The organism is Viscerimonas tarda (assembly GCF_054601255.1).
In genome coordinates this window covers 1-57,671 of sequence record NZ_BAAHWV010000016.1, presented here as the reverse complement: position 1 = coordinate 57,671, position 57,671 = coordinate 1, and the positions used below count along the sequence as shown (strand labels likewise).

Below are 57,671 nucleotides of genomic sequence, written 5' to 3'. Positions count from 1 at the left end.
TAATACCTTTCGGGATGAAGTTGTGCATCGGTTATTCCACCGTCGAGTGTGCCGAAAGAGCCGAAAGCATCGCCCGAAAAGATGATCTTTTGGGTGGTTTCGTAGGTCATCATGGTTTCGGGCCAATGCACCATGGGCGTCAGGTAAAAAACCAGCTGGTGTTTTCCCAAACTCAATTGGTCGCCATCGCCGATAAGGTTTACACCCTCCGAAATGCCATAAAACCCGTTCACCATATCAATCGTTCTTTTGTTTCCAATTATCTGTATATCAGGATATTTCGATTTCAGTAAACCGAGCGAGCCCGAATGGTCGGGTTCCATGTGGTTAATGATTACATAGTTGAGCGGTTTGCCGTTGAGCGCCGTCTCTAATTTTTGCAGAAAAGTATCCGAATAGCAAATATCAACCGTGTCGAACAAGGCTGTTTTCTCGTCATTTATGAGGTACGAGTTGTAAGACACGCCTTTGGGTAAGGGCCAGAGGTTTTCAAACAAAGCTTTTGTGCGGTCGTTTACTCCCACATAATACAGGTCGTCTATTATTTTGATTGGTTTAAGCATGTTATTTAATTATTTAATTGGTAAGTTGCCAAGAGATTGCGGGTCGGATCTTAAACCACTAACAAGCGAGTCATTCCTACCAAAGGGAGGAATCTCATCCGTAACAGTAGTACTAAATTTTTTCATGCGTTTGCCCTGAAACAAGCCACTTATATTTTCTTATCTAATTGAATTTCAACAATAAATAAATTGCGATAATTCGCGTAATCTGCGTAATTCGCGTTCAAAAATACTTATAAAACAGCCTTCTACTTTGAACCTTGAACCCTGAAACTATTAAAAATAAGCCACACACCCCAAATAACAAACGGAACGCTAAGCAGCTGTCCCATGTCGATGCCGTATGAGGCGCGCATTTGCAACTCGAACGGTTCCTGCACGTTCTTGAGTATTTCTATCAGGAAGCGCGACAGGAAAATGCCGGTTATACATATTCCCAGTATAAGTCCTTGTTTTTCTTTGGCTTTGGTCTTCCAGAACAACCACAAGGCAACACCAAACAAGACGAAATAAACCAGGGCTTCGTATAGTTGGGTAGGGTGGCATCCCATATCCAGATTCGGAACCAATTCGTGGTATTCCCTGCTTCTTAAAAAACGCATGGCCCAGGGTAAACCGGTGGGACGGCCAAATATTTCGGAATTAAGCAAATTCCCGATTCGGATAAATGTGGCGGTAATACATGCTCCTACAATCAGCCGGTCGAATGTCCACAACATGCTCTTCTTGGTTATCTTTCGCGAATACAACCAAACGGCAACAATGATGCCGATAACGCCGCCATGACTTGACAGGCCGCCTTCCCATACTTTTAAAATTTCGACTGGGTGAGACAGGTAGCTGATGGGATCGTAAAACAGGCAATGCCCCAGACGTGCGCCGATGATTACCCCGATTACAACATAGTAAAACAGGCTCTCGAACCATTTTTCGGGTAACTTTTCCGATTTGTATATTTTTTGTACTATCAGAAAGGCGCAGTATATGCCTATACCCCAGCACAATCCGTACCAACGGACTTCCCTCGCTCCGAATAAATTAAACAGTTCGGGATCAAAATCCCAGGTGATATACGAAAGCATCTGTAATTTTTTTTTTATGTGATAATTGTTGTTTTGGAGGACAAACTTACACATAATTCAGGAAATATGTGTAAGTTTGAATGGATAAAATTAAAATAGGATGAATTGGGAAAAACTTCTTTCGTCAAAACGCTTGGGTATGGAGGAATTTCATGATGCCCGAAAGCATGACAGAACAGAATATCAACGTGATTATGACCGGCTTATATTTTCGTCGCCATTCAGGCGCTTGCAGAATAAGACACAGGTATTTCCGCTGCCGGGCAGTGTTTTTGTTCACAACCGCTTGACACACAGCTTGGAAGTGTCGTGTGTGGGACGCTCGCTGGGGACGCTTGCCGCAAAAGAACTACGAAAAAAATACCCCGGCTCGGAGGCCGATTTTGAGGAGATAGGCGATATTGTAGCCGCTGCCTGTTTAGCGCACGATTTGGGAAATCCCCCTTTCGGGCATTCGGGCGAAAAAGCTATTTCGACTTATTTTTCGCAGGGGAATGGAGCTGTGTTGCAGAAAAAAGTAGAGAAGGAGGGAGGCCGCTGGTCGGATTTCACTAATTTTGAGGGCAATGCCAACTCTATCCGTTTGTTGATGCATCAATTTGCGGGCAGACGGAAAGGCGGATTTGTATTGACCTATTCTACCTTGGCGTCCATTGCCAAGTACCCGTTTTCCTCCCAGTCTTCAGGCGCTAAGGGTAAATTCGGTTTTTTCAAGGCGGAAGAACGCGATTTTGCCAAGATTGCCGACGAATTGGGCATGATCAGGATTCAGGAAGAACCGCTCCGGTATGCCCGCCACCCGCTGGTTTATCTGGTTGAAGCGGCGGACGACATCTGTTACCAAATCATGGACTTGGAGGATGCCCATAAATTGAGGCTCGTCTCAACGGAAAAGCTAAAGGCCTTTTTTCTCGGCTTTTTCCCCGAAGAGCGGCGCGAAAGGCTGCTGAACACCATGATGATTGTGGAAGATGTGAACGAACAGATTGCCTACCTCCGTTCGGGTATAATAGGCTTGTTGGTGAACGAATGTGTACAATTATTTCTGGAAAAAGAAGCCGGAATTCTTTTGGGAGAATTCAATAAGTCCTTGATTGACCATATCTCCGACCGGCAAAGAATGGCTTATAAAGCCTGTAAGGACTTCTCCTTTGTGAACATATACCGCTCGCACGATGTGCTGGATATTGAACTTGCCGGACACCGGATTATCACTTTTCTGCTGGATATTCTTATCAAGGCCATTTTGGAACCCGATAAAGAGTACTCCAAACTGATATTGAGACGCATTCCCGACCAGTACGAAGTATCCGGCGGCTCCTTATACACACGCATTCTGGCCGTATTGGATTTCATTTCGGGAATGACAGACGTCTATGCATTGGATTTATACCGCAAAATTACGGGAATGAGTTTACCGGCGGTTTAAAAGCCCCCCCGCCCCCCGTAGGGGGGGATCCAAAAGTCCCCCTACGGGGGATTTAGGGGGCTGTTTTCATCGACAACGCCACCCGTTTCCTGACAGCATCCACCGAAATCACTTTTACCTGCACATGCTGATGAAGCGATACCACTTCGGTAGGGTCGGATACAAAGCGGTCGGCCAGTTCCGAGATGTGCACCAGGCCGTTTTCTTTAATGCCCACATCCACAAAGCAACCGAAGTTGGTGATGTTGGTAACAATACCCGGCAAGGTCATTCCTTCGCGCAGGTCGGCGATGGTTCTGATGTTTTGGTCAAATTCAAATACTTCGATGTTTTTGCGTGGATCGCGCCCCGGCTTGTCCAGTTCCTGTATAATATCGGTCAGGGTAGGCAATCCGGTGGTGGCGGTGATGTATTTTTTCAGGTCGAGCGACTTTTTCAGCTCTTTGTTTTCAATCAGGTCTTTCACCGTTGTTTTCAGGTCTTTGGCCATTGTTTCCACAATGTGGTAGCTTTCGGGATGCACGGCCGAATTGTCCAGCGGATTCCCGGCATTGGCAATCCGCAGAAAACCGGCGCACTGTTCAAAGGCCTTTTCGCCCATACGCGGCACTTTCAGCAGCTCCTTACGGGATTTGAACGCCCCGTGTTCGCTTCGGTAATCGACAATATTTTGCGCCAGGGTAGGGCCGAGACCCGATATGTAGGTCAGCAAATGCTTGCTGGCGGTGTTAACATTCACGCCCACCAAATTCACACAACTTTCGACCGTTAAATCGAGCGATTTCTTGAGTTTGTTTTGGTCAACATCGTGCTGGTATTGCCCAACGCCAATAGATTTAGGGTCTATCTTCACCAATTCGGCCAAAGGGTCCATCAGTCTGCGCCCGATGGAAATGGCTCCACGAACGGTAACGTCATACTCGGGAAATTCTTCCCGCGCCGTTTTTGAGGCCGAATAAATGGAAGCTCCGTTTTCGCTGACCACAAACACCTGAACCTGCTTTTCGTAGCGCAAATTGGTAATGAAGCGTTCGGTTTCGCGGCTGGCAGTTCCGTTACCGATGGCAATGGCGTCTATATTGTAGGTGGAGACCAGTTTCACCACCTTGTTTCCTGCTTTTACAAACTCATTTTGAGGGGGATGCGGATAAATTGTTTCGTTGTGCAGCAAGTTTCCCTGTGCATCGAGGCAGACCAGTTTGCAGCCTGTGCGGTAGCCCGGATCGAGCCCCAGTACACGTTTTTGCCCCAATGGAGGAGCCAAAAGCAACTGCCTCAGATTCTCGATGAAGACACGGATAGCTTCTTCGTCCGCCAGCTCTTTGGATATGGAGGCAAATTCGGTTTCGATAGAGGGTTTCAGCAGGCGTTTGTAGGCATCCTTTACCGATGCTTCCACGTAATCGGCCGCTTCGTTGTTCCCCTTTATAAACCGCTTGTTCAAACGCTCGATGGCATTTTCGTCTTCGGGCGAAATGCTGACTTTGAGAAAACCTTCGGCCTCGCCACGCCTCATGGCCAGCAAGCGATGCGAACTGCACCTGCTCAATTTTTCCGAAAAATCGAAATAATCGCGGAACTTGTCGCCTTCTTCCTCTTTCCCCTTCACCAGCTTGGAAGTAATAACCGCCTCCCGTTGAAAAATCGTGCGGATGGAGTTACGGGCATATTCATCTTCGTTTATCCATTCGGCAATAATATCGCAGGCTCCGGCTATGGCCTCTTTGGTGTCCTGTACCTCGCCTTTCACAAAAGCAAAGGCTTTTTCGTCCACATCCATGTTGTTCTGAGACATGATTAGCTTGGCCAGCCCTTCCAAGCCTTTTTTGCGGGCTATTTCGGCGCGTGTCTGGCGTTTGGGTTTGTAGGGCAGGTAAATATCCTCCAGTTCGGTGATGTTCCAGCAGTTTTCGATTCGGGTTTTCAGTTCGGGAGTTAGTTTCTCCTGTTCTTCAATGGATTTCAAAATAGTCTCTTTCCGCTTCTTGAGTTCCACTATTTTATCGTACTGCTCTTTGATTGAGGCTATTTGCACTTCATCAAGCCCTCCCGTTACTTCCTTGCGGTAACGGCTGATAAACGGGATGGTGGCTCCGTCATTCAGCAAATTCACCGTTTTTTCTATTTGCGACTCCTTTATATTCAGCGCACCGGAAATTAAATTATATATCGACATTCTTTTTTAATTAGGTGTTACAAGTGGCTGGCAAATTTAGAAAATAAAATGCAAAATAATTAGAATAATTAGAATAATGTGCTGATGTGAATATAATGAGAATAATGTGCTGATGTGCTGATGAGAATAATAATGTATGGTCGTGGCGTGCCGCGACCATTTTTATTTCTGTCATTGCGGGCTCCGACCCGCAAATGACAGTCAGTTTATAGTCGCTTCGCGCCCATTATTCACATTGGCACATTATTCTAATTAGCATATTGGCACATTATTCTAATTAGCATATTGGCACATCAGCACATTAATTGCATTTTTTTCGTATCTTTGCGCTCCGTAAACAAGTTTACAAGCATGAATAAGATACGAAATTTTTGCATCATAGCGCATATCGACCATGGGAAAAGCACCTTGGCCGACCGTTTGTTGGAATACACCAAAACGGTTGAGGGCAAAGACTTGCAGGCGCAGGTTCTCGACGATATGGATTTGGAAAGAGAACGAGGCATAACAATCAAGAGCCACGCCATTCAGATGAAATACGTTTACAATGGCGAGGATTACATACTCAATTTGATTGACACTCCGGGGCACGTCGATTTTTCGTACGAGGTTTCCCGTTCCATTGCTGCCTGCGAGGGCGCTTTGCTTATTGTGGATGCGGCACAGGGCATTCAGGCGCAAACCATTTCCAACCTCTACATGGCCCTCGAAAACGACTTGGAAATAATTCCCGTCCTCAATAAAATAGATTTGCCGAGCGCCATGCCCGACGAGGTAGAAGACCAAATCATAGAACTACTCGGCTGCAAGCGCGAAGAGATAATTCGCGCCAGTGGAAAAACCGGCGAGGGCGTTTACGATATACTGGCGGCCATTGTAGAAAAGGTTCCGGCCCCTAAAGGCGACCCGGACGGCTCCCTGCAAGCGCTTATTTTCGATTCGGTGTTCAATTCGTTCCGTGGAATTATCGCTTACTTTAAAATACTGAACGGCTCCATCAGCAAAGGCGACCTGGTGAAATTTTACGCCACCGGTAAGGAATACAACGCCGATGAAGTGGGGATATTGAAGCTAACCATGTCGCCCCGCGAAACAATCGGTTGCGGCGATGTGGGTTACATTATTTCGGGGATTAAAACCTCGAAAGAAGTGAAGGTTGGCGATACCATTACACACGTGAAGAACCCCTGCAAGAGCGCTATATCAGGGTTTGAGGAAGTAAAACCGATGGTCTTTGCCGGCGTATATCCAATTGAAAGCGAGGAGTTTGAAGATTTACGCGCTTCGCTCGAAAAACTCCAGTTGAACGATGCCTCGCTGACTTTTCAGCCTGAATCGTCTGTGGCCCTCGGCTTTGGCTTCCGTTGCGGATTCTTAGGCCTCCTGCACATGGAAATTATACAGGAACGGCTCGACCGAGAATTTAACATGGATGTGATAACCACCGTTCCAAACGTATCGTATTTGGTTCACGACAAAAAGGGAGGCGTGAAAGAGGTGCACAATCCCTCCGGCTTACCCGACCCAACCCTGATTGATTACATCGAAGAACCCTATATCCGCTCTTCCATCATTACCAACATGGCCTACATTGGGCCGATAATGACCTTGTGTCTGGGGAAAAGAGGGGTGTTAATCAAGCAGGATTATATTTCGGGCGACCGTGTCGAAATTATCTACGATTTGCCCCTGGGCGAAATTGTGATTGATTTTTACGACAAGCTGAAAAGCATTTCCAAGGGCTATGCTTCTTTCGACTACCACATGCACGATTACCGCGAGGCAAGGCTTGTGAAACTCGATATTCTCCTTAACGGCGAGCCGGTGGACGCCCTTTCGACCTTGACCCATACCGATAATGCCGTAACATTCGGACGGCGGATGTGCGAAAAGTTGCGGGAACTGATTCCCCGCCAGCAATTCGATATTGCCATTCAAGCGGCTATCGGCGCCAAAATAATTGCCCGCGAAACGGTAAAGGCTGTACGCAAGGACGTTACGGCCAAATGTTATGGCGGCGATATTTCGCGTAAACGGAAATTGCTGGAAAAACAAAAAGAAGGCAAAAAACGAATGAAACAAGTAGGCAATGTAGAAGTGCCCCAAAAGGCATTCCTGGCCGTATTAAAACTGGATTAATAATGGAACACAAAAAAATAAAAGCAGCTGAACTACCTTTCACTCCTTTCGATATAAAGGACAAGGAGTGGATGCTTATCACTGCCGAAAAAAACGGCAAAGTGAATACAATGACTGCCAGTTGGGGAGGTTTCGGCATTCTGTGGAACAAAGAAGTAGCTTTTGTAGTCATCCGTCCGCAACGCTACACAAAGGAATTTGTTGACGGAAGCGCATCTTTTTCGCTCAGCTTTTTGGGCGAAGCGCATAAAAAAACGCTCTCGTACCTGGGAAAAGCCTCGGGAAGAAACGAAGATAAAATAAGCAAATCGGGGCTGACTGTAGCCTACGATAAAAACATACCTTATTTTAAAGAGGCCAAAACAGTCCTGTTCCTGAACAAATTATACGTCCAACCCATGGGCGAAGAATTTTTCAGCGACAAAAGCCTCGCCGATAAATGGTATCCCGAAAAAGATTTTCATTTTTTGTATGTGGGAGAGATTGCGAAGATAATGGTTAATGGTTAATGTAGGAGGGGCTGCCTCATAAGTATTTTTGAACGCAAATTACGCAGATTACGCGAATTATCGCAATTTATTTATTGTTGAATTTCAATTAAATAAGAAAAAGATATAGTGGTTTATTTGTGTAAATTTGCGTAATCTGCGTTCTTTCGACATTAGGTGAAAATGAGGTATTCGCAACCCCTTGAGCCAAGGATGAAGTTCTCTGCAAAGCATAGGAGATTGCGGGTCGGAGTCCGCAATGATAATACCTGCATACCAAAAAAAATAAGGGCAACGCACGCGTTGCCCTCATATTTTTCACTTTTCACTTTTCGTTTTTCACTCAACAATAGCTTTGCTTGCTGCTACGCTGCCATCGGTATAGGTAGTCTTCACAATTACGAAGCCTTTGGGGGTTTTCAGCTCTTTGCCTGTCAAATCGTAGTATTGGGTCGAAAGAACTTCTTTGGTTGCCGGTTGAAGTGTTTCGCTGTCCACACCCACAGTTGTATAATCGAGTTCTACGGCTCCAACGGCACATTTTCCGCCAACAAAATTACGGGTGAAACCCAACTGGTCGGTAGAGATACTTTCGGCTATCAAATATTGGGCATCGCCTGCTGTTAAGCCTGCTGCATCTTTTACCAACGGAATGGCGCCGTATGTGGCAAAAGCTGCTGCTATATCGGTTGGCAAACCTACGGACGGATTTATACTGGCGCCATTACTGTAAAATGCAACGTTGGTGGCAGGAAGAGTTATTTTTGGTACATCAGGTGAGCCTCCACTACTACCTGTACCGGCTGCGGTAATCAGATCGCAAGAAAATTTACCGATATACGAATTTTGTACATCTATGTTGTAATACCTGTAAACAAGCGGATCAGCAGTTAATATTCCTCTATCCGGTCCCTGTATGCTAATATCATTGAGCTCATTGTTGCCTTGTAGATTACCTTCGAAAATACAGTTATATATCTCTTTTCTCAAAGGATACGAAGGATCGCGGAACCGCAGACCTCCAACCAAAGTGCTGCCGGTGTGTTTATTGCCTGTAACCGTACAGTTAATCATTTTGAATGTAGAGTTGGAATTAAGGCAACTTCCAAAGGTAGCTACGCCACCGCCGTTTCCGCCGTTTCCTACATTGTTGTAGAAGGTGGTATTGATAAACGTAAGATTGGCTGTGTAAGTAGCGTAATTATTTGTGTAGTCCAACACGCCACCGGAGTCTCCTGCTGAATTATTTGTAAACAAACTGCTTTCAATTCTTACGTCAATTTGTTTTGTTGCGCTTGCATTGGCATCAAGAGCAATAGCTCCTCCTGCACTACCACCACCGCTTACCGAATTTCCGTCAAAAGTAGCGCCTGTAATCTTGATAAGCCCGTTCGAGTTATTAATCAACAAAGCTCCACCTTTTTTAGTACTTCCCGATTCGTTTCCCGAGAAAATAGAGTTTTGGATGGTAATTGCTCCGGGTCCATATACTCTGCTTGCTGCGCCATCAATTCTTGCTGCATCTATTGCCATACCGCCGCCATGCTCTTGCGTTATATTATCCAATAGTTCTACATTGTCCAGCAGCACATTGTGTATTCTGTTTCGGATAAAGATACCGGCTCCTTTTCTACCATCGGTATTAGTAGTATTCGTTTTATTGCTTTCGATAGTTGTGTTCCGTATGATTGTATTGTAAACATTCTCAATTATAATAGCTCCACCGTTACCGTTTTTGGTGCTATTGTTATAAAAAGTACAACCATCTATCAATTGAGTTCGGGTTCTTTTCAGTAGCTCATCAGCCAATTGAGTGACCTCAACGTTGTCTTCGTAGTTTCCGTTTATACTGAGGGCGCCGGCTTCATTTGCCACATTGTTGGTGAAAGTACAATTTATCACCTCTGCACGGGGTTTGTTTCCAAAGTTAAGCGTACCCTTTCCGTTACCACATAAATTGTTCGAAAAAGTACAATCCTCAAATCTAACTGTTTTCTCATTACTAGTACCTCCGTTATCGACTGCGAAAACTGCGCTACCCTGATTTAGAGTGGCTTCTCCACAATTGTCGAATGTCAGATCTTTAAATGTAATCTGTCCATTTACTCCCCGAAGGTCAATTCCCCGTCCGGTGAGATTGGTAGTGAGTGTGGCATTGTTTACTCCCTGAAAGGTATAATCCCAATTGCCATTCATTGTACCGCCTTGCAGAAACAATCCACCATCGTTTATAGCTGCTTGACCGGTTTTTCCGGGAAAAACTGGTGAACCTTCTTTTCTGTAATCAGGGTCTAAGGTTAAATCGTAAGCTCCGTCTATAACGATAATATCTCCGTTTGCAAAAACAACACTCAATCCTTGTCCATACCAAGTAGTATTGGCTGCTGCAGCATCCGATTTAAGCAAGGCCCTGGATATGGATTTAAAAGGAGTAGTATCCGACAACCCATCGTTCGCAGTATCGTCTCCGGTAGTCTGATTGACATAAATAGACTTTGCCGAAATACCTGTTGCCAGCAAAGCCAGAAGAAGAACCGAAAGGGTTCTGAAAAAGTAATTTTTCTTCATAAGTTATGTAATTTTTGATTTAAAATATAAATTAATAGTATTCACAAAGAAAAGAGGAGCCGCTTAAATTCTGTCGTACATGTGTATTAATTTCCTGTTAAAATGGTATTAAATAATTAGAATAGTGAGATTAATGAGAATAATGTGCCAATGTGAATAATGTAGGGGCGCGATTAATCGCGCCCTCACGTGTGTCATTGCAGGCTCCGACCCGCAATTGGAGCGGAGCGTAAATCGGCCTTAGCCAATCTCCTGAGCATGGCGCAAATTATACCCGTTCGCGGCAGCGGGCGTATGCCATACGACCCTACGAACCCCACAAAAAATATGGTCGCGGCACGCCACGACCCTACATTATTCACATTATTCTTATCGGTTTCTTGCATAACCAAAACTTATGCTTATCTTTGCAGCCGCTAATGACTAATTATGCATTAATTGAAAATTAACAAGAAAAAAAATGGCTACAAAAATCCGTTTACAAAGAAGAGGGCATAAAGATTATGCTTTTTATCAAATTATTATTGCCGACAGCAGGGCTCCACGCGATGGAAAGTTTATTGAAAAGATTGGTTCGTATAACCCGAATACCAATCCTGCAACAGTAACATTAGACTTCGACAGGGCTTTGTATTGGCTGCAAGTTGGCGCTCAACCAACCGACACCACTCGCAACATCCTTTCGCACGAAGGCGTTCTTTTGAAGAAACACTTGTTGGGTGGGGTTACTAAAGGCGCATTCACAGCAGAAGAAGCCGAAACCAAATTCCAAGCATGGAAAGCGGATAAAGAAAAAGCAATAGATGCAGACAAAAACAAAAATGCATCGAAAGCTGTTATCGACGCCAAAACACGTCTCGAAGCCGAAAAAGCAGTAAACAAAGCGAAAGCCGAAGCTATTGCCAAAAAGAAATCCGAAGTGGCTGTTGTTGAAGCCGAAGCTGTTGCGGAAGAACCCGCCGCTGCCGAAGTGGCAACCGAAGAAGCTCCGAAAGAAGAAAGCGCTGAATAATTTGAAATTTTCACAGCATAAAAAGAGCGGTTTGGACATCCAAGCCGCTCTTTTTTAGCCCCCCCGCCCCCCGTAGGGGGGATTTAAGGAAGCTATCGGAAATGTGGGGGTAAATAGTAGAACGCAAATTACGCGGATTACGCGAATTATCGCAAATAATTTTATGAATTGACTGATTTTAAAGAATATATAAATTGCTAAAATTTGCGTAATCCGCGTAATTTGCGTTCCTATGGTTTGTGTATTCTGTGCTGAATAGTTGTCATCCCCCCTACGGGGGGTGGGGAGGCTTGGCACATTGGCATATTATTCTTTACTTTGCATTATTATTTCGAGATATGAAGATACTTGTAAAAAAAGAATTGACCTTGTTGCTATGCTCTCCGGTAGCTATTTCTTTTCTGCTGGCGTTTTTGCTTGCCGCCGGATTGATGAACTGGTACTTTGCGGGAAGTTTTAATATCCTTGATAACGGCTATGCCAATCTGGAGCCGTTTTTTCAGTTGGCCTCCATTTTGCTTTTGATAATTATTCCTTCGCTGACGATGCGTGCGTTTGCCGAAGAAAAGAAAGACAAAAACTGGGAGGCGTTCAAATCCCGTCCGGTGAGTATTATTTCGCTCTATTTCAGTAAATTAATTGCTTTGTGGGCGATTGTTCTTCTGGCTGCGATTGCTACGCTTGTTTACGTTTTTTCGGTTTATTCCCTGAGCCTTCCTGCCGGAAACATGGATATGCACGAAATTATAGCTTCCTACATCGCGTTATTGCTCCTCGGACTGGTATTTGTAAACATCGGTTTGTTTGCATCCTCATTGACTAATAATCAGGTAATTGCATTTCTGATAGCTATTGGCCTTAATTTTGTGGCTTTTTATGGCTTCGAGCTTTTTGCTTCGTTTTTCGCTTCGGGCAAAATGGAATTGCTGCTCTCTTCAATGGGACTTTCGAGTCATAACGAGCTGATGCATAAGGGTGTGATACGGTTTGGCGATTTGCTGGCCTTGTTTAATTACATAGTCGTTTTCGTCGCGCTTAGCCTGTTTGTTTTGAGCCATAAGAATAAACGAACAAAGAAGCACTTTGGCGCGACCCTGGCGTTTTTTGTAGTCCTCAATTTAATTTGCCTCTTTCTTCCCGATTTCCGTTTCGATTTCACTTCCGATAAACGCTATACGCTCAGCAACTATTCCAAGCAACTCTTGAGACAGGCAGCCCCCGAAAAAGCCCCTGTGCACTTTGACGTTTATTTGGATGGCGATATGAATTTAAGTTTCAGGCGGTTGCAGGATGCGATAAAAGATATGCTGACCGATTTCAACGGATACAGCGACAATCGCATCACTTTCGGGTTTGTTAATCCCTATTCTTTGGGGAACAGTCAGGAGGCGGTTTATTCTACGATGGCCCAACAAAACATGAAGGGAATCGTCCTGAACGAAACGGACAGGGAAGGAAAAACCAGCCGGAAAATAATTTATCCCTATGCTCAAGCGTATTGTGGCGAGGATACTTTGCAAATAAACTTGCTCAAGAATATTGGGGGCTATTCGGCGGAAGAGAACCTAAATGCCTCCATCGAAAACCTTGAATTTGAGTTTATTGACGCTATACGGCTGCTTCGGGAAAAGGAACCGGTTTCCGTTGCTTTTATCGAAGGACACGGCGAATGGCCCCGCCCCCATGTGTATGATGCGGAGGAACTGCTCTCGAAGTATTTTTTTGTTAACCGTGGACAAATAGGTCGTAATATTTCGATACTCGATGATTTTAAGGTGGTTATCATAGCGGGAGCGACCGATCAGTTCAACGAACAGGAAAAATTTATCTTGGACCAGTACCTGATGGCGGGCGGAAGAATCCTTTGGTTGATTGACGGCGTTTATCTTTCGTGGGACGAACTCCGGCAGAACTCCTCAACTCCCAGCATGAAAAACGAAGCAAATCTGGATGATTTACTGTTCAACTACGGCGTTCGTATCAATCCCGTGCTGCTTCAGGATATGCAATGTACATCGGTGGTACTTGCTTCGGGAGAGCCGGATGCCGGTCAATACACCGAAGTCCCTTGGTACTATTCTACATTATTGCTTCCTTCGATTAACAACCCGGTAACAAAAGATATATCTGTCGTAAAAGCCGTTTTTGCAAGCTCTATTGATTTGATAAATCGCTCTACACCGGTCGATGCAACTATCCTGTTGACCACCTCGCCCCGTACACATGTTGTAGATATACCCGAAAGTATAACGTTTGATGTTTCGGCTATTCATGCGGATGCTAGTTACTTTAACCAGTCATTCCTTCCGGTGGCTGTTTCTTTGCAAGGCCGGTTTAATTCGGCATTCACCAACCGCCTTATCCCCGATAGTGTGGTGATGGACGGAAGATTGCCTGCATCAAGCAGTCAGCCGACTAAAATGGTGGTGGCGTCCTCCTCCGATGTAATTAAGAATGAGCTTAGCGGTTCGCAGGTTTTGCCAATGGGCTACGACCGTGTTTCGGACAGGCAGTACGGCAACCGCGATTTTATTGTAAATGCCGTGAATTGGCTGGCACACGATGACGAATGGCTATCGCTGCGTACAAAGCAGCAACAGATAAGGCTGATAAACAAGCAGTTAATCTATTCGGAGCGTACTTTTTACAGCCTCCTGAATACTGGGCTTCCGCTTGTGTTTGTGTTGCTTGTTACCGGTGGATATAGCTTTTACAGGAAGCGTAAATATGAAAAATAATGTGTTATGAGGAAATATATAGTTATATCCCTTGCTGTAATTGTGCCGCTTGTGATAGCTTATTTCTATTATGCGCATTATACCGGAGACCGATCGTCATTCAGCATACAATGCGGGTTTCATGCCTTAACGGGCTTTCAATGTCCGGGTTGCGGCGGTCAACGGGCGGTGCATTATTTGCTGCATGGCCATTTGTTGAATGCTTTGAGGTATAATGCCCTGTTTGTGTTGGGTTTACCGGCGCTTTTGTATATGTACTACATACTGGTGGCGTATTACGGATTGAAGAAAGACACCCACCTGAATGGTTTCTTCTATTCATCGCTGTGCGCCAGATTGGCTTTGATCGCTATAATTTCATTCTTCATTCTCCGGAACATACCGCTTGAGCCGTTTATTTATCTTTCGCCGCCACGGTGATAATAAGACTAATGGGAATAATGAGAATAATGTGCCAATAAGACTAATGTGAATAATGTAGGGACAATGCGTGCGTTGTCCTTTTTTATTTCTGTCATTGCTGGCTCCGACCCGCAATCTCCAAACAATCAACGCAAATTATATATTCGTCGCAACCCATTCGTGGCAGCGGGCGTATGCCATACGCCCCTACGAACCCATGCAAAAAATAAGGTCGCGGCACGCCGCGACCCTACATTATTCTCATTGGCACATTATTCTCATTTTTCCCATTATTTCAACTTCCCCAACGCCTCTTTGATGCGCTTCATGGCTTCGACCAGATTTTCGTCTGATGTGGCGTACGAAAAGCGGATGCATTCGGGTGCGCCGAATGCAACTCCTCCTACGGATGCTACGTGCGCTACATCCAGCAAATACATGGCCAAATCGGCTGATGTGCTGATTTTGTTGTTTTCGTACGATTTTCCCAGATAGTAACTGCAATCGGGGAAGATATAAAATGCGCCTTGCGGTTCGCTTAGTTTAAATCCTGCTATTTCTTTGGCCAGCCCAACCACCAGGTTACGGCGGCGTTCAAAGGCTTTCCGCATCTCTTCCACACACGCCTGATCGCCTGAATAACCGGCTTCGGCCGCTTTTTGCGCAATAGAGGAAGGCCCCGAGCTGTATTGGCTTTGCAATTTGTTGCACGCTGCTGCTATCCACTTGGGAGCGGCAATCCAGCCCAAACGCCATCCTGTCATGGCATAGCCTTTCGATACGCCATTGATAATGACCACCCTGTCTCTGATATTTTCAAACTGGGCAATGCTTTCGTGTTGCCCCATATAGTTTATATGCTCGTAAATTTCATCGGCTATAACAATCACTTGCGGATGTTTCTCCAATACTTCAGCCAAAGCTTTCAATTCTTCTTTTGAATACACGCTTCCGGTGGGGTTGGAGGGCGAACACAGAATGATTGCTTTTGTTTTTGCCGTAATGGCTTTCTCCAACTGTGCCGGAGTTATTTTGAAGTTTTGATCGATTCCTGCCGAAACAATAACGCTTTTTCCTTCGGCCAGTTTAACCATTTCGACATAACTAACCCAATAGGGCGCCGGTATAATCACTTCGTCGCCTGGGTTAACAACTGCTAAAACGACATTACATACCGATTGCTTGGCGCCATTGGAGCAAACAATTTGATCGGGTTCGTAATTTAAGTTGTTTTCTTTCAGTAACTTATTGCAAATAGCTTTTCGTAAAGACAAATAACCGGGGACGGGTGTATAAAACGAAAAATTATCGTCAATGGCTTTTTTTGCCGCATCCTTGATGTGTTGTGGCGTGTTGAAGTCCGGTTCTCCAACGCTTAAATTGATTACATCAATACCTTGCGCCTTGAGTTCAGCGCTTTTCTGAGACATCGCCAGTGTTTCCGATGCCGAAAGATTTGCTATACGAGAAGAAGCTTGTAACATTTTATTTTAGATTTAATCTTGGTTTCGAGTTATTATTTTATTTGATATTGTGCAGGGTGTGCCCCATGCGTTCCTTTTTGGTCTTCATGTAAAAGAGGTTAAAGGGATTGGGTTCTATTTCGATAGGAACGTTTTCAACTACTTCCAGTCCAAACGATTCCAGCCCGATGCGTTTTACCGGATTGTTGGTCATCAGTCGCATCTGCGTTACGCCCAATTCGCGGAGGATGGCTGCTCCCACGCCATAATTGCGTTCGTCTGCGCCAAAACCGAGGTGTAAATTGGCATCCACTGTGTCAAGACCTTCTTCCTGCAATTTGTAGGCTTCCATTTTGGCCATCAGTCCTATGCCGCGTCCTTCCTGGTTTAGATAAACGATTACGCCTTTCCCCTCGTTCTGAACCATTTCCATTGATTTGTGCAGCTGATCGCCACATTCGCAGCGTTTCGACCCGAAAGTGTCTCCGGTGGCACACGACGAATGCACACGCACAAGAATTGGTTCGTCCTTTCCCCATTCGCCCTTGATTAAGGCAATATGCTCCAATCCGTTCGATTTTTGGCGAAACGGAATGAGTTTAAAATCACCATATTGTGTCGGCATATTTACTTTCACACCCTTTTCTATTAACGATTCTCTCTCGAGGCGGTATTTCACCAAACCGGCAACCGATATAAGTTTCAGATTGTGTGTATCGGCAAATTTCCTGAGTTCGGGAAGGCGCGCCATTTCGCCGTCTTCTTTCTTTATTTCAATCAAAACGCCTGCCGGATAAAATCCGGCTAATTTGGCCAAATCCACCGCAGCTTCGGTATGCCCGATGCGACTTAAAACGCCTTTGTTTTTCGCCCTTAACGGCGATATGTGCCCGGGTCGTCCAAGGTCTTCGGGTTTGGTATCGGGGCGGGTTAATGCCTGAATTGTTTTTGCTCTGTCGCTGGCCGATATGCCGGTGGTGCAGCCTCCGCCAAGCAAGTCAACGGATACCGTGAACGGCGTGGCATGAGTGGATGTATTGTTGCTAACCATCATGGGCAACTCCAGCTCGTCGCACCTTTCGGCAGTAAGCGGAACGCATATCAGCCCCCGTGCCTGTGTTTCCATGAAGTTTATTTTTTCGGCAGTAATTGCTTCCGCCGCAATAATCAGGTCTCCTTCATTTTCCCGGTCTTCGTCATCGACAACTACCACGAAGTTGCCTTTTTTTATTTCGTCTATCGCTTCGTCGATAGTATTTAGTGTTATTTTTTCCATATAATCTGCGAAAGATTAAGTAATTTCTTATATAAAATAATCAGGTTGTTCCGGTAGGCATCCATATTCAACAGCGCCGAGTCTTTCATGGCTTTGTAGGTCAGGAAAACCCCTAGCGGGAACAGGATAAAGGAACTCAACCAGATGCCTTCCCATGCGTCCCACACGCCATCCCGCGCCATTTTTCGTCCTACATTATCGAATATATAATAGATAATGAACAAGATGACCGATACAACCACCGGCACCCCCAATCCGCCTTTTCGGATGATAGCCCCCAATGGCGCCCCTATGAAAAAGAAGATCAGACAGGCAAACGAAAGGGTAAACTTTTTGTGCCATTCTACTTTATGATTCCGTATTTCGCTATTGATGTTCAACTTCGTCATCGAGCGGTACAACAGGTCGCTTCTATTCATCTCGGCTATGGCGGCGGCATTGGCATAAACATCCATCTTCGACTGAGTCGGTAATGTATTCAACAACGAATCCAGGTCTATTGTTCCTGTAAGGGGTTGTTGCCGGGTGGTGTCTCTACTCACTGCTGCCATCCTGTGTGTCTGATTCAAAGCTACATCTCTGTCCACTACATTTAAACTATCTACAATAATTGCCAACGAATCTATCGAGGTTTGCAATTCTTTTATGTTTTTGGCCAATTGCGTACCCTGCAAGGTCGATTCGTTCATCCGATTAAAATTGGCATCGAAAGGAATAATTATTTCCTTCTTCTGAAAATTCTCCCTGCTATACGGCACAAAACTATTCGACCCGGGACTACTGCTTACGGTAGTCATGCTATTTCCCTGTTTATCGAAGTTGGCAAATTGCTGTCCGTAAAGCAGGGTTAGCAGCAGATAGTCTTTATTGGCCGACATCTTCAGGTTGGCCGAATCGCAGAGGATAATCCGTGTTCTGTCAAATCCTTCGGATGTATCGTAAATAATTACGCCGTATAATGTTCCTGTTTCTTTATTTTTTTTCTTTACAAACAGGTTGAAATTCTCAATTTCGTTGTAAAATGTTCCCTCTGGAATATCCAACTCGGGCGATTTCATTTTTATCGACCGCATCAATGTTGTAATCTTAACATTGATTTTAGGCATGGCCTCATTCTGAAAAAAGAACGCGCCGATACACACAAATCCGATGACAACAATGAGTGGCCGCATGGTTCGGAGCAACGAAATTCCGGCGGCTTTTGTAGCGGTTAATTCAACCCGCTCGCCCAAATTACCGAATGTCATCAGCGATGCCAGCAGTATTGCCAAGGGTAAAGCCATGGGTATGAGGCTCAAAGTGGCATACATAAACAACTCGGCAAACACCAGCAAATCGAGGCCTTTCCCCACAAGGTCTTCTACATATTTCCACAAGAATTGCATCAATAATATGAACAAGCATATAGCAAATGTCATGAAAAACATTGGCATAAATTCTTGCAAAATATATAGATATAAACGCTTGATTCGTAGCATTAATTCCCTAAACTGTATTGTACGCCTGCAAAGGTAGCAAAAATAATTAGTCAATTAGCAAATTAGCAAATGAGAATAATGTGCTGATGTGCTGATATGCTAATGTGCTGATATGCTAATGTGCTGATATGCTAATGTGAATAATATTTGGAGATTGCGGGTCGGAGCCCGCAATGACACTCAGTTTATTATCGCTTCGCGCTAATTGGCACATTATTCACATCAGCACATTAGCACATCAGCATATTTTCCTAAACTTCTGCAAAAAAACATCGGCTTGCTCCAAGGTCAGGCAAAGCGGGGGCAGCAGCCTGAATACGTTTGTGCCGCTTGCTCCCGTAAACACTTTTTCTTCAAACAAGAGCTTGGTGCGCATTTCTTTTATGGGCGTCTCAAATTCCATTCCTATCATCAGGCCTCGTCCACGGACTTCTTTTATTTGGGGCAGTTTTTTTAGTTCCGTCATCAGGTAATTGCCTGCTTTTTGAGCATTCTCTACCAGCTTTTCGGCTTTCATAATGTCGAGTACGGCTATGGCAGCGGCGCAGGCCAGGTGATTGCCGCCAAAGGTAGTTCCCAATTGCCCGTAAATAGCTTTGAACAGGGGACTTATCAATACGCCCGACATGGGAAAACCATTGCCGATTCCTTTGGCCACAGTTACAATATCGGCCTGGATACCGGCATATTGGTGAGCAAAGAATTTACCGCTACGACCATAGCCCGACTGTATTTCGTCGAGGATGAGAACAGTACCGGTTTGGGTGCATATTTCGCGGAGTTGTTTCATAAACTCGTCGTCGGGTATCTGAATGCCGCCTACGCCCTGTATTCCTTCGATGATGACGGATGAAAAATCTTCTTTCTCCAGTTCCTGCTTAACGGTGTCAATGTCGTTGAAGGGGACAAAAACAACCTCCAATCCGTTATTCACCGGCGCTTGATAGGCGGGACTGTCGGTTACTTTCACCGCTGCCGATGTGCGTCCGTGAAACGATTTTTTGAATGACAGTACTTTCTTCCGCTGATTGTGGAAAGACGCCAGCTTCAAGGCATTCTCATTGGCTTCGGCCCCCGAGTTGACAAGGAATAGCGAATAATCGGCGTAACCGCATTGTTCACCCAGTTTTTCGGCTAACTCAACCTGCAATTTATTCACTACCGAGTTGGAGTAGAAAGCGATATTGTTCAGCTGTTCAGTTACTTTCGCCACATAATAAGGGTGGGCATGGCCAACCGATATAACGGCATGACCGCCATACAAATCGAGGTACTCATTGCCCTTGTCATCGTAAACATGGCAACCCTTTGCCTTTACGATATTTATATCGAATAATGGATATACGTTGAATGGTTTCATTTGGTTTATTGTTTATATAATTATTATTGTTTTCTACATTATGTACCTAACGGCACATTGGATTTAAAGGAACGTCTTTTTCTACCAACATTCTGTCCCTAACGGGACATTTATTCTATGAATCATTCAATGTCATTTATTTCTTTATCAAAACCCGCTCGCTTTCAGCCCCAATCCGGTGGTTTCGTCCAAGCCGAACATGAGGTTCATGTTTTGTACGGCTTGCCCCGATGCTCCTTTCAGGAGGTTGTCGATGCAGGAGAGGATAAGCAATTTATTGCCGTGCTTTTCGAGATGAAGTACACATTTATTGGTGTTTACCACCTGTTTCAGGTCAATATTCTTGGCCGACACATTTGTAAATGGGTCTTCGGCATAAAAATCTTCGTACAATTTGATGGCTTCTTCTGCCGTTTTTTCAAAATTGAGGTAAATGCTGGCAAATATCCCCCGGGTGAAATTACCGCGCACAGGTATAAAATTGATTTCTTCCTGAAACCAAGCCTGCAAGTTTGTCAGCGATTGCCGTATCTCGCTAAGATGCTGATGCTCAAAAGCTTTATATACGGATAGGTTGTTCTCGCGCCAACTGAAATGGGAGGTCGCCGAGGGTTTTACGCCTGCGCCTGTCGAGCCGGTGGTGGCATTTACATGTATCTCCGTGTTCAGCAACTGGGCATTTGCCAAAGGCAGCAAGGCCAATTGAATAGCCGTAGCAAAACAACCCGGATTGGCTATTCGCGAAGCCTTTTGTATCAGCTCTTTATTCAGTTCGGGCAGACCATAAACAAAGTTATGATAGGGCGATGCCTGCCTGTAATCGGTGGACAAATCAATGATTTTCAGGTTGACGGGAACGGTGTTCTCCTCCAAAAACTTCTTCGTATCGCCATGCGCCGTACAGAAAAACAAGACGTCGATTTTATCGTAGGGCAGTTGGTCGGTAAAGCTCATGTCGGTATCGCCAAACAAGCCCTCGTGCACGTCGTACAGTTTATTACCGGCATTGCTGCTGCTGTTCACAAATACCAATTCGGCCTGCGGATGATTGAGCAATATGCGTATCAATTCGCCGGCAGTATATCCGGCGCCTCCTATTATTCCTATTTTTATCATATTGTTTTCTTTTGTTTTTTTAAAAATTAACCACGGAGTTACAAAGTTGTCATTGCGGGCTTCGACCCGCAATCTCCTAACAAAGGCATAATATTTGAGCATCCGTTAGGAGATCCCGTGTCAAGCACGGGATGACAGGCTATTTACACAACCCCTCCGTGCAACTCCGTGGTTAAAAAATTATTTCCCGTTTTTTTTCTGCACACTATGGAATATCTTCGTTGGAATGGAGTATATTTTGGTGAAACCTTTGGCATCGTCCGATGTCCAGGCTTTGTTTACTTCGCCATATTCTCCAAAGTCGGCTTTCATCAGGTCGTAATCGCTTTCCACGCCGACCAGTACATAATGGTAGGGCAATAGCTTGACAATCACACGACCGGTTACGTTTTCCTGCGAATTTTGCAGAAACGCTTCGGTGTCGCGCATTACCGGGTCGAGGTACAAGGCTTCGTGCAGAAACATGCCGTACCAGTTGCCCAGTTGTTCTTTCCAATACTGTTGCCATTTGGTCAGGGTATGCTTTTCCAGCATTTTATGCGCGTTGATAATCACGAGAGGAGCGGCAGCCTCAAAACCCACGCGACCTTTTATACCGATAATTGTATCGCCGATGTGCATATCGCGACCGATGGCGTACGCAGAGGCAATTTCCTCTATTTTGTTGATTGCTTCCACTTTATTCGCATATTTTTTGCCATTGACGGCGGCAATTTCTCCTTTTTCAAAATCAATGCTCAGTTCTTCGGCGCCGTTTTTTGTCAGTTGCGAAGGATAAGCTTCTTCGGGCAAGGTTTGGTTCGATTTCAAGGTCTCTTTTCCCCCGATGCTTGTTCCCCACAGACCTTTATTGATGGAATAGGCCATTTTGGTGAAATCGGCAACATACCCGTGCTTTTTCAGGTAATCTATTTCATATTCGCGGGTAAGGAGCATATCGCGGGTAGGGGTGATGATTTCGATGCCGGGCGCCAATACATCAAAGGTGAGATCGAAGCGTACTTGGTCGTTTCCGGCTCCGGTACTGCCATGCGCAACGGCATCCGCTCCAATTTCTTTGGCATAGTTAATAATGGCGATGGCCTGAAAAATACGTTCGGAGCTGACGGAAACAGGATAGGTGCCATTGCGGAGAACATTGCCGAAAATCATGTATTTGATACTTTTTTCGTAATACTCCTGGGTGATGTCGAGTGTGGCATGTTTTACCGCTCCCAATTTGTAGGCTTTTTCTTCCACTATTTTCAGTTCTTCTTTCGAAAAACCACCTGTGTTGGCGATGGCTGTGTAAACATCGTATCCCTTTTCTTCGGATAAATATTTGGCGCAGAACGAGGTATCCAATCCTCCGCTGAATGCCAGAACTACTTTCTTTTTCATTGTATATCTTTTTTTAATTGTTTTATCAACTCTTTTATTTCCGGCTGGTCGTCGTGTGCTTGCGGGTCGAAAAGCATGGCCGTACAAATGCAGTGTTTGCGACTGGTACGGGTCAGTATGTCATAATTCACGCAACCCTGGCAGCCTCTCCAAAAAGCCTCATCATCGGTCAATTGGGCAAATGTTACAGGCACATATCCCAGTCCGGTATTGATTTTCATAACGGCAGCGCCCGATGTCAACCCGAAAACTTTTGCTTCGGGATACATGGTGCGGGCAAGGGCAAAAGCCATTTGCTTGATGCGTCTGGCCAAGCCGTGCGCCCTGAATTTTTCCACAACTATCAAGCCCGAATTGGCAACATATTGCTTGTTCCCCCACGATTCGATATAGCAAAATCCGGCAAACTCATCACCCGAGAGGGCGATGATGGATTTTCCTTCGCGCATTTTTTGTTCCACATATTCCGGCGTTCTTTTAGCAATTCCGGTTCCACGTACTTTTGCTGCGGCTTCAATTGTGTCTAAAATGGTTGGAACGTATTTTATGTGTTCCTCGCCGGCAGTCAAAACTTTGATGTTATCTTCCATTATTATATAGTGTTCTAATTATTCATTGATGTTTTATAAATTGAGCCAAAGCCCTCCTTACCTCTTCTTGTCCGACATTCTCCCGTATAATCAATAATATGGTGTCGTCTCCGGCCACAGTTCCTATAATTTCCCGCGATATTTTTTCGTCAATTTCGGCGGCAATGCCCATAGCATATCCGGGACGAGTTTTCACAACGGCCAAATTACCCGAAAATTCAATTCCCAAAAAACCGTGCGAAGATAGTTGCGAGGGTTCAGTTTGTTGATTTCCGGTCGATTGGTAAACATATTTTCCTAGTGCTGTCGGCATTTTCACTATCTTCAACTCTTTGACGTCCCTCGATAAGGTGGCCTGTGTCAGCTCAAAACCTCTATCAAGAAGCAAGTTCAAAAGCATTTCCTGACTTTCGACTTCCTGTGTCGAAACGATTTCTTCGATAGCAATATGCCTGTCTTTTTTACTCATATAATGTATAAATATACAAATCGGATGCAAAAATAATTATTTTTCTGTATATATATGCATTATTTGGTAGAAAATGCAGGGCAAACCATGAAAAATTTTACTGCTTATGCCTTTCGGTAAAGTTACTGATATGAGCAGGAGATTCCTCCCTTTGGTCGGAATGACAGTCTCCTTTTTGGGAGAGGGGATGAGGAAGTGGCGGCGAAGCCGCCACTTCCTCATCCCTTAAACCACCAATGGGCGATTCATTCCGACCAAAGGGAGGAATCTCATCCGTAACAGTAGTACTAAATTTTTTCATGCGTTTGCCATGTGCGGGGGGAAGGAAAAATGTAGGGGAAGTATCTTAAAAGTTTTCTAACAATTCTAACCAATTATTAAATCGAGGACATTTTTTTCTAAGGGTTTCAAGTCCTATTTCATCTACTAAATAAGCTCCATCAAGGCCTTTTTGGTATTGTGGTAAATATTTTTCTAATCTTTTTGAAGGAGCTGTTGCGCTACCACAATTAATATCTTCTAAATTAGACCGATATTTAGTTGTTATTTTTTCAATTTCGGTATAATTATTGTCGCCTCTTTTGAATGTTGCTTTTAGTATATCAAGTGATGCAAACATAAAACATTCAAACTCATGCCTTTGAATGTAGGGAATAAAACGAGAATTTAGTGCGCTGTTTATACCTTCTTTCATGCCTTTTTCCATATTATCAACGTTGCTTATATCGAAATTTGGATAATCGGAAGGCAGCGCATATAAATCGATGAATGTAGTTACACAGGCTTGCTTATCTTGTTTCAAATGGATTTCAATTTCTTTTTTCAATTTTTTCCATGACACAATTCCGCCATGTGATTTTTTTATCAAAGGACTCTGTATGAGTATATCTTTTTGAAAAAAGTAGTCTTTTAAAATAGCAGAGCAAAACTCCTGTTCTGTTTCTCCTTCACAAATAATTACAAGTCTTTTCATGTCTATCATAATTATCTGTTAGGAAATCCTTTACTCAATATATTTTGCCGCCACATATCGCCAATCATGTAATCATTTTGTAGCCATTCCGATAAATCAACTTCTTGTAAACGATTAAATACAGATTCTCCGGCGATGTTATCGACAGTAATGACCTCTTCGGCAGAGAAGTTGTTTACCAGTTCAACAGATTGGGTTGAAATTATGACTTGCTTATTCTCTTGACGTGCAAACGAACGTACCAAGCCTGCCAATTTGCTTATGGCAAAAGGATGTAATCCAAGTTCGGGTTCGTCTATAATAATAACAGCAGGCGGGTACGGTTGCAGGAATAATGTAGCAAGCGCTATAAAGCGAATGGCGCCATCGGAAAAATCAGAAGCGCCATACAGGTTTTCGCTAAACCTGTCCCGCCAAGCCAAAAATATTTTATCTCCATCCGGTTTTAAATCAAAATCCTTGAAATAAGGAGCAACGGACTGAATCACTTTTACTATTCGATTGTAAACAGCCTCATCCTCATTTTTGAGCTTGTATAAAAAAGCAGCTAAATTACCGCCTTTACTCTGCAAGGTTCTATTATCAATAACTTTAGAATCGCTATTAAAAGGCGAATTTACTCCCGTATCGTGAAAGTGATAAACTTTAAGATTAGATAAGTACGAATTGATATATTTAGTTCTGAAGGAATTATCTGTTCTTACTTTCAGTTCTGTAGCCGAGTCTGCTATTTGCCAATCATCGCCTCTGTATCCCAATTCTTCAGATTGTACAACAAATGTTCTATTTTCTACCTTCAAATTAAAAGTATAACTATTTATTCCTTCTCCGAATGATAATTTTGAAGATAAGTTTTGTGTGTTTTTACGACCGTTATGGAGAATACTGTCAATGCCTCGTCCTGTAACAAATGACTTTAATTCTCCTTCATAAGCCGTTTTGAGGAAATTGAAAAAGGAAATAAAATTACTTTTTCCTGCTCCATTGGCGCCAATCAATATATTGATCGGTTTCAGTTCTAAATGAAGTTCTTTTATTGATTTATATCCTTCTATTTCAATATAGTCCATAGTTCCTTTTCTATTAAAAAACGATTTGTACCTCGAAAAATTTCATAAAGATAATGTTTTTGTCATTTATATCAGTATTTCAAATATATTAAATTTTCCGGAACATTTAAGCATCATATAAATAGCGCTTCGGAAAGGAGATTGCGGATCAAGTCCGCAATGACAGGAAGAACACAAAAAAGGGGCAACGCACGCGTTGCCCCTGCAATATAACTTGTAACTTCTTACAGAATATAAGCCAATACCTGGTTTTTCTGTACTTTGTCTCCTTGTTTTGTTTCTATCTGGATAATTTTACCCGATTCCAAGGCCTGCACTTCTACCAGACCGTAGTATGCTTGGATGAAGCATACGAGATCGCCTTTTTTCACTTCTGTTCCTATTACGGGGGCAGTGGATGGGTCGGCTAAGTCTATTTGCCACAATACTTGTCCCGAAGCTACTGCTTGCAAGGGTTTTGCATCGGGGTATTTTTCCTGAATGGCTTTGGCATCGAATGCAGGCACTTCTATCACCGGACGGGTGATGATAATAGGCGCTCCGGCCTTTTCTTTCGCTTTTTCGAGGTCGGCATTGAAGCGTTCTTTTGCCACGCCCGATTTGTAATCGCGGTACTGGCGGTCGTGCATGGCCAATTCAAACAGTTCTTCGTCATCTTGTCCGTATTCCCAGCCGTTTTCGTCCATTTCTTTGCGGTATCCGTCCAGGGCATCGGGATATTCGTCTTGTGGATTGCCGGTGTAGAATTCCATGTTTTGTTTTTTGGCCAGTTCTATTATTTCATCGTCGAGTTTTCCGGGGAGCGTACCTGTTTTACCCAGAATCATGTTCCAGCTGTCTTTGTCAATTCTCGAGAATCGTGATTCGCCTTGAGCCAGCGAGAAGATATTCATCAGGGCAATATTCTTCACGTATTGGCTGAATGGTGTAACCAACGGAGGATAACCAAGTTTAGGCCATACATATTCTACTTCCTGAAATAGCTGAACTACCAGGTCGTTCAATGTTACCGTCGGTTTTCCGCTGTTGGTAAGCGCCATATTGATAGCCGAATGCATTCCCTTGAGGTCGGCCATCATCGAGCCCATCATACCTCCCGGAAGACCGCAGCCAACCAGCAGTGAGTTCATAATTTTGTTGGACGGGTCGATAAAATAACCAAGGAAATCGTCCATGAACGACTGAGTCAACGCCCGGGCTTCCATATAGGCTTTCATGTTGATGTCGGGAACCGAGAATCCGGCATCTTTCAGCATGGCTTGTATGGTAATAATATCGGGATGCACCATGCCCCAAGCCAATGGTTCGATTGCCGTATCAAGGTAATCGGCGCCTGCACGGGCTACTTCCAGCATAGAGGCTACCGAAAAACCGGGGCCTGTGTGTCCGTGGTATTCAATCGGAATATTGGGGTGCCTGTCTTTGAGGGCTTTTACCAGTTTTCCTAAAAATGCGGGACGACCTACACCGGCCATATCTTTCAAACATATTTCGTTTGCGCCAAAACCAACGAGTTTATCGGCATAATTCAGGTAGTAGTCAACGGTATGTATCGGCGAATGGGTGATACAAAGCGATGTTTGCGAAATCATGCCTGCTTCTTTGGCGTATTTCACCGAAAGTTCGAGGTTGCGGGCATCGTTCAGTCCGTCGAACGAGCGGGAGATATTGGTGCCTTGAGCCTTTTTTACTTTAAACATCAAACGTCTGACATCTTTCGGAACAGGGTACATGCGCAAGGCATTCAGACCGCGTTCCAACATGTGCGTTTGAATACCCGCTTTGTTGAATGGCGCTGTCCACTCGCGAACAGCCTTGTTGGGGTTTTCGCCGTAAAGGAGGTTGACTTGCTCAAATGCGCCGCCGTTTGTTTCTACACGGGCAAAACATCCCATGTCGATAATAACCGGCGCTATTTGGTTTAATTGGTCAACACGCGGCTGATATTTCCCCGAGGATTGCCACATGTCGCGATAAAGGAGACTGAATTTAATTTCTCTTCCCATAGTGTTTTTTATGTAGTTTACTTAATTGTCTCAATTTTAGCAAATAAGGCTCTTTGAAATAGAACAAAGAGCAAAATTTTCGAGTGAAAAAGTTATTTTTTCTTTTTCCCCTGCAAAATTAGAATAATGATTTCAGATAGAACGAATAAAAGAGGAAAATTGTTTCAAAAAGTTCAAAGTTTTCCAAGTTTAAAGTTCAAGGTTCAAGGTTTCAGGTTCAAAGTTGTAGAGACGTGGCGCGCCACGTCTCTACAACTTTGAACCTGAAACTTTATTCAACCAACATCTGCATCTTTTTGGGGATGGGCGACTTAAATTCCAGTATTTCGTTGGTTAGCGGATGCATAAAAGTTAGTTCCTGCGCATGAAGAGCAAGCCTTTTAATGGCGCTGATTTTTGAGCCGTATTTTTTATCGCCCACGATGGGATGCCCAACGTGCTGCAAATGTACGCGTATCTGATTCTTACGTCCGGTTTCGAGTTTCATGACCAGCATCGAGAATTTTCTGTTCGTCTTCAGGGTCTTGTAATGGGTGATGGATTTCTGCCCGCCATTGTCTCTCGGCGACGAATGCATCACATAATTCTTATCCTCTGTCAACCACGAAACAATGGTTCCTTCGGCAGGCGCTACTTCACCCTCCACAACGGCAATGTAGGAGCGCACTTTTATAAAATTATCCCAGTTTTTTTGCATTATTTCCTGCACATCGGTCTCCTTGGCATACATCATCAGTCCCGATGTTTCCCTGTCGAGGCGGTGAAGGACGAAAATGCGCGCCTCCTTATCTTTATGTTTCAAATATTCGCTGATGATGCTGTATGCCGTTTCCCGTTTTTCGCGGTCGGTGGCGATGGAAAGCAAGCCTGCTTCTTTATCAATAACGATCAGCGATTCATCCTCATAAATAATGCTGAGGCCTTTCAGCTTTTGGGCGTTGTGCGCCTGGTTTTTTTTGTGAATGCTTACCACATCCTCCGGCTTCAACTCGTAATTGTATTGAGACACAATTTTCTTGTTCACCTTCACCTGCTTATGCGCCAGCAACGATTTCACGGCATTGCGGCTTTTGCGTACCTGCTTGTCTTCGAGGAAAGTTAATAACTCGGCTTTCGCTGTTACTTTAAAGCTCTGTAATACCGTGTTTTCGGGTTTGTTATTCATTGGTTTGTATATTAATTAGCCCCCTAATCCCCCCATGGGGACTTTAGAGCCTCCTCTGCGGGGAGGTTGGATGGGCTGTTACTTAAAAAACTCAATTTTATCGGCATGAGTCATTCGTTTTTCTTTGGGCGGGATAGCCATATAGTCGCCATATTGCTTTTTCAGGTAGGTATCCGGCTCTTTGGGCGCAAAAAAATATTTCCCTTCAAACAATACGGGTGCAGGCGGAAACATATAGCTTGCCTGATGATTGGTTGAATTGGGAATGCCATAGCTGTGTAAAATGTTATCCGGTTTTAATACCCTGCAAATCAAACGTGCCAGCCATTTGAACAACAGGCCTGAAGGATAGAATAACACCAACGAAACAGTGTATTCGTAGAAATACCGGAACGAATGAAACGGGCGACCTCTCTTCAGTCTTCGGAAAGCCCTCCCGTAGAAGAAATCGACAAAATCTTTCAAGGGTTTGAACGACCTTTCTTCCGAAAAAATGTCGATATATACGCCCTTTTCCTTATACGGAGAATCGTCTTCCTCTTCCGAATGGATAATGGAATACCTGTCGCGTACTTTAGCTATTAATAAACGGTATCCTTTTTCTTTCGGCGTTTGCAAATAAAGGCTCGAAGGCAATTCCTTTTCAAGTATTCTGAGCAGTTTTTTGTAATCGGGACGAAGCAACTCGATGTCAATATCGTCGTCCCAGGGAATAAATTCGCCGCTCCTTATGGCGCCCAAAAGCGTACCGCCGCTAATCCAGTAAGTAAGTTCGTGTTTACGACAAATTTCATCTACCGTTTCCAATATTTCCAATATTCTTAGTTGTGCCCGGCGAAGAACGCTCCTTTCGGCATTGTATATTGATAAGTCTTCTTTCATATTCCCGTCATTTTAATTTTCGTAAATCCACCACATTTCCGTGTTACGCAGAAAATGCAAAGGTAGTTCTTTAACTGAAGAATACCAATGAGAATAATGAGAATAATGTGCTGATGTGAATGATGTGCTGATGTGTTGATGTGCTAATATGCTGATGTGCTAATATGCTGATGTGAATAATTGGCGCGAAGCGATGATAAACTGACTGTCATTGCGGGTCGTAGCCCGCAATGACAGGAATAATAAAAATGGTCGCGGCACGCCACGACCCTACATTATTCACATCAGCAAATTAGCACATCAGCACATTATTCACATTGGCATATTAATTTAATCCCTATCTTTGCACAACATATAACACCCTAACAGTTTCTGATGAAAATAGACGTTTGTTTTTCGCCGCTTCTTTATCCTCATTATGCCGGTAGCAACAACCTGATTGTGATCGTTACGGATATATTCAGGGCGACAACTACCATTTGTGCCGCTTTTGGCAACGGGGCGAGCAGTATTATTCCAGTCCGGTCGATGGAGGAAGCCAAAGCATACAAGGAAAAAGGCTATTTGGTGGGCGGCGAGCGAAACGTGAAAAGGTTTGAGTTCGGCGACTTCGGCAACTCGCCATCCGAATACACCGAAGAAAGGGTGGGGGGACAGGAAATTGTTTTTTCCACCACTAACGGCACCCGCGCTATTGACGAAGCCGCCGATTGCAATTGCCTGATTATCGGTTCGTTTTCCAATCTGTCGGCCATTGCCGGTTATTGTGCTTCGCAGAAAAAGGACGTATTGGTTTTGTGTGCCGGATGGAAAGAAAAGTTCAACATCGAAGACAGTTTGTTTGGTGGGGCCTTGGTCGAAAAACTGTCCGCCACAGGCTACAATGCGAATTTTGATGCCGCACAGGTTGCCCTATCCATGTGGCAGGAGGCCAAACCCGACAGCCTGAAATACATTCAACGCAGCGAACACATCAAACGGCTTGAGGCGCACGGCTTAACGGCTGTGGTGGAATACTGCCTTGCGGTGGATACGGCAAACGTATTGCCCGTATATAACAAGACAACAAAAAAAATAACAGATATACTTAAATGACAGTTCTTTACGAAGACAACCACCTGATTATCGTGAACAAGACCTGTTCGGAAATTGTGCAGGGCGATAAAACAGGCGATAAACCCCTCTCCGAAGTGGTAAAGGAATGGCTGAAAGAGAAATACAACAAGCCGGGGAATGTTTTTTGTGGGGTTACTCACCGACTGGACAGGCCTGTGAGCGGGATTGTTATTTTTGCCAAAACCAGCAAGGCGCTTAGTCGCCTGAACGAAATGTTCAAGACCAAGGAAATAAAAAAAACATACTGGGCGCTGGTGAAAAATACGCCCGAAAAAGAGGAAGCGACACTAACGCATTTTCTTGTCCGAAACGAAAAGCAGAACAAGTCGTATGCCTGCGAAGTGGAGAAAGCCAACTCTAAAAAGGCCATTCTGTCGTATAAACTGATTGCCCGACTGGACAAATACAGTTTACTGGAGATTGACTTGCAAACAGGGCGGCATCATCAAATACGTTGCCAGCTGGCCAAAATTGGTTCGCCCATCAAAGGCGATTTGAAGTACGGCGCCGAGCGTTCCAACCCCGATGGCGGAATCAGTTTGCATGCCTGCAAAGTCAGCTTTATTCACCCTGTATCGAAGGAGCTGATTGAAGTAACCGCCCCCGTTCCCGACGATAAACTGTGGCAAATGGTCGAAAAAAGCGTAATGAATGATTGATTTTTCTTACTTTTGTTTCCCGTAACTGAATAGAATACTTATGAGATATTATTGTATATTGCTTTTTTTGCTGGTTTATACGTGCTGCGTGGCGCAGGATACGATGAAAATGCATGATTTGGAGATAGATAAATCCCTATTGACTACGCAAGATGGAGAACTGGATTATATGAGTATCTTTTCTTACAAAGGACATTCTACTTGGGTAGAAAGTGCCGGAGAACATCTCTTTCTTCGGGTCGAAGGCGCCGGAACCCTCACCGATGGCGATAATGCCCCTTTTTGGCTGAGCAACAATAATTATGGCATCGGTTCCGAAACCCGCAACAAAGCCTACACAAGAGCGGAGTTACTCGGGCGCAAGGAATTTTTCAACAATAGCCTGAAAGTACATGCCGGTGCGGATATTCTGGCAACGAACAACATTCAGTCCGATTTTTATTTTCATCAATTTTATGCCAATCTACGGTATAAAGCGCTGGGCTTGTTAATCGGCGCGCAAGAAAGAAGCAATCCGTTTAAGAATGCCGATTTGAGTACAGGCGGGCTAACCCTCTCGAACAATGCCCGTCCTATTCCGCAGGTTGAAGCCGGTTTTCCCGAATTTGTAGAAGCGCCGCACCTCAACGGCTATCTTCAAATACAGGGCGGTGTTTCCTATGGTTGGTTTAACGACGACAACTACAAAAAACGCTATGCCGGCGATGGCAAATATGCCGAAAACCTGCTGTATCACCGCAAATATGCCTACTTTAAAATAGGGAAAAGGGGGTCTCCTACCTGTTTTGTTTTTGGCGTAGAAATGGATACACAATGGGGTGGGAGGTTCTACGACAGTAATGGATATAAATTCAGCAGTCCGACTGGCCTGAAAGACTATTTCAAGGTGTTTATTCCCATGGCGGGCGGAGGTGATGCCAACAGCACCGATCAGGTAAATATTTTGGGGAATTTATATGGTAGCTGGCATTTTATTTTCAACTATGAAGCAGATAGCTATTCTATTAAACCCTATTACGAGCATTTTTATGAGGATCATTCGGGTATGTGGTTCAAAAATATGCCGGATGGTATTTATGGTTTGGAATTTAATTTAACCAACAGGCGGCAACTTGTATCTACGGTTTTGCTGGAATACATTCACACCAAAAACCAGTCGGGGCCATTCCTGTTCGACAAAACTGCGAATATACCCATACAGGTGAGCGCGGGGGATAACTACTACAACCATGTTGATTATGTGTCGCTTACGAATTATGGCTTTGTGCTGGGCAATCCGCTTCTTACTTCTCCTGTCTATAATGATAAACGGACGCTTTTTTCGTTAAATACGCGCATATCGGCCTTTCACGGAGGATTTGGCGGCTATTTGACCAATGATTTAAAATACCGTGCCCTGCTTACTTATTCCCGAAGTTGGGGAACCCCGTTTATTCCATCGAGGCATATCAGGAATCAGTTTTCCGGCTTGCTGGAATTGGATTATACCGCACCTTTAGGAAAGTTTTACGGATGGGTATTCTCAGGGGCATTGGCATACGATGATTCTTCGACCATAGTGGGAGACAATTCAGGCTTCCGGTTAAAAATATCGAAGTTGTTCCTGATCAAGTAATTATTACCGGAGGTGGAGGATACTTTTAAAACCATAAAACAAGCGGCAGAAGGAACGCTTACCGAGAAAAAAAGTAAGTTTATAGCTTATGCTATTCCGGTACGCAGCGCTGACGAAGTGAAGCTGGAGGTGGAGAAATACCGCAAAAAATATTACGATGCCCGCCACGTGTGCTGGGCCTACATGCTGGGATTTGAGCGGAAAGAGTTCAGGGCAAACGACGATGGCGAACCTTCGGGCACAGCCGGGAAACCCATATTGGGACAAATCAATTCAAACGAATTGACGGATATTCTGGTGCTGGTTGTTCGTTATTTTGGCGGTATAAAGCTAGGCACAAGCGGCCTTATTTCGGCTTACAAAGGCGCGGCGGCAGAAGCAATCGCCCATTCGGAAATCATCGAAAAAACAGTCGATTTGGAGATAAGCTTCAGCTTCGGGTATCCGCTTATGAACGATGTGATGAAGATTATAAAGGACATGGAGCCGGAAATACTTCATCAGCAATTCGATATGGATTGCCAAATGACTTTGCGCATACGCAAAAAGTTGTACGGGCAATTGACCGAAAGATTAGAGAAAATAATAGCCCCCTAAATCCCCCGTAGGGGGACTTCAAACGCCTCCCCTACGGGGAGGTTGGGAGGGGCTTGGGACTGTTTTAACTTATAGTATAGTGATTTCAATTGATGGATTAACAGTAGAGTTTGGAGGCTTTACACTTTTTGAGGATATTTCGTTTGTCGTAAACAAAAAAGACCGGATTGCTTTGGTCGGGAAAAACGGCGCCGGAAAGTCAACCATGCTAAAAATATTCGCCGGTTTGCAACAACCCACGCGGGGCAGGCTGGTGGTTCCCAAAGATGTAACAATTGGGTATCTGCCGCAGCAAATGCTGTTGAACGACGGCAACACGGTTTTTGAAGAAGCATCCCTGGCATTCAGCCACATACAACAGTTGGAGGCAGAGCTTGACTATGTGAACCAGCAATTGGCCGAAAGAACCGATTACGAATCGGAGGAATACCACAAGCTGATTGAAAAATCGAGTTCCCTGAATGAGGAATACCTGATGTCGGGCGGAGGTAATTTTCAGGCGGAAGTGGAGAAAACATTGGCTGGACTTGGGTTCAAACGCTCCGATTTCGGCAGACCAACCAGCGAATTTAGCGGCGGCTGGCGAATGCGCATCGAACTGGCGAAACTGTTGTTGAGACGCCCCGATGTCCTTTTACTGGACGAACCTACCAATCACCTCGACATAGAATCCATCCAATGGCTCGAAAACTTTTTATCTACCCGCGCCAACGCGGTGGCGCTGGTGTCGCACGACAGGGCTTTCCTCGATGCCGTAACGCAGCGTACCATAGAAATAACCTTGGGGCAGATTCACGACTATAAGGTCAATTACTCGAAGTATGTGGTCCTGAGGAAAGAACGGCGCGAACAGCAGCAACGGGCTTTTGAGAATCAGCAAAAACAGATTCAGGAGACGGAGGATTTTATTGAGCGTTTCCGCTACAAGGCCTCCAAAGCGGTGCAAGTGCAATCGCGCATCAAGCAATTGGATAAGCTGGAACGCCTGGAGGTGGACGATGAAGACAATTCGGCCTTGCATCTCCGCTTTCCACCGGCTCCACGCTCCGGCTCGTATCCGGTTATAGCCGAGGATTTATCGAAGAGCTACGGCGATCAGCTTATCTTTTCCCATGTCAATTTCACCATTAACAGGGGCGATAAAGTGGCTTTTGTGGGGAAGAACGGCGAAGGGAAATCGACTCTGGTGAAGTGCATCATGGGTGAAACCGGTTTTGAGGGGAAACTTGAATTGGGGCACAACGTCAAGATAGGTTATTTTGCGCAAAATCAGGCCCAATTGCTGGATGAAAGCAAAACTGTATTTGAAACCATTGATTATGTGGCTGTTGGCGATATTCGCACAAAGATTCGGGATATACTCGGCGCGTTTATGTTTGGCGGAGAAGCTTCCGATAAAAAAGTGAAAGTGCTTTCGGGAGGGGAGCGAAGTCGTTTGGCCATGATTCGCCTGCTGCTCGAACCGGTGAACCTCCTTATCCTGGACGAACCCACCAACCACCTCGATATGAAGTCGAAAGACGTATTGAAGGAGGCCATCAAAGATTTTGACGGTACGGTAATCGTTGTGTCGCACGACCGTGAATTTTTGGATGGACTGGTAGATAAGGTGTATGAATTTGGAAATCAGCGAGTAAGGGAACACCTCTACGGCATTTACGAATTTTTGGGAAAGAAGAAAATGGAAAGTTTGCAAGAACTTGAACTTCAATCGCCAACGAACAAGGAAACAGCAGGGAAAGAAAATCCGGTTATAGCGCCGGAACCCAATTTTTCGTACGAGGAACGGAAAGAAATAGCCCGGGTAGTTAAGCGAATGGAAAAGCAAGTTGCCGAAGCCGAAAAAGCCATCGAAGACAAAGAAAAGGAAATCGCCCGGATAGAAGCTCTACTGGCAGAACCGGAAAATGCATCCAACCCCTCGCTCTACGAAAAGCACGGCATACTGAAAAAAGAATTGGAACAGGAAATGACCCGCTGGGAAGAATTATCAACCGAATTGGAAAAACGAAAATAACAGCCCCCCCGCCCCCCGTAGGGGGGATCAAAAAGTTCCCTATGGGGGATTTAGGGGCTGGCTTCAAATCCCCCTACGGGGGGCAGGGGGGCTAAATTTTAAATTATGATACAAATAGACGATACAATAATAGCGCTTGATGTAATTGAGGAGAACTTTTTGTGCGACCTCAGCGCCTGTAAAGGCGAATGCTGTGTGGAAGGGGATTCCGGCGCTCCCTTGGAAGCGGACGAAGTAAAAATACTGGAAGAAATTCTGCCGGTTATTTGGGATGACTTGTCTCCGGCGGCGCAAAAAATCATCAAGCAGCAGGGCGTTGCCTACAAAGATACAGATGGTGAAATGGTAACGTCCATCGTCAACAAAAAGGATTGCGTGTTCACTTATTACGATGAAAACGGCATTTGTAAGTGCGCCATCGAAAAAGCCTGCAAGGAGAAGCGGATAGATTTCTATAAACCCGTTTCCTGCCACCTCTACCCAATCAGAATACAACGTTACCGCGATTTCACCGCCGTTAATTACCATCGTTGGCGGGTGTGCAAAGCAGCAGTTGCCCTGGGCAATAAAAACGGACTGAAAGTGTATCAGTTTCTGAAAGAACCCCTCATTCGCCGGTTTGGACAAATCTGGTACGACGAGCTGTGTTTGGCCGTGGAGGAATACAATAAGATGAAAGGGGATGATTGAAGGTTAAGGCTGAAAGCCTTTAATACCCCAGCCCAACGCAGCGCGTTGGGAAAGAGAGCCAATGTGTTGATGTGCTGATATGCTAATGTGTTGATGGCGCAAAGCGACAACAATTTCATTATTCACATCAGCATATCAGCGCCACATTTGCTAATTAATTTACTGAATAAATAGCGCCTTGTAATTAAAACGAAAGCTTCGGTCATCAAAAACGACTGAGCCTTTTTTTATGAATGGTAATTATAGCAAAAGAATTTAATTACCTTTGTTTCCAGTTTCTCATTTAATAGTTCGCCGGTATGAAAAAAATACTTTTATTTTTCCTGTTTCTGTCCAGTTGTTATCTGCTTGGTGCAGAAAATGCCAAGCCATTGATATATAAAATAAATATCAAGCAGGACATAGACAACAATGCGTTGATACATCTGCAAAACGGGCTACATCATGCCACGAATAAAAACGCCGATTACGTCCTGATAGACATGAATACCTATGGCGGTGGCGTTTTGGAAGCCGATTCGATGCGGACAGCCATTCTCAACTGCCGGATTCCGGTGTATGTGTTTATCAATAACAATGCGGCATCGGCAGGCGCCTTGATTTCCGTAGCCTGCGATAAAATATTCATGCGGAAAAGCGCCAATATTGGAGCGGCAACAGTAGTAGAAATGACCGGAGAAAAGGCGCCGGACAAATACCAGTCGTATATGCGTTCGCTGATTCGTTCTACTGCCGAAAGTCATGGTAAAGACACCATTGTACAAAACGGCGACACTATAATCAAATGGAAACGCGACCCCAAAATAGCCGAAGCCATGGTGGACGAACGCGTTGTGATACCCGGCCTGATAGATTCGGCGAAAGTGTTGACTATGACGGCCAATGAAGCCTTGCAATGGGGCTACTGCGATGGAATAGTGGAGAACATCGACGAGCTGGTTACGAAGTATATAGGCACAAATCAGTACGAAATTGAGAGCTATAACCCCACCATGTTCGACCACATCAAAGGCTTTTTGATGAATGGAGCGGTGCAGGCTATCCTCATTATGTTTATTGTAGGGGGAATCTATTTCGAGATGAAAACACCCGGACTTGGCTTGCCGTCGGCTATTGCGATGACCGCCGCCGTTCTTTACTTCACCCCGCTCTATATGGATGGCTATGCACAGAATTGGGAAATACTTGTCTTTGTTGCAGGTCTCATCCTCATTGCCTTCGAGATATTTGTGATTCCCGGATTCGGTGTTGCCGGAATAAGCGGGATAGCGCTTTCGGCGACAGGTCTTTTCCTCAGTTTAGTGGATAATATTAACTTCGATTTTTCGGGCATTCCGGTGGCTGTGTTATTGAGCTCTTTGTTAACGGTAATCGGAGGGATGACCTTGTCGGTTGTGCTAATCATTTATTTTGCCAGCAGGATAGGCAAAAGCGGCATATTTAAGAAAGTGGCCTTGGAAGCAGACCAGGAAGGATTTATTTCGGCGCCCGAAGAGCCGAAATACTTGATTGGCGAAAAAGGCGTTGCCGCTACCGATTTACGCCCATCGGGCAAAGTGATTGTTGACGATAATTACTACGATGCCGTAGCTAATCAGGGTTTTATAGAAAAAGGGAAAACAATAATCATAACAAAATACGAAAATTCGCAAGTTTATGTGAGTTTGATTAATTAAAGAACGCAAAGTTTGAATACCAGTAATTTGTCATTTAATTGACCAGTTATTAATATGTATGAACCAGGGCAAACCATGAAAAAATTTAGTACTACTGTTACGGATGAGATTCCTCCCTTTGGTCGGAATGACTCGCTATTGATGGTTTAAGGGAGTAGGAAGCGGCGGCTTCGCCGCCGCTTCCCCATCCTCTCTCCCAAAAAGGAGACCGTCATTCCGACCAAAGGGAGGAATCTCTTGCTCATATCAGCCACTTTACCGAAAGGCATAAGCAGTAAAATTTTTCATGCGTTTACCCTGATGTATGAAAAGAGTGTGATAGAATTCTCATTTTTTTCATTATCTTTGCGGCAATTTTTTTTACGGATGTAAGAATATGGGAAAAGTATTTACAGAATATAATGGATTGGATTTGTCGGATGTTAACAAAGAAATATTGGACAAATGGACTGCGGATAAAATTTTTGAGAAAAGTTTGAAAATTCGTGCCGGAGCTACGCCTTTTGTTTTCTACGAAGGGCCTCCGTCTGCCAATGGTATGCCTGGTATTCACCATGTTATGGCTCGCAGTATTAAAGATATTTTTTGCCGCTATAAAACCATGAAAGGCTTTTTGGTGAAGCGCAAAGCCGGTTGGGATACACACGGCCTGCCCGTAGAGTTGGGCGTTGAAAAATCGCTGGGCATAACCAAAGAGGATATAGGTAATAAAATATCGGTTGAAGACTACAACAATGCCTGCCGCAAGGAGGTAATGAAATACACCAGAGAGTGGGAAGATTTAACCCGTAAAATCGGTTACTGGGTGGATATGGACGACCCCTACATCACCTACGACAACCGTTACATCGAATCGCTCTGGTATTTGCTGAAAGACCTCTACGAAAAAGGCTATCTGTACAAGGGATACACCATACAACCCTATTCTCCGGCTGCAGGAACCGGTTTAAGTACCCACGAGCTGAATCAGCCCGGCGCTTACAAGGACGTAAAAGATACGACCTGTATCGCACAGTTCAGGATACTGGATCCCAAAGACGAAATGGCGCAGTTCGGGACGCCCTACTTTCTGGCATGGACAACTACGCCCTGGACCTTACCCTCCAATACGGCATTGGCCGTAGGCGGCGGTATCACCTATGTGGCGGTGCAAACATTCAATCCTTATACAGGAGACAAAATGACTGCTGTGGTGGCAAAAGCCTTGCTGCATACCCTGTTCAGCGAAAAAGCTGCCGGTATTCCGCTTTCCGGTTACAAAGCAGGAGACAAACTTATCCCTTACAACGTGCTGGGAGAATGGACAGGAAACGATTTGGCAGGCATAAAATATGAGCAACTGATACCTTGGGTGGATCCGGGTAAGGAGGCATTCAGGGTGATTGTCGGCGACTTTGTTACTACCGAAGACGGAACAGGGATTGTTCATATAGCGCCAACCTTTGGGTCGGACGATGCCAAGGTGGCCAGAGCCAATGATGTGCCGGCTTTGATGCTGACGGACAAGGAAGGCAATTTGCGCCCGATGGTTGACCTGGCAGGTAAATACTTCCGAATTGAAGACCTCGATGCGGAGTATGTAAAAGCGCATATAAACGTTGATTTGTATAAAGATTATGCCGGACGTTATGTGAAAAACGATTACGATGCCAGCCTGACCGAGAACGATTCGACGCTGGATGTGGATATTGCGGTTATGCTGAAAAAAGAAAATAAAGCATTCCGTATCGAAAAGCATGTGCACAATTATCCGCACTGCTGGCGTACCGATAAACCTGTTTTGTATTATCCGCTGGATAGCTGGTTTATCCGCACCACAGCTTGTAAAGACCGCTTAATAGAACTCAATAAAACCATCAACTGGAAACCCCAATCAACCGGAACAGGACGTTTTGGCAAATGGCTCGAAAATCTTCAGGATTGGAACCTGAGCCGGAGCCGCTATTGGGGAACTCCACTGCCGATTTGGCGTACCGAAGACGGAAAAGAGGAACTCTGCATTGGTTCGGTGAAGGAATTGTACGATGAAATGAAGAAATCGGTCAAGGCCGGTTTTATGAAAAAAATACCTTGGGACGGATTCAAGGCCGGAGACATGTCGAAAGAGAACTACGAGCGAATAGAACTCCATCGTCCGTATGTCGATAATATTGTCCTTGTTTCGCCCTCAGGGAAGCCCATGAAACGCGAAACCGACCTGATAGACGTTTGGTTCGATTCGGGCGCGATGCCGTTTGCACAGTTCTTTTACCCCAACATGAAGGCCGAAGATTTTGTGAAAATATATCCCGCCGATTTCATTGCCGAAGGAGTGGATCAGACCAGGGGCTGGTTCTTCACGCTCCATGCCATATCTACTATGGTGCGGAACAGCGTCTCGTTTAAGAATGTTGTTTCCAACGGGCTTGTGCTGGATAAGAATGGCAATAAAATGTCGAAACGTTTGGGCAATGCCGTTGACCCGTTTTCAACAATCGAGAAATATGGTTCCGACCCCTTGCGCTGGTATATGATAACCAATGCATCGCCCTGGGATAACCTGAAGTTCGACATGAACGGCTTGGAGGAAGTAAAACGTAAATTCTTCGGAACCCTTTACAATACCTATTCGTTTTTTGCATTGTACGCCAATGTCGATAAGTTCAGCTTTGCCGAAAATACCATTCCGGTATCCGAGCGTCCCGAGATTGATCGCTGGATAATCTCCTTGCTCAACACGCTGATAAAGGAAGTGGACGGATATTACGAGGATTACGAACCGACAAAAGCCGGACGCGCCATATCGGATTTTGTAAACGACCATTTGAGCAACTGGTATGTTCGTCTCAACCGGAAACGTTTTTGGGGGGGCGAAATGGACAAGGATAAACTGGCTGCCTACCAAACGCTGTATGTTTGTTTGGAAACAATCGCCAAATTGGCTGCTCCCATCATTCCGTTCTATGCCGATAAGCTGTTCTGCGATTTGGTGTCGGTAACAAAACGCGATAAATCGGAATCGGTGCATCTTTCCGATTTCCCCAAATACGATGAACCGGTTATCGACAAGGATTTGGAAGAACGGATGAAAATAGCGCAGGATATATCGTCTATGATATTGGCCTTGCGCCGGAAAGTAAACATCAAGGTGCGTCAACCCTTGGCCCAGATAATGGTTCCGGTGATTGACCAGCGCCAAAGGGCGGCGATTGAAGCCGTTGAAAGCCTGATATTGAACGAAGTAAACGTCAAGGAACTGAAATATATTGATGGCGCTGCCGGCATATTGGTGAAAAAGGTTAAACCCGATTTCAAAAAATTAGGTCCGCGTTACGGCAAAATCATGAAGCAATTGGCCGCATCGGTGCAGAATATGACTCAGGACGCCATCATCAACTTGGAGAAAGACGGAAGCTTTACGTTTGATATTGAGGGCGATAAAGCCACCATAGAGTTGGCCGATGTCGAAATTATATCGGAAGATATACCGGGCTGGCTGGTAGCAAACGAAGGCCGCTTGACGGTAGCCTTGGATATTACGGTAACCGAAGAGCTGAAGAAAGAGGGTGTTGCCCGCGAACTGGTAAACCGCATACAAAATTTAAGAAAAACAAGCGGTTTGGACATTACAGATAGAATTAGTGTTAAAATTTCGGATTTAGAAGACCTGAGAGCTGCTATATCCGAATTCTATGAGTATATTGCCGCCCAAGTATTGGCCGACTCCATCGAGTTGGCGCCGGAACTGAAAGCTACGGAAATAGAAATGGATGATTACACCCTGAATATTTCGGTAGAGAAGGTATAAAAAATTAGTCAAACAATTAAAACAAATAGGATTATGGGAGAGAAAACAAGATATTCGGACGCCGAATTGAACGAGTTTCGTGATATAATTCTCGACAAGCTGAAACAAGCTAAAGAAGAATATGAGCTGCTGAAAGCGACTATCATGAATTCGGATGGAAATGATGTAACCGATACTTCACCCACATTCAAGGTGTTGGAAGAAGGGGCTTCAACGCTCTCGAAAGAAGAAGCCGGGCGTTTGGCGCAACGTCAGATGAAGTTTATACAAAATTTACAATCGGCCCTTATCCGTATCGAAAACAAAACATACGGAATTTGTCGTGAAACAGGTAAACTTATTCCAAAAGAACGTTTGCGCGCCGTACCTCATGCCACATTGAGCATTGAGGCTAAAAACAGCGGAATAAAATAAGACTAGTAAAAAATAAAAAAAGACTGTCAATCAGAAAAATACACGCTATTTTTTCGATTGACCTGTCTTTATATCCGAACCTGATGAAAAAATTTCCAAAGGGAATAACCGCCATACTTGCCATATTGCTGGTTATACTGGCCGACCAAACGCTTAAAATATGGGTAAAAACCAACATGCATCTTTACGAAAGTATCGAGGTAACCGGTTGGTTTAAAATATGTTTTGTAGAGAACCCCGGCATGGCTTTCGGGATAGAAATCATAGGAAAGTTGTTCCTGACCTTATTCCGGATAGTTGCCGTAGGTTTTATTGGTTATTACCTTTACCAACTGGTGAAAAAAGGATTTTCGCACGGCTACATTATTTGCATTGCCCTGATACTGGCAGGCGCTTTTGGTAACATAGTCGATTGTGTGTGTTACGGCGAAATTTTTTCCGAAAGCACGCGCTACGAGATTGCCTCAGTTGTTCCGCTTGGGCAGGGGTATGCCGAATGGCTGCACGGAAAGGTGGTGGACATGTTCTATTTTCCGCTGATCGAAAGCTCTTTTCCGTCATGGTTTCCGGTTGTAGGCGGTGATTCGTTTATTTTTTTCAGTCCCATATTCAATATTGCCGATTCGGCCATATCGGCAGGGATTGCTTTGTTGCTGATTTTCTACCGGAAAACATTATCGGAATCGTTACAATCGGATGCAAAGTAAAAAACTGATATATTGTTTGCTTCTTATACTTGCTTGCCCGAGTATATTTTTTTCGTGCAACCGGAATAAATATGTGATGTCGAAAAGTAAAATGGAGCAGGCGCTTTACGATTTGCAACTGAGCCAATCGGCATACGAGGCGCATGTAGCCAATCTTTATCTGGAAGAACAACAGCGGGCCCTGGTCAACAGCGTTTTGAAAAAATATGACATAACGCAGCAAATACTCGACTCGTCCTTGGTATGGTACACCATACACGATACGGAGTTGCTGTTGAAAATGAACGACTCGGTTGCCGCCCGTTTAAGGCGGGAACAAGCTGTTCTGGACAAGATAAATCGGGCCGAAATAGCGCAGGATGAAGCCCGTAAGAAGCGGAAATTGCTTGCTTCTTATATTTACCTGTCGCCACAGGAACCAACTTATTTTTTCAGCCTCGATTCGGTTAACCTTCAGAATATAGAGCTCGCAGCCCTGAAAATTATCAGCTTGAAAATGCTGGGCATGTCTCCAAGTATGGATGTATTCGCATACGCCAAGTTTGAATATGCCGATACCTCGGTTGTGAAGCCGTTTGCTGTGGAGAAAGATTTGTTTTGGGTCATTGCCCCCACATTGCCGGATAAAACGCCGAAAAACATATCGGGTTATGCGCATGTGCAGTCCAAGCTTAGCCATTTCGATGTGCTGATATACGACATTCGTTTCCGGTGCGAGAATGATTCTATTGATTAATAAAATCAACCGGAGAAAAACCACCCCTTGAAAAAATATTACGCACATTATACCTTCATCTATCCCGACAAGTTCCTCAAAAATACGGTGGTAGAAATGGATGCCGAAAACCGCATCGTTGCTTGCTATGCTTTTGAACGCGAAACGCAGGGTACGCTGTTTCATTCGGGCTTGCAGGTTTTTATTCCCGAAAATAAGATGGCGGCTGTTGGCCAAACAGAATTGCTTGTAGCCGAACCTCGCCTTGCACCTTACTTGGACGATGCGCTGGTTTTGAGTTACCGGGTGTAGCTCAATGAAAATTACCTGGGGGAGGCAACCACTACAAATTGTTGGTGTCTCACATCATCTAATGCGTTAAACAATAATGCGTTGATGATAGACGTCAGGCAATAGCGACTGACGCTGTTTATGCCTTCTATCCGTTCTATTTTGTATCCGCAATTATCGAACATCCTGATAATACTCTTTTTGGTAAAAAACCGGAGATGCGTTTTGTCCATGATGCCCGATTCGGTGTATCGCCAATCTTTTTTGAATAATAAATCCAACAGAATACCAATGTTCCTGATATTGGGAATAGAGGCGATAACTATTTTACCTGCTTTCAGTTTTGGTTTTAAGCTTTTCAAACATTCTTCAGGCTCAACCAGATGTTCCAGCACATCGTTGAAAAAGATGCAATCGAAGTATGAGTCGGGAAGTTTATCGTAAAATTCGTCAATTGAGCCTGTAAAAACATGGTCTATATGCTGCTCGGCTATTTTTGCATATTGCTCTACGATTTCTATCCCATACGTTTCAACATTTCCCGAAATTTTTTTCAGGTTTTTGGAAAACACTCCCGAACCGCAACCAACGTCCAAGGTTTTTTCTATCGTGTCGGGAATAAACCGAATCAACTCTTTTCGTTCGCATGAAAAATAATTACTGTTTGGCATCTCTCGTTATTTTTATATTTTTTCCAGGTATGTTTTATACCTTTTATATGCTTTCTTCATTACAACACTCTTGCCTTCCCAATATTCCTGTTTGGCTTTGTTTTTTCTCAGTTGGGCGATCAGTTTTCCTGCAATCACTTTGAGATGCAATGCACTATAAAGCAGGAGGATTTGCAGCCTTCCTTTTGTTTTGGAAAAATAGACGAATTTGCTGTACCAGTGTTCTTCGTATGACCATTTTTTCAACTCTTCGTTTTTATTTTCGGCCGAACCTCCCTGTTTATGAATTATCCCGGCTTGCGGAATTGATACTATTTTATAGCCCTTGTTTTGCACGCGATTGCAAAGCTCCACTTCCTCGAAGTACATGAAAAAATCGGGGTCGAAACCCTTTTGCTCTTCAAACAACTGTTCGGAAATAAACAAATCGGCGCCTGTGATTACGTTCACTTCTTTTGGCTGTCCTGTTTTGTTGAAGCCCGGTTCGCGTTTCCTGTTAAAGAGGATTTTGTATTCGTATGCCAACATGTCTGTATCATAGTACGATGATGCAGGTTTCATGTTTTCATGATACAGGTTGCCTCCACATATTCCTGCTTCGGGATGTTGGTTCATGTATTCGTAGAAAATAGCAATAGCATTGTTTAGAAGCAGCGTATCGGGATTCAGGAAAAAGAGGTATTTGCCCTTGCTTTCTTTGCTAGCCAGATTGTTGGCTCTCCCGAATCCCAGATTTTTCTCCGAAAACAGGAAGCGTACATCCGAATATTTCGCAACGAGGCCGTCAAGCGAAGCTTTTTCGGACTGGTTATCCACTACGATTATCTCGTAGCTTATGCCTTCGGTTTTTTGCATTATTGCCGCTATACATTCGTCCAACAAGGCAGATGTATTGTAATTGACAATAATGATGCTTACCTGTATCTCATTTTTCATGTTATTTATTATAATTACACCCCTAATTCGGCGCTTTTGTGTATAAATAAGCCGCAATGACGGCAAATATAACATTGGGTATCCATGCCGCAATGAAAGGGCTAACTGCGCCCGATACAGCAAAAGAGGAGCTGACAGTGAGAAACAAAATGTAGGAAACGCTAAGCAGCAATCCTATCCCGATATTCAAGCCCATACCGCCTTTCACTTTCCTCGAGGACAGCGATGCGCCGATAATGGTGAGGATAAAAGCCGAAGCGAAAGAGGCAAAACGCTTGTGATATTCTATCTCAAAGCCTTGTATTCCACCTATTCCCCGATTTTTTTGGCGGTTGATATGCTGGTCTAATTCGGGGGTTGTCATTTGTTCAAAATCGTTTGCCGAGATAAGAAAATCGCGGGGAATGATGGTCAATGTGGTATCCATTTCTTTTCCCGATGTAATGTGTTCCCGCATCCCGTCGAATACCCGGATCGAATAATCGTGCAAAATCCAGTGATAGCCCGTGTCGTATTCTATTTGAGCGGCAGTCAATCTCGATTCCAGCGCATTGCCGTCGAATTTGTCCAGTGAAAAATAATAGCCCTTTTTGTCTTCGTCGTAGTAACGGCTGATGTAGCCAATCACCCCGGGCTCTATTTGCATCTGTATTCTTTCGTCATAATCCTTCTTCTTGTTTTTGATGTATTTGTTCTGAAAATCAATCCTGACGGCATTGGCAGGCGGTATAACAAAACTACTCAGCAGAAAAGTTGACAGGGCAATAATTGTGGCCGAAATCATGTAGGGTTTCATCAGCCGCTTGAAGCTCATGCCCGTTGACATCATGGCGATAATCTCCGAATTGTCGGCCAGCTTGGACGTAAAAAATATGACCGCAATAAATACGAACAGGGCGCTGAACAGGTTGGCGTAATAAGGGATAAAGTTTTTGTAGTAATCGAAAATAATGGCCGATAAGGGCACATCTTTTTTGATAAACTTGTCAAGTTGCTCGTTAATATCGAAAACAACAGACACCGAAATGATAAGCACAATGGAGAATATGTATGTTCCCAGAAACTTACGAATGATATACCTGTCTAATATGGAGAGCGCTTTACCCATCTGTTATATTTTTCTTGATACGTTTTCGAGCATCGAATTTTTCCATGTTTTGAAGTCGCCGGCAATGATATGTTTCCGCGCTTCCTTAACCAACCACAAATAAAATGCAAGATTATGAATTGAAGCTATTTGCAAGGCTAAAATTTCATTAACAATAAATAAATGACGTAAATATGCCTTTGAATACAGCGTATCGACAAACGAAGCGCCCTCTTCTTCGATGGGCGAAAAATCGTTCTCCCATTTCTTATTCCGCATGTTCATAATGCCGTTCTTCGTAAACAACTGCCCGTTGCGTCCGTTGCGGGTAGGCATAATGCAGTCGAACATGTCAACGCCCCGCTCAATGGCCTCCAGTATATTGGCCGGAGCGCCTACCCCCATCAGGTAACGGGGTTTGTCCTTGGGCAGGATGCCGTTTACGAGTTCTATCATCTCGTACATTTTTTCGGTGGGTTCTCCTACCGCCAATCCGCCGATGGCATTCCCTTCGGCATTTTTCGAGGCTACATTTTCAGCCGCTCTTATTCTCAGGTCGGGATATACGCATCCTTGCACTATGGGAAACAGCGCCTGCTTGTAGCCGTATTCGCATTCGGTTTCGTTGAAGCGGGCAAGGCATCTGTCGAGCCAGCGTTCGGTTAGTCCGAGCGATTTTTTGGCGTAGTTGTAGTCGGCATCGCCGGGCGTACATTCGTCAAAGGCCATCATGATGTCGGCGCCTATGGCACGTTCTATATCCATTACCGATTCGGGGGTGAAGATATGCTTCGACCCGTCGATGTGGGAGCGGAATATGGCGCCTTCTTCGGTCAGTTTCCTGTTCCCGGCCAGCGAAAACACCTGAAAACCGCCACTGTCGGTGAGAATGGGTTTGTGCCAGCTGTTGAACTTGTGCAACCCTCCGGCCTGTCGCAATATCTCAAGGCCGGGACGCAGGTAGAGGTGGTAGGTGTTGCCCAGGATGATTTGCGCCTGAATATCGTAGCTCAATTCGGTCATGTGAACGGCCTTTACGCTTCCTTGTGTGCCTACCGGCATAAATATGGGCGTTTCTATTTGGCCATGGCCGGTTGTTATCAATCCGGCACGTGCGTCCGATTGGCTATCTGTATGCTGTAGTTCAAAAATCATTTTGTTTTGTAGAGGCTTATTTGGAATTTTCTTCCTCTTTTTCTTCCGGTTTCAGGTCTCTAAGCTGAACCAGTACGATGGATGTTTTATTCTTTTTCAATACGATAAATTCGTAATCCTCATCTTTCAGTTTTTCGTGCGCGCCCGGTATCCGGCCAAATTTGTCGATCAAATAACCGGCCAGCGTATCGTACTGTTTGGCTTTATCGACAGGGTGGGGCAGCTGGTCGTTTATATCGCTGATGGCCGCGGTGGCTATCACCGAATAGGTATTTTCGCCGGTTTGTTCCACAAAGGGTATTTCGTTGTCGTACTCGTCCTGTATTTCGCCCACAAGTTCTTCCAGTATGTCCTCCATGGTAACGATGCCCTCTATTCCTCCGTACTCGTCAAGTACCATGGCTATTTGCTGGTGTTTCAACTGAAATTCTTTCAGCAGCAGCCCAATTCGCTTTGTTTCGGGGACAAACGATACCGGCCTGATAATGGAGCGAATATCAACGGTGCCGTGTTCGCGCATTTTCTTGAGAATATCTTTCAGGTGAACAACCCCGGTGATGTTGTCGATACTGTCTTCGTAGCAAGGGATGCGTGAGAATCCGTCTTCGATAACGGTCTCCAGCGTGGCTTCGTCGTAATCGTTCACGTCAATGGCCAATACTTGTGTACGGGGCACCATCACCTGTTTGGCGGTGCGTTCCGAAAAATCGAAGGCATTTTTTATAATGTCGTAATTGGTTTCTTCTATATTTCCGCTTTCCTTCACCTGATCGACCAGGTACTTCAGTTCGTCGCTGCTGTACGATTCATATTCCGATACGCTGTGCAGCCCCACCAGTTTCAGCGCCAGATTGGCGATGCCGTTCAGCGCCCAGATAAAAGGGCGGAAAACCCAGTAAAAAGCCCTTAAAGGATAGGAAATAAACATGGTAGTTTGCTCCGAACGCTGTATGGCCAGCGATTTGGGCGCCAGCTCGCCGAGAACGATGTGCAGAACGGTTATGATGACAAATGCCAACGGAAGCGCAATGCTATGGGCCAATTCGGGCGAAATACTGAACCCGAGCAGCTCGATAAGCTGTATAATCATTTTTGAAACAACCGGTTCGCCAATCCACCCCAATGCCAAACTGGAGATGGTAACCCCCAGCTGGGTGGCCGCCAGATAAGAATCGAGGTGCGATACGATGCTTTTCGACAGGATGGCAAACCGGTTACCTTCCTGCGCCTTTATTTCCAACTGCGAACTTCGGACTTTGACTATCGCAAACTCGGCTGCAACGAAAAAACTATTTAAAAATACAAAGAAAAAAGTTATTAAAATGTTGAATAACATATTTCAAATTGATGTTGATTGTGCAAAGATAGATTATTAAACGAAAAGTGAAAAGTGAAAAGTGAAAAACTTAACGAATATGTCGATGAGAATAATCTGCCAATGTGAATAATGAAGTACACACCGTAGGGGCGTATCGAATACGCCCCCCGTAGGGGGGATCAGGAAATCCCCCCTACGGGGGGCGGGGGGGCTAAAAAACGGGCAACGCAAATACGTTGCCCGTTTTTATTATCCGTCCAAGAGCCTCCCCTGCGGGGAGGTTGGAGGGGCTGTTGATTTATTTTAATAAATCGAAAGGGTAGCCGATCCCTATTAATTCGTACGGAAAGCATCAGATTAAAAATACAATCCGTACCGAATTAAATAGAAAAATAAATAAGACAAAAAATAAACAAAAAATAGTATATCAACAACAGCAGCGCATTTGTGGACAGATAGCGACTGCTAACGATGGATAGTAGAAGTGTGGAGTTGAGTTAGAAGAGAGAAAGTAGAGGGAAAACATATTCCGCTCGACTTCTGCAATTTTCAGGGAGAAAAACTTCCACTTTTCAGCCTTGTTGAATAATCTTTTCATAACCTGTGATTGAAAAACTAATACCTATATTAACTGATGCAAAGATATGGCCGGTTAGTTAGCCATCCAATACCGTTTTTGTGGTATTTTGCAAACAGGCGGTGAAAACTGCCAGGGCAAACCTTGAAAAAATTTAGTACTACCGTTACGAATGAGATTCCTCCCTTTACCCTATGAAGACTGCTAAATTTTTTGTTTCATCAAGTATTTATTTCATTGCTCGCAAGATAGAGTAAAAATAAAATCTATTAATCGTAATTTATACCCGAAAAAACTTTATTAACCAAACAAAATATTCTACTTTTGTACGGCTTTAGAAAAAGAAATAGAATATAAACTATAATCAATTATGACTAATTTGAAAGAAAAGCTTTTCACGGAATTTCCGGCTGTATCAACAGAGGAATGGATGGCAAAAATTGTTGCCGACCTGAAAGGTGCAGACTTTGAAAAAAAGCTCGTTTGGAAAACAAATGAAGGATTTAAAGTGAATCCGTTTTACCGGAACGAAAATCTGGAAGGACTCAAAACAACTGATTCCCTTCCCGGAGAGTTTCCTTATGTCAGAGGAACAAAAAAAGACAATGACTGGTATGTACGCCAAGACATTCTGGTTAACGACTTCAAAGCAGCTAATGCAAAAGCGCTTGATGTTTTGAACAAAGGAATCACTTCGTTAGGGTTCAAAATTGAGGGCGATGTTACTGCCGACAATCTCAAAACCTTGTTGGAAGGCATTTGTCCCGAAGCTGTTGAACTGAACTTTTCGACATGTGGACAACAATCGCTTAAACTGATTCAGCTGCTGAGCGATTACCTGAAATCGAAAAATGTAGATTTGTTGCAATGTTTTGGTTCGGTAAGTTACAACCCATTCAAACCTATTCTGGTAAAAGGAAGGGATAACGCCGACTGGGTAGCGCAATCAGCTAAACTGGTTACTGCTGCCGCCGCTCTTCCCCGTTACCGTGTGCTGAATGTAGATGCCTGTTTATTAAGCAACGGCGGAGCATTCGACTATCAGGAACTTGGCTACGCTTTAGCCTACGGAAACGAAATATTGAGCAAACTGGTCGAAGTAGGCTTAGACCCTACTTTGGTTGCTAAAAAAATAAAATTCAATTTTGGAATCGGGCCAAACTATTTTATGGAAATAGCCAAATTCAGGGCTGCCCGCTGGTTATGGGCCGAAATTGTTGACGCTTACGGTGCAAAATGTAATCACAATTGTCCGAACGAAGACGGAGGCATTTGCCGTTGTGCTGCAAAAATGTACATCCACGCGCAAACCTCCACCTACAACCTGACGGTTTTTGATGCACACGTTAATTTGCTTCGCACACAAACCGAATCCATGTCGGCAACAATAGCCGGTGTTAATTCGCTGACGGTTCTTCCGTTTGACGAAGCATACAAATCGTCCGATGAATTTTCGGAAAGAATTGCACGCAACCAGCAACTTTTGTTAAAAGAAGAATGCCACTTCGATAAAATCACCGACCCGTCAGCCGGTTCGTATTATATCGAAAACCTGACGGTTTCGTTGGCTGAGCAAGCTTGGAAGTTATTCCTTGCCACCGACGAAAAAGGTTTTTACGAAGAACTGAAAGCCGGAACTGTTCAGGATGCAATTAAAGCTTCTTCGGACGCACGCCTCAAGAATCTGGCAACACGCCGCGAGGTACTACTCGGAACCAACCAATTCCCGAACTTCACCGAAGTTGCCGGAAATAAAATAGTTGGAGAAGACGCTTGTGGTTGTGGATGCCCCAAAGAGGATACCTATAAAACTATTCCCGGCGAACGTTTAGCCGTTGAATTTGAAAAATTGCGTTTGGCAACCGAAAAATCGGGAAAAACACCGGTTGTTTTCATGCTGACAATTGGAAACTTGGCGATGCGTCTGGCACGTTCTCAATTCTCTTCCAACTTCTTTGCATGTGCCGGATACAAAATTATCGACAACTTGGGATTTCAAACCGTTGAAGAAGGGGTGAAAGCCGCTCGTGAGAAGAAAGCCGATATTATCGTTCTTTGCTCCAGCGATGACGAATACGCCGCTTTGGCGCCCGAAGCTTACGCGTTGATAAAAGGAAAAGAACAGTTTGTTGTGGCCGGCGCACCTGCCTGCACCGACGACCTGAAAGCTCAAGGCATCGAGCATTTTGTCAATGTTCGCAGCAATGTGTTGGAAACGCTGAAACAATTCAATAGTTTGTTGAATATTTGATTTCGGCGTTATGACAACTAAACTCACACCAAAAGATTGGGTAGAAGCAGTTCGTCCCTGGTCCTATCCGGTTTCTCTAAGCCCCGCGCTTGTAGCCTTGCTCGACACCGTGTGGATACACCCCGAAAGTGCATCTCATTGGTTGTTGGGCGCTGTGGCTGTGTTGGGCGCCGTTATATTTCATTCGAGCGGTAATCTCGTCAGCGATTATCACGACTATCGTAACGGCATAGATAAACTGGGAAACCCCGGAGCTACTTCGCTCACATCGGGATTGTTCAAACCGAAGCAGATATTGGTTTTTGGTTTGATATTTTTAGCTGTGGGAATTGCCATAGGATTGATATTACTTCATTATTCCGGTACCGGATTGCTTTGGCTAGGCGCCATTGGCGTGGCAGCTTGTGTGTTCTACTACTTGCTGAAAGCCCGCGCACTGGGCGATTTGCTGATTTTTATCATCTTCGGGCCTTCGATTACGATGGGAGTCTCGTTTGTGATGCTTGGATATTATGATTGGATATTTTTGGGGGTTGCACTTCCCGAGGTCTTTATTACAGTGAATGTTTTGCACGCGAATAATACGCGCGATATGCAACGCGACAAAGTAGCAGGAGCTACAACTTTCGCCAAACTGTTGGGCTTAAAAATGTCGAAATTCCATTATTGCTTGCTGACGGTTTTAACCTACTCGGCGGTTGTTGTAATGATTTTATTACACATTCTACCGGTATGGACTTTGCTGACATGGCTGACTGTTCCGATTGCTGTCCGCAATTGCAGAACGATGCTAAAAGCAAGCGCAGCAGATACTTCGCCTATCAATATGTTAGACCAACGCACAGCACAGTTGCAGCTCGCATTTAGTTTGACCATGCTGACCGGATTAATAATTGCAATCGTATGAAACGCATCTGTATCGCCATAATTATAGCTGCCACCCTTTGGTTTGTGATGTTTTCGCCGTGGACGAAAGTATTTCACAACTTCTGGAGTGTGATGGCCTTGTCTGCCGGCATTCTTATTGTCCTCTCGGCAAGGTTTGCAAAGGACTGGAAAAAACAGTTCCGGTTCAATGCCAAAGATATAATTACAGGTGTTGCATCAGCTGCATTACTGTACGGTATATTTTATGCAGGAAACGAAATCTCCCAGCTGCTCTTCGATTTTTCGGAAAAGCAAGTGAGCAATGTGTATGCCATAAAAGAGGGGCAAAACCCGGTTATCCTGGCATCGCTGTTGCTGTTTTGGGTTGGCCCTGCCGAAGAAATCTTCTGGCGAGGCTACATCCAGCGGACACTGGCCGGCAAGAAAGGTGAAATTGCGGCTGTCGTAATTTCGACACTGGTATATGCGCTGGTACACATTTGGTCGTTCAACTTTATGTTGGTTATGGCGGCGCTTGTGTGCGGAGGATTCTGGGGACTGCTTTATATGAAGAATAAAAATCTGTTGACGGTTTTGGTATCCCATGCAGTATGGGATGTTGCCATATTTATTTTATTCCCTATTTTGTAAATAAAAAACAAAACAATATGAAACCTGATTTTAAAAACATTGACATCAAATCGGCAGGCTTTGCAGCAACTAACGCTGCTGAATGGGCTGCCCAAAACGGCATCGAAGCCGACTGGATTACACCGGAATTGATTCCTGTGAAGTCAGTTTACACAAAAGAAGATTTGGAAGGTATGGAGCAGCTGAATTATGCTTCGGGTATCCCTCCATTTTTGCGTGGACCTTATTCGGGCATGTATGCCATGCGTCCATGGACTATCCGCCAATATGCCGGATTTTCTACTGCCAGCGAATCGAATGCTTTCTATCGCCGTAACCTCGCATCGGGGCAAAAAGGGCTTTCGGTAGCTTTCGACTTGGCTACACACCGTGGCTACGATGCCGATCATCCTCGTGTAGTAGGCGATGTGGGCAAGGCTGGTGTATCTATTTGCTCTGTTGAAGATATGAAAGTGTTGTTCGATGGTATCCCCTTGAATCAAATGTCGGTATCCATGACCATGAACGGCGCGGTTCTTCCTGTTCTTGCTTTCTACATCAATGCAGGCCTGGAGCAGGGAGCTAAACTCGAAGAAATGGCCGGAACCATTCAGAACGATATATTGAAAGAATTCATGGTGCGTAACACCTATATATATCCACCCGAATTTTCGATGAAAATTATCGCCGACATCTTTGAATACACTTCTCAGAAGATGCCTAAATTCAACTCTATTTCTATTTCGGGCTACCACATGCAGGAAGCGGGAGCAACAGCCGACATTGAGTTGGCATACACGCTGGCCGATGGTATGGAATACCTGAAAGCAGGTATTGATGCCGGTATAGATGTGGACGCCTTTGCTCCGCGCTTGTCGTTTTTCTGGGCAATCGGTATGAATCACTTTATGGAAATTGCCAAAATGCGCGCCGGTCGCTTGTTGTGGGCTAAAATAGTAAAGGGCTTTGGCGCAAAAAATCCAAAATCGCTTGCTCTCCGTACGCACTCCCAAACATCGGGATGGTCGTTGACCGAACAAGACCCATTTAACAATGTAGGCCGTACTTGTATCGAAGCAATGGCTGCCGCCCTTGGTCATACTCAATCGCTCCATACCAATGCCTTGGACGAAGCAATTGCCTTGCCAACCGATTTCTCGGCGCGTATTGCACGTAATACACAGATATACATTCAGGAAGAAACCCAGATATGCAAGGAAATTGACCCATGGGCCGGCTCTTACTTTATCGAGTCGATGACCAACGAGCTGGTGCACAAAGCTTGGGCGCATATTCAGGAAATACAGAAACTGGGCGGTATGGCCAAAGCCATCGAAACCGGTCTTCCCAAGATGCGTATCGAAGAAGCTGCCGCACGTACACAAGCCCGTATCGACTCGGGAACGCAGACCATTATCGGTATCAACAAATACCGGTTGGAAAAAGAAGACCCCATTGATATTCTGGATGTGGACAATACCGAAGTTCGCCGCCAACAAATCGAACGCTTGAAGGACTTGAAAGCGAAACGAGATGAAGCAGCTGTGAAAAAAGCCTTGGAAGCCATCACCGAATGTGTTAAAACTAAAAAAGGAAACCTCTTGGAACTTGCAGTAGAAGCAGCCCATGTTCGCGCAACACTGGGCGAAATATCGGATGCCTGCGAAGTTGTAGTAGGTCGTTATAAAGCAATAATTAGAACTATATCAGGCGTGTATTCATCAGAAACTAAAAAAGACCCGACTTTCCAGAAAGCGCAAGAGCTTGTTGAGAAATTCGCTAAAAAACAAGGCCGTCAACCGCGTATTATGATCGCTAAAATGGGTCAGGACGGACACGACCGTGGAGCGAAAGTGGTTGCAACAGGTTATGCCGACTGCGGATTCGATGTGGACATGGGACCCTTGTTCCAAACTCCCGAAGAAGCTGCCCGTCAGGCTGTGGAAAACGATGTGAATGTGCTTGGCGTATCTTCGCTTGCCGCAGGTCATAAAACACTTGTGCCGCAAGTTATTGCCGAGCTTAAAAAACTTGGACGCGAAGATATTATCGTCATTGCCGGAGGTGTAATTCCCGCACAAGACTACGACTACCTCTATAAAGCAGGCGTTGCAGGTATCTTTGGCCCTGGTACATCGGTAACAAAAGCTGCCGTACAAATTATGGATATTTTATTGGCAGACTAATGTTGTAAATTCTTTAGAATATGAAATGTAGGGGCGAATCGTGCAGGTTCGCCCCTTATTTTTTGTACTGCGTTGTTTTTTCTGTCATTGCGGGCTCCGACCCGCAATCTCCCGAGCATGGCACAAACCCCGATGTTTAACTAAACACATGATGCCACAAAAAAGGCGCGATAAACCCCGCCCCTTACAAACTCTATCCAATATTACTCATTCAAAGTAACCTTACCATCTTTATCTACATCAAATTCCAATTCGTAGTAATCGGTAACGATATTTCGTCCTTGTATTCTTGTTGCGGTATTTTTATCTGTAATGTCCAATGTTAGCTTGAGCAGGAGATTGGCATCATCGTCGGCAGTAAAAAAGATTCCACCCACACAGTCAAATTTATACTCTTCGGGTATCAAGGTTTTTGCTTCTGCAACGTACTTGGCAATATTTTCCTTGTTAATGCCGACTACATTTATTGCTGTTTTTTCTTTGTTCTTTCTGAACGAGGACAGCCGGTTTTCTTTTTCTTTGGCGGGTTCATTTTTAACGCTTGAGTAGTTGTAGAAGACCTTTTGTTCGTAATGTTTTCCTTCTGCATCACTCAATTCAAGAATAAGAAGCCCAAAGTCGCCCGATAATTTTTCTTTTTCCACCAGTCGGGCGCTAATAATGTTGTAGTTTTTACTGATTTCCGTTAAATCGGAAATTACTTTATCCAACGCTTCCGGCGAATCGATTTGGGGAGGAAAAATTTCGGAACAAGAGTTGAAAGAGATAGCAGATACCATTAAAATGGCAGCGCAAAAGAAGTTTCTTAGTTTCATAACGTGTTGTTTTTAAATTGAAAATATTACTTTTTGTAAAATATAGTTTAGCAAATATATTTTATTTAGATGAATCCGACAAGTTTTTTCCTGTTAAACTCAGGGCAAACCATGGAGAAATTATATACTTTCATGTATCGAAGGGGTTGAATCACCGGCAAAACTGGTCTAGTCCCGCATGGGACGGCGCTTTATTAAAAAGAAATTCAGAGATTAATAGGCTGCTCTACTTCTACGGCCTCGCGTAAACGGATCCAATGTTTTAGCTTTGGGAAAAAATAAAGGAAGCATTCTTACCTTGGACGAATTTAAAGCCTATTTTGAAATTAAATATTGAAATATTATCTTTGTAGAACGATAACTAAAAACCAAACAACATGAAACCAAAAAACAAAAATCTGTCCTTATCCGGAACGAAGGCCGAAGCTTCGAAGGTAGAAAGGAAAAAATCTAAACTGGAATTGTTTTGGGAATTGAATCCTCATGGTATTCTCGAAATAGTAAACATGAAAGCGGTGTTGAAATGAGGTATTACATAGACACCAATATTACGGTCTTCTTGCTTGGGAGTATTGACGAAATAGACCGAAAAGTACGCGATATATTGTTTGACCCTGAAAATATTATATATATATCTACAACTTCCATACGTGAACTTATTCTACTCTATAAAGAGGGCGATTTGCGGCATTTAAAATATAAGTCGTACGTGGCTTGTTTGCTGCTGTAAAGTTTCTAGAATATGAAATCAAGCCATTAACTATAGAACATCTAACGGAATATGCACGGCTATCTCCTGCCTATGGCCATAAAGACCCAAACGACCACATTATTATAGCGCAAGCCATATCCGATAAAATACCGCTTATTTCTTCCGATACTAAATTTAAACACTACACATCTCAAGGACTGAATTTTATCTTTAATAAAAGATAAAAAACATAAGTAAGTGTTCATAATTAGTTTGTATAAAATATTTAGTTTGTCTTTCCGTTCTAGTATGGTATATACAATTAGGAATGGGAAAGATAAAGAAACTGGAATTAACAGTTGCCCAGCGAGGGCAACT

At 44.3% G+C, this 57,671-nt stretch carries 48 protein-coding genes and 1 pseudogene (1 of these 49 running past the window's edge); 25 read left to right on the top strand and 24 right to left on the bottom strand.

Annotation, left to right across the window (positions count from 1 at the left end):
- Both ACYPWY_RS08840 and lgt read right to left on the bottom strand, forming a co-directional pair.
- A protein-coding gene (locus tag ACYPWY_RS08840; protein ID WP_459685163.1) for an FprA family A-type flavoprotein crosses the window boundary here: on the bottom strand, positions 1-563 show its 5' portion. The gene continues 661 nt to the left of window position 1, outside the view; the window shows 563 of its 1,224 coding nt (coding positions 1-563); its start codon is at positions 561-563; the stop codon falls past the left edge of the window.
- A gap of 248 nt (positions 564-811) precedes the next feature.
- Positions 812-1,645, bottom strand: coding sequence for a prolipoprotein diacylglyceryl transferase (gene lgt / locus ACYPWY_RS08835; RefSeq protein ID WP_459685162.1), 834 nt, complete (start codon positions 1,643-1,645; stop codon positions 812-814).
- Positions 1,646-1,745: 100 nt separating this feature from the next.
- Between lgt and dgt the strand changes: the two genes are divergently transcribed.
- On the top strand, positions 1,746-3,074 hold the full coding sequence (gene dgt, locus ACYPWY_RS08830; RefSeq protein ID WP_459685161.1) for a dGTP triphosphohydrolase: 1,329 nt from the start codon (positions 1,746-1,748) through the stop codon (positions 3,072-3,074).
- 52 nt (positions 3,075-3,126) lie between these two features.
- On the opposite strand, the gene ACYPWY_RS08825 is transcribed toward dgt, so the two are convergent.
- Entirely contained in the window at positions 3,127-5,250 is a 2,124-nt protein-coding gene (locus tag ACYPWY_RS08825; RefSeq protein WP_459685160.1) for a Tex family protein, read from the bottom strand.
- 351 nt (positions 5,251-5,601) lie between these two features.
- Between ACYPWY_RS08825 and lepA the strand changes: the two genes are divergently transcribed.
- Complete coding sequence (lepA, locus tag ACYPWY_RS08820; protein ID WP_459685159.1) at positions 5,602-7,389, top strand: translation elongation factor 4; 1,788 nt, start codon at positions 5,602-5,604, stop codon at positions 7,387-7,389.
- Between the two features lie 2 nt (positions 7,390-7,391).
- A complete protein-coding gene (locus tag ACYPWY_RS08815; RefSeq protein ID WP_459685158.1) occupies positions 7,392-7,898 on the top strand; it encodes a flavin reductase in 507 nt (168 codons plus the stop codon).
- 318 nt (positions 7,899-8,216) lie between these two features.
- Here the strand turns inward: ACYPWY_RS08815 and ACYPWY_RS08810 are convergent, their stop codons facing one another.
- Entirely contained in the window at positions 8,217-10,445 is a 2,229-nt protein-coding gene (locus tag ACYPWY_RS08810; RefSeq protein ID WP_459685157.1) for a hypothetical protein, read from the bottom strand.
- Positions 10,446-10,905: 460 nt separating this feature from the next.
- Between ACYPWY_RS08810 and ACYPWY_RS08805 the strand changes: the two genes are divergently transcribed.
- The 3 genes from ACYPWY_RS08805 to ACYPWY_RS08795 all read left to right on the top strand — a co-directional run bounded on the left by ACYPWY_RS08805 (position 10,906) and on the right by ACYPWY_RS08795 (position 14,615).
- A complete protein-coding gene (locus ACYPWY_RS08805) occupies positions 10,906-11,457 on the top strand; it encodes a 30S ribosomal protein S16 (protein ID WP_459685156.1) in 552 nt (183 codons plus the stop codon).
- Positions 11,458-11,795: 338 nt separating this feature from the next.
- Positions 11,796-14,195 (top strand): gliding motility-associated ABC transporter substrate-binding protein GldG, encoded by a 2,400-nt coding sequence (gene gldG / locus ACYPWY_RS08800; RefSeq protein WP_459685155.1) that lies wholly within the window; start codon positions 11,796-11,798, stop codon positions 14,193-14,195.
- Between the two features lie 6 nt (positions 14,196-14,201).
- A complete protein-coding gene (locus ACYPWY_RS08795; RefSeq protein WP_459685154.1) occupies positions 14,202-14,615 on the top strand; it encodes a DUF2752 domain-containing protein in 414 nt (137 codons plus the stop codon).
- A gap of 272 nt (positions 14,616-14,887) precedes the next feature.
- Here ACYPWY_RS08795 and ACYPWY_RS08790 read toward each other — a convergent pair whose 3' ends face one another.
- From ACYPWY_RS08790 to ACYPWY_RS08725, 14 genes and pseudogenes are all read right to left on the bottom strand, one after another.
- Positions 14,888-16,081, bottom strand: coding sequence for a pyridoxal phosphate-dependent aminotransferase (locus ACYPWY_RS08790; protein ID WP_459685153.1), 1,194 nt, complete (start codon positions 16,079-16,081; stop codon positions 14,888-14,890).
- Between the two features lie 37 nt (positions 16,082-16,118).
- Entirely contained in the window at positions 16,119-17,336 is a 1,218-nt protein-coding gene (locus ACYPWY_RS08785) for a bifunctional 3,4-dihydroxy-2-butanone-4-phosphate synthase/GTP cyclohydrolase II (RefSeq protein ID WP_459685152.1), read from the bottom strand.
- A 23-nt stretch (positions 17,337-17,359) separates the two neighbouring features.
- Positions 17,360-18,814 (bottom strand): annotated as a pseudogene (locus ACYPWY_RS08780) (LptF/LptG family permease); the annotation flags it as partial.
- 238 nt (positions 18,815-19,052) lie between these two features.
- Positions 19,053-20,174 carry an aspartate aminotransferase family protein gene (locus ACYPWY_RS08775; protein WP_459685151.1) on the bottom strand — a complete coding sequence of 374 codons (1,122 nt, stop codon included), beginning with the start codon at positions 20,172-20,174 and terminating at the stop codon, positions 19,053-19,055.
- A 147-nt stretch (positions 20,175-20,321) separates the two neighbouring features.
- Positions 20,322-21,290, bottom strand: coding sequence for an N-acetyl-gamma-glutamyl-phosphate reductase (gene argC, locus ACYPWY_RS08770; protein WP_459685150.1), 969 nt, complete (start codon positions 21,288-21,290; stop codon positions 20,322-20,324).
- Between the two features lie 180 nt (positions 21,291-21,470).
- Entirely contained in the window at positions 21,471-22,670 is a 1,200-nt protein-coding gene (gene argG / locus ACYPWY_RS08765; RefSeq protein ID WP_459685149.1) for an argininosuccinate synthase, read from the bottom strand.
- Positions 22,667-23,260, bottom strand: a complete 594-nt coding sequence (locus ACYPWY_RS08760; protein ID WP_459685148.1) for a GNAT family N-acetyltransferase — start codon at positions 23,258-23,260, stop codon at positions 22,667-22,669. Before ACYPWY_RS08760 ends, argG begins: the two co-directional genes overlap by 4 nt.
- Before the next feature lie 22 nt (positions 23,261-23,282).
- A complete protein-coding gene (locus tag ACYPWY_RS08755; protein ID WP_459685147.1) occupies positions 23,283-23,729 on the bottom strand; it encodes an arginine repressor in 447 nt (148 codons plus the stop codon).
- A 97-nt stretch (positions 23,730-23,826) separates the two neighbouring features.
- The gene (locus tag ACYPWY_RS08750; RefSeq protein WP_459685146.1) at positions 23,827-24,030 is read right to left on the bottom strand and encodes a hypothetical protein; all 204 of its coding nucleotides are present in this window, start codon (positions 24,028-24,030) and stop codon (positions 23,827-23,829) included.
- 45 nt (positions 24,031-24,075) lie between these two features.
- Positions 24,076-24,702, bottom strand: coding sequence for a DUF4276 family protein (locus tag ACYPWY_RS08745; RefSeq protein ID WP_459685145.1), 627 nt, complete (start codon positions 24,700-24,702; stop codon positions 24,076-24,078).
- Positions 24,703-24,713: 11 nt separating this feature from the next.
- On the bottom strand, positions 24,714-25,772 hold the full coding sequence (locus ACYPWY_RS08740; protein WP_459685144.1) for an AAA family ATPase: 1,059 nt from the start codon (positions 25,770-25,772) through the stop codon (positions 24,714-24,716).
- A 224-nt stretch (positions 25,773-25,996) separates the two neighbouring features.
- The gene (locus tag ACYPWY_RS08735; protein ID WP_459685143.1) at positions 25,997-27,778 is read right to left on the bottom strand and encodes a biotin/lipoyl-containing protein; all 1,782 of its coding nucleotides are present in this window, start codon (positions 27,776-27,778) and stop codon (positions 25,997-25,999) included.
- 271 nt (positions 27,779-28,049) lie between these two features.
- Positions 28,050-28,943, bottom strand: coding sequence for an RluA family pseudouridine synthase (locus ACYPWY_RS08730; protein WP_459685142.1), 894 nt, complete (start codon positions 28,941-28,943; stop codon positions 28,050-28,052).
- 78 nt (positions 28,944-29,021) lie between these two features.
- Entirely contained in the window at positions 29,022-29,825 is an 804-nt protein-coding gene (locus ACYPWY_RS08725) for a LicD family protein (protein ID WP_459685141.1), read from the bottom strand.
- A gap of 375 nt (positions 29,826-30,200) precedes the next feature.
- Between ACYPWY_RS08725 and ACYPWY_RS08720 the strand changes: the two genes are divergently transcribed.
- The 12 genes from ACYPWY_RS08720 to ACYPWY_RS08665 all read left to right on the top strand — a co-directional run bounded on the left by ACYPWY_RS08720 (position 30,201) and on the right by ACYPWY_RS08665 (position 44,130).
- Positions 30,201-30,920, top strand: a complete 720-nt coding sequence (locus ACYPWY_RS08720; RefSeq protein ID WP_459685140.1) for a 2-phosphosulfolactate phosphatase — start codon at positions 30,201-30,203, stop codon at positions 30,918-30,920.
- A complete protein-coding gene (locus tag ACYPWY_RS08715) occupies positions 30,917-31,600 on the top strand; it encodes an RluA family pseudouridine synthase (protein WP_459685139.1) in 684 nt (227 codons plus the stop codon). Before ACYPWY_RS08720 ends, ACYPWY_RS08715 begins: the two co-directional genes overlap by 4 nt.
- A 40-nt stretch (positions 31,601-31,640) precedes the next feature.
- Positions 31,641-33,215 carry a capsule assembly Wzi family protein gene (locus ACYPWY_RS08710; protein WP_459685138.1) on the top strand — a complete coding sequence of 525 codons (1,575 nt, stop codon included), beginning with the start codon at positions 31,641-31,643 and terminating at the stop codon, positions 33,213-33,215.
- Positions 33,216-33,227: 12 nt separating this feature from the next.
- Positions 33,228-33,812, top strand: coding sequence for an IMPACT family protein (locus tag ACYPWY_RS08705; protein ID WP_459685137.1), 585 nt, complete (start codon positions 33,228-33,230; stop codon positions 33,810-33,812).
- A 79-nt stretch (positions 33,813-33,891) separates the two neighbouring features.
- Entirely contained in the window at positions 33,892-35,829 is a 1,938-nt protein-coding gene (locus ACYPWY_RS08700) for an ABC-F family ATP-binding cassette domain-containing protein (RefSeq protein WP_459685136.1), read from the top strand.
- 105 nt (positions 35,830-35,934) lie between these two features.
- Complete coding sequence (locus tag ACYPWY_RS08695) at positions 35,935-36,519, top strand: DUF3109 family protein (RefSeq protein WP_459685135.1); 585 nt, start codon at positions 35,935-35,937, stop codon at positions 36,517-36,519.
- A 299-nt stretch (positions 36,520-36,818) separates the two neighbouring features.
- Positions 36,819-38,195, top strand: coding sequence for an NfeD family protein (locus ACYPWY_RS08690; RefSeq protein WP_459685134.1), 1,377 nt, complete (start codon positions 36,819-36,821; stop codon positions 38,193-38,195).
- Between the two features lie 376 nt (positions 38,196-38,571).
- Positions 38,572-41,982: an isoleucine--tRNA ligase gene (ileS, locus tag ACYPWY_RS08685; RefSeq protein WP_459685133.1), complete on the top strand. Its 3,411-nt coding sequence runs from the start codon at positions 38,572-38,574 to the stop codon at positions 41,980-41,982.
- Positions 41,983-42,015: 33 nt separating this feature from the next.
- Positions 42,016-42,396, top strand: a complete 381-nt coding sequence (locus ACYPWY_RS08680) for a TraR/DksA family transcriptional regulator (RefSeq protein ID WP_459685132.1) — start codon at positions 42,016-42,018, stop codon at positions 42,394-42,396.
- An 80-nt stretch (positions 42,397-42,476) separates the two neighbouring features.
- Positions 42,477-43,103: a lipoprotein signal peptidase gene (locus tag ACYPWY_RS08675; RefSeq protein WP_459685182.1), complete on the top strand. Its 627-nt coding sequence runs from the start codon at positions 42,477-42,479 to the stop codon at positions 43,101-43,103.
- Positions 43,104-43,179: 76 nt separating this feature from the next.
- The gene (locus ACYPWY_RS08670; RefSeq protein ID WP_459685131.1) at positions 43,180-43,839 is read left to right on the top strand and encodes a DUF4296 domain-containing protein; all 660 of its coding nucleotides are present in this window, start codon (positions 43,180-43,182) and stop codon (positions 43,837-43,839) included.
- Positions 43,840-43,866: 27 nt separating this feature from the next.
- Positions 43,867-44,130 (top strand): hypothetical protein, encoded by a 264-nt coding sequence (locus tag ACYPWY_RS08665; RefSeq protein ID WP_459685130.1) that lies wholly within the window; start codon positions 43,867-43,869, stop codon positions 44,128-44,130.
- 11 nt (positions 44,131-44,141) lie between these two features.
- Here the strand turns inward: ACYPWY_RS08665 and ACYPWY_RS08660 are convergent, their stop codons facing one another.
- Genes ACYPWY_RS08660 through ACYPWY_RS08640 form a run of 5 tightly spaced genes read right to left on the bottom strand, consistent with a single transcriptional unit; the run spans position 44,142 to position 49,294 of the window.
- Entirely contained in the window at positions 44,142-44,780 is a 639-nt protein-coding gene (locus ACYPWY_RS08660; RefSeq protein WP_459685128.1) for a class I SAM-dependent methyltransferase, read from the bottom strand.
- Positions 44,781-44,792: 12 nt separating this feature from the next.
- Complete coding sequence (locus ACYPWY_RS08655; protein ID WP_459685127.1) at positions 44,793-45,716, bottom strand: glycosyltransferase family 2 protein; 924 nt, start codon at positions 45,714-45,716, stop codon at positions 44,793-44,795.
- Between the two features lie 22 nt (positions 45,717-45,738).
- The gene (locus tag ACYPWY_RS08650; protein WP_459685126.1) at positions 45,739-46,824 is read right to left on the bottom strand and encodes an LptF/LptG family permease; all 1,086 of its coding nucleotides are present in this window, start codon (positions 46,822-46,824) and stop codon (positions 45,739-45,741) included.
- 3 nt (positions 46,825-46,827) lie between these two features.
- Positions 46,828-47,958, bottom strand: coding sequence for a tRNA guanosine(34) transglycosylase Tgt (gene tgt, locus ACYPWY_RS08645; RefSeq protein ID WP_459685125.1), 1,131 nt, complete (start codon positions 47,956-47,958; stop codon positions 46,828-46,830).
- A 16-nt stretch (positions 47,959-47,974) separates the two neighbouring features.
- On the bottom strand, positions 47,975-49,294 hold the full coding sequence (locus ACYPWY_RS08640) for a hemolysin family protein (RefSeq protein ID WP_459685124.1): 1,320 nt from the start codon (positions 49,292-49,294) through the stop codon (positions 47,975-47,977).
- Positions 49,295-50,223: 929 nt separating this feature from the next.
- Here ACYPWY_RS08640 and mutA point away from each other — a divergent pair.
- From mutA to scpA, 4 genes are read left to right on the top strand one after another with little or no spacing between them, the layout of a single operon-like run.
- Positions 50,224-52,104 (top strand): methylmalonyl-CoA mutase small subunit, encoded by a 1,881-nt coding sequence (gene mutA, locus ACYPWY_RS08635; RefSeq protein ID WP_459685123.1) that lies wholly within the window; start codon positions 50,224-50,226, stop codon positions 52,102-52,104.
- 10 nt (positions 52,105-52,114) lie between these two features.
- Positions 52,115-53,011, top strand: coding sequence for a prenyltransferase (locus ACYPWY_RS08630; protein WP_459685122.1), 897 nt, complete (start codon positions 52,115-52,117; stop codon positions 53,009-53,011).
- Entirely contained in the window at positions 53,008-53,622 is a 615-nt protein-coding gene (locus ACYPWY_RS08625; protein ID WP_459685121.1) for a CPBP family intramembrane glutamic endopeptidase, read from the top strand. The genes ACYPWY_RS08630 and ACYPWY_RS08625 overlap by 4 nt, the downstream gene beginning before the upstream one ends.
- A gap of 17 nt (positions 53,623-53,639) precedes the next feature.
- A complete protein-coding gene (scpA, locus tag ACYPWY_RS08620) occupies positions 53,640-55,787 on the top strand; it encodes a methylmalonyl-CoA mutase (RefSeq protein WP_459685120.1) in 2,148 nt (715 codons plus the stop codon).
- A gap of 203 nt (positions 55,788-55,990) precedes the next feature.
- On the opposite strand, the gene ACYPWY_RS08615 is transcribed toward scpA, so the two are convergent.
- Entirely contained in the window at positions 55,991-56,602 is a 612-nt protein-coding gene (locus ACYPWY_RS08615; protein WP_459685119.1) for a hypothetical protein, read from the bottom strand.
- Between the two features lie 377 nt (positions 56,603-56,979).
- Here ACYPWY_RS08615 and ACYPWY_RS08610 point away from each other — a divergent pair, with 377 nt between their 5' ends.
- The 3 genes from ACYPWY_RS08610 to ACYPWY_RS08600 are packed head-to-tail and all read left to right on the top strand — an operon-like array spanning position 56,980 to position 57,538.
- Complete coding sequence (locus ACYPWY_RS08610; protein ID WP_459685118.1) at positions 56,980-57,129, top strand: hypothetical protein; 150 nt, start codon at positions 56,980-56,982, stop codon at positions 57,127-57,129.
- On the top strand, positions 57,126-57,332 hold the full coding sequence (locus ACYPWY_RS08605; RefSeq protein ID WP_459685117.1) for a hypothetical protein: 207 nt from the start codon (positions 57,126-57,128) through the stop codon (positions 57,330-57,332). The genes ACYPWY_RS08610 and ACYPWY_RS08605 overlap by 4 nt, the downstream gene beginning before the upstream one ends.
- Positions 57,317-57,538: a type II toxin-antitoxin system VapC family toxin gene (locus tag ACYPWY_RS08600; RefSeq protein WP_459685116.1), complete on the top strand. Its 222-nt coding sequence runs from the start codon at positions 57,317-57,319 to the stop codon at positions 57,536-57,538. Before ACYPWY_RS08605 ends, ACYPWY_RS08600 begins: the two co-directional genes overlap by 16 nt.
- The last annotated feature ends 133 nt before the right edge of the window (positions 57,539-57,671 follow it).

Coding starts and splice junctions, on each gene's coding strand:
- lgt (WP_459685162.1), bottom strand. CDS start 1,645: ATGCTTTCGTATATCACCTGGGATTTTGATCCCGAACTGTTTAATTTA.
- dgt (WP_459685161.1), top strand. CDS start 1,746: ATGAATTGGGAAAAACTTCTTTCGTCAAAACGCTTGGGTATGGAGGAA.
- ACYPWY_RS08825 (WP_459685160.1), bottom strand. CDS start 5,250: ATGTCGATATATAATTTAATTTCCGGTGCGCTGAATATAAAGGAGTCG.
- lepA (WP_459685159.1), top strand. CDS start 5,602: ATGAATAAGATACGAAATTTTTGCATCATAGCGCATATCGACCATGGG.
- ACYPWY_RS08815 (WP_459685158.1), top strand. CDS start 7,392: ATGGAACACAAAAAAATAAAAGCAGCTGAACTACCTTTCACTCCTTTC.
- ACYPWY_RS08810 (WP_459685157.1), bottom strand. CDS start 10,445: ATGAAGAAAAATTACTTTTTCAGAACCCTTTCGGTTCTTCTTCTGGCT.
- ACYPWY_RS08805 (WP_459685156.1), top strand. CDS start 10,906: ATGGCTACAAAAATCCGTTTACAAAGAAGAGGGCATAAAGATTATGCT.
- gldG (WP_459685155.1), top strand. CDS start 11,796: ATGAAGATACTTGTAAAAAAAGAATTGACCTTGTTGCTATGCTCTCCG.
- ACYPWY_RS08795 (WP_459685154.1), top strand. CDS start 14,202: ATGAGGAAATATATAGTTATATCCCTTGCTGTAATTGTGCCGCTTGTG.
- ACYPWY_RS08790 (WP_459685153.1), bottom strand. CDS start 16,081: ATGTTACAAGCTTCTTCTCGTATAGCAAATCTTTCGGCATCGGAAACA.
- ACYPWY_RS08785 (WP_459685152.1), bottom strand. CDS start 17,336: ATGGAAAAAATAACACTAAATACTATCGACGAAGCGATAGACGAAATA.
- ACYPWY_RS08775 (WP_459685151.1), bottom strand. CDS start 20,174: ATGAAACCATTCAACGTATATCCATTATTCGATATAAATATCGTAAAG.
- argC (WP_459685150.1), bottom strand. CDS start 21,290: ATGATAAAAATAGGAATAATAGGAGGCGCCGGATATACTGCCGGCGAA.
- argG (WP_459685149.1), bottom strand. CDS start 22,670: ATGAAAAAGAAAGTAGTTCTGGCATTCAGCGGAGGATTGGATACCTCG.
- ACYPWY_RS08760 (WP_459685148.1), bottom strand. CDS start 23,260: ATGGAAGATAACATCAAAGTTTTGACTGCCGGCGAGGAACACATAAAA.
- ACYPWY_RS08755 (WP_459685147.1), bottom strand. CDS start 23,729: ATGAGTAAAAAAGACAGGCATATTGCTATCGAAGAAATCGTTTCGACA.
- ACYPWY_RS08750 (WP_459685146.1), bottom strand. CDS start 24,030: ATGAAAAAATTTAGTACTACTGTTACGGATGAGATTCCTCCCTTTGGT.
- ACYPWY_RS08745 (WP_459685145.1), bottom strand. CDS start 24,702: ATGAAAAGACTTGTAATTATTTGTGAAGGAGAAACAGAACAGGAGTTT.
- ACYPWY_RS08740 (WP_459685144.1), bottom strand. CDS start 25,772: ATGGACTATATTGAAATAGAAGGATATAAATCAATAAAAGAACTTCAT.
- ACYPWY_RS08735 (WP_459685143.1), bottom strand. CDS start 27,778: ATGGGAAGAGAAATTAAATTCAGTCTCCTTTATCGCGACATGTGGCAA.
- ACYPWY_RS08730 (WP_459685142.1), bottom strand. CDS start 28,943: ATGAATAACAAACCCGAAAACACGGTATTACAGAGCTTTAAAGTAACA.
- ACYPWY_RS08725 (WP_459685141.1), bottom strand. CDS start 29,825: ATGAAAGAAGACTTATCAATATACAATGCCGAAAGGAGCGTTCTTCGC.
- ACYPWY_RS08720 (WP_459685140.1), top strand. CDS start 30,201: ATGAAAATAGACGTTTGTTTTTCGCCGCTTCTTTATCCTCATTATGCC.
- ACYPWY_RS08715 (WP_459685139.1), top strand. CDS start 30,917: ATGACAGTTCTTTACGAAGACAACCACCTGATTATCGTGAACAAGACC.
- ACYPWY_RS08710 (WP_459685138.1), top strand. CDS start 31,641: ATGAGATATTATTGTATATTGCTTTTTTTGCTGGTTTATACGTGCTGC.
- ACYPWY_RS08695 (WP_459685135.1), top strand. CDS start 35,935: ATGATACAAATAGACGATACAATAATAGCGCTTGATGTAATTGAGGAG.
- ACYPWY_RS08690 (WP_459685134.1), top strand. CDS start 36,819: ATGAAAAAAATACTTTTATTTTTCCTGTTTCTGTCCAGTTGTTATCTG.
- ileS (WP_459685133.1), top strand. CDS start 38,572: ATGGGAAAAGTATTTACAGAATATAATGGATTGGATTTGTCGGATGTT.
- ACYPWY_RS08680 (WP_459685132.1), top strand. CDS start 42,016: ATGGGAGAGAAAACAAGATATTCGGACGCCGAATTGAACGAGTTTCGT.
- ACYPWY_RS08670 (WP_459685131.1), top strand. CDS start 43,180: ATGTCGAAAAGTAAAATGGAGCAGGCGCTTTACGATTTGCAACTGAGC.
- ACYPWY_RS08660 (WP_459685128.1), bottom strand. CDS start 44,780: ATGCCAAACAGTAATTATTTTTCATGCGAACGAAAAGAGTTGATTCGG.
- ACYPWY_RS08655 (WP_459685127.1), bottom strand. CDS start 45,716: ATGAAAAATGAGATACAGGTAAGCATCATTATTGTCAATTACAATACA.
- ACYPWY_RS08650 (WP_459685126.1), bottom strand. CDS start 46,824: ATGGGTAAAGCGCTCTCCATATTAGACAGGTATATCATTCGTAAGTTT.
- tgt (WP_459685125.1), bottom strand. CDS start 47,958: ATGATTTTTGAACTACAGCATACAGATAGCCAATCGGACGCACGTGCC.
- ACYPWY_RS08640 (WP_459685124.1), bottom strand. CDS start 49,294: ATGTTATTCAACATTTTAATAACTTTTTTCTTTGTATTTTTAAATAGT.
- mutA (WP_459685123.1), top strand. CDS start 50,224: ATGACTAATTTGAAAGAAAAGCTTTTCACGGAATTTCCGGCTGTATCA.
- ACYPWY_RS08630 (WP_459685122.1), top strand. CDS start 52,115: ATGACAACTAAACTCACACCAAAAGATTGGGTAGAAGCAGTTCGTCCC.
- ACYPWY_RS08625 (WP_459685121.1), top strand. CDS start 53,008: ATGAAACGCATCTGTATCGCCATAATTATAGCTGCCACCCTTTGGTTT.
- scpA (WP_459685120.1), top strand. CDS start 53,640: ATGAAACCTGATTTTAAAAACATTGACATCAAATCGGCAGGCTTTGCA.
- ACYPWY_RS08615 (WP_459685119.1), bottom strand. CDS start 56,602: ATGAAACTAAGAAACTTCTTTTGCGCTGCCATTTTAATGGTATCTGCT.
- ACYPWY_RS08610 (WP_459685118.1), top strand. CDS start 56,980: ATGAAACCAAAAAACAAAAATCTGTCCTTATCCGGAACGAAGGCCGAA.
- ACYPWY_RS08605 (WP_459685117.1), top strand. CDS start 57,126: ATGAGGTATTACATAGACACCAATATTACGGTCTTCTTGCTTGGGAGT.